The organism is Lysobacter sp. ISL-50, assembly GCF_018612875.1.
In the GTDB taxonomy this organism is placed as follows: domain Bacteria; phylum Pseudomonadota; class Gammaproteobacteria; order Xanthomonadales; family Xanthomonadaceae; genus Lysobacter.
In genome coordinates this window covers 115,344-173,014 of sequence record NZ_JAGGRI010000002.1, presented here as the reverse complement: position 1 = coordinate 173,014, position 57,671 = coordinate 115,344, and the positions used below count along the sequence as shown (strand labels likewise).

The window sequence follows — 57,671 nt, the reverse complement described above, 5'->3', positions numbered from 1 at the left end:
GGAGCTGGACGTCATCGGCGACTCGGTGAGCGGCGCGCGAGCGGGGCGCGGCCTGGATGGAATGGGCGTCATTATCGGGCCGTGCCGGGCGGATGGGGGATTTTGCTCTCGGTGTGGGCGGGGCGGGCCCGGAATTTGGCGGAATGTGGCGGTTTTGGGGGTGGCTGGGTGGAGGGACGGGCTTGGGTGGGTGATGGGGTGGGTCGGGGGTGCGCGGCTTCGGGAGTCGGGGCTGAAGCTCCCTCCCACAAAAGACTTCGTGGCTTCGCGCTCTCCCTCTCCCGCTTGCCACCATTGCTTGCCTCACCCCACCCCGGTCAAAACAAAACCTATCGTTTGAACATGCGACCCCTGTGCGATTGCCACTGTTTGCTTGACGCACACTCCGGGGCCATGACGATTCGCAATCCGCCGCGGTGGTTCCATGCGTAGCAAGTTGTTCGTGCCCGGCACGCGGCCGGAGCTGTTCGACAAGGCGCTGGCCGGTCCGGCCGACGCCTTGTCGTTCGATCTGGAAGACGCGGTCGCCGAAGAACGCAAGGCGGCGGCGCGCATCGCGGTCGCCGCCTTCGTCGGCTCCGAGGCGGCGCTCGCGTCGCGCAAGCTGATGATCGTGCGCGTCAACGCGCCGGACTCGCCGCACTTCGCCGCCGACATCGCCGCGGTCGCGCGCGACGGCGTGGCCTTGATCAATCTGCCCAAGATCGAATCGGCCGCGTCGTTGCGCGCGGCGGTCGCCGCGATCGAACGCGCGCAGACGCTCAACCAGGTCGCGCAACCGATCGGCGTGCTGGTCAATATCGAAACCCCGCGCGCGCTCGCGCATGCCGGCGAGATCGCCTGCGCGCATCCGCGCGTGGCCGGTCTGCAGTTGGGGCTGGCCGATCTGTTCGAAGCCGCGGGCATCGAGCGCTACGACCTGGCCAACGTGCACGCGGCCATGTTCGCCGTGCGCATGGCCGCCGCGCAGGCCGATGTGTTCGCCATCGACAGCGCTTACGCCGACCTGCACGACGAAGCCGGTTACCTGGCCGAGGCGCGGATGGCGCGGCGGCTGGGCTTCATCGGCAAGAGCTGCCTGCATCCAGCCCAGGTCTTGCTGGCGAACAAGATCTTCGCCGCGACCGCGGCCGAGCTGGACGCGGCGCGGCGCATCGTCGCCGCGGCGGCGGCGGCGCCGGACGCGGGCCGCGGCGTGTTCGTGGTGGATGGACGCATGATCGATCTGCCGTTTCTCAAGCGCGCACAGGCGCTGCTGGCGGCGGCGGAGCGCGCCTGAGCCGCCGCGATGCGGGCGGCGACAGCGCAGTCGGGGTAAAACTGCGAACCGGGGCGATCCGGTCCGCATCGATGATGGGGCGGTATTCGATGTCGCAATTCTTGTGGGCGCTGGCGCGTGCGGGCCGGACGATCCGGGCGCGCGGTCTGGTCGCGTTGCTGTGCGCCGGCCTGATGCTGACGGCGACGACGGCGCAGGCCGAGGCTTTGACGCCGTTGCAGGCCGGCACGCTGCCGTCGCTGCAAAACGCTTCGCCGCTGATCGGGCTGGCGACGGTCGATGGCCGCACTCTGGCGATCGGCCGCGATCACGCCTGGCGCCTGGACAACGGTCGTAACGCCTGGCTGCCGCTGCAATGGACCGCGGCGCCGTGGGCCGGCGCGGTGGTCGGCGACGGCACCCGCGCGTATCTGCTGCCGTCCGATGCCGATGCTTCTGTCGCGATCGCGCGCATCGACGCCGACGACAGCGGCGCGCGACTGCACCCCTTGCCGCCGCTGCCCGCGCCGCTGTCGCGACTGCGCGCGAGCTTGTCCGAAGACACCCTGTACGTCGCCGGCATCGGCGCCGATGGCAGCGCGCATGTGTTCCAGCGTCCCAGCGCCGACGCCGGCATCGCCTGGACCTCGCTTCCGGCCTGGCCCGGCGGCGCCGCGCCGCGTTCGCTGATCGCACAGACCCGCGCCTTGTTCCTGATCGTCGCCGATGCGCACGGCGGCGCCGACCGCATGCTGCGCTGGTCGGCGGATAAAGCCTGGAGCGACGCCGGCCGCGTGCCCGGCCAGGTCGTACCCGGCAGCGGCCGCGCGACCGGTCAGGCGCACGTGCTGTATCCGATCGCCGATCCCGCCCTCGCCCACGCCGCGGCGAAGCTGATGATCTACCAGACCATCACCGGTTCCTGGGCGACGCTGCCCGGCGCCGAATTGCCCGCCGGCGCCAGCGCCACCGCGCACTGGCCCGACGGACTGGTCTGGGCCCAGGCCTCGGCCGATGGCGCCCATACCGCCTTCGCCACCGCCCAGGTGCAGTCGAGCAAACTGCGATTGCACTGGCTGGATTGGGTGGTGATCGCGGTCTATCTGGTCGGCATGATCGGCATCGGCCTGTTCTTCTACCTGCGCGAGAAGCGCGGCTCGACCAGCAGCTTCTTCGTCGGCGGCCGCAGCATCCCCTTCTGGGCCGCCGGCGTGAGCCTGTACGCGGCCAACACCAGCTCGATCAGTTTCATCGCGATCCCGGCCAAGGCCTTCGAAACCAACTGGCAGTACCTGGCCAACAACGTCGTCGCGGTGTTCGGGCTGATGTTCGTCGCGGTGTGGATCGTGCCGCTGTTGCGCCGGCTGGATCTGATGTCGGTGTTCTCGTACCTGGAAACGCGCTTCCATCCGGCGATCCGCATGCTCGCCAGCGCCTTGTGCATCGTGGTGCAGATCGGCAGCCGCATGAGCGTGATCCTGTTCCTGCCCGCGCTGGGCATCGCCACCATCACCGGCATCAGCGTGTTCTGGAGCGTGATCCTGATGGGCGGCTTTACCATCGTCTACACCGCGATGGGCGGCATGAAGGCGGTGATCTGGACCGACTTCGTGCAGGTGATCGTCAAGATGGGCGGCGCACTGTTCGCGATCGGCTTCATGATCTGGCACCTGCGCGGCGGCTTTGGCGAGTATTGGTCCACGGCGATGTCGCTGGGCAAGATGCACACCTTCGACTTCAGCTTCGACATGACCAAGGCCACCGTGTGGGGCTTCATCTTCCTGGTGGTGTTTGAAGTGGTGCTGACCTTCCCGAAGGACCAGGTGCTGATGCAGCGCACGTTGTCCACCAAGTCCGACAAGGAGGCCGGGCGTTCGATCTGGGCGTTCGCCGCCATCACCATTCCCGGCGGCATCATCTTCTACACCATCGGCACCTCGCTGTTCGTCTACTACAAGAACAACCCGGAGCGGATGAATCCGCTGTTGCCGATCGACGCGACTTTCCCGATGTTCATCGCCGCCGAACTGCCGGTGGGCGTGACCGGGCTGATCATCGCCGGCATCTTCGCCGCGGCGATGGCGACCTTGTCCGGCATCATGAATTCGGTGGCGACGCTGATCTCGGTGGACTTCTACGAGAAGCTGGCCAAGGACCGCAGCGCGAAGAAGAGCGTGTTCTTCGCCGAGATCATGACCGTGGTGGTGGGCCTGATCGGCATCGCCACCGCGCTGCTGCTGTCGAAGTTCAACGTGCATTCGCTGTTCGATCTGTCGATCGAACTGGCCGGCCTGCTCGGCGGCGGTTTCGCCGGCGCCTACACCCTGGGCATGTTCACCCGCCGCGCCAACTGGCAGGGCGTGGCGATCGGCATCGCCGCGAGCATCGCCCTGACCTTGATGATCTGGACCTTGCAGATGGTCCATCCGTATTACTACCTGGCGATCTCGATCCTGCTGTGCATCGTGATCGGCTACGCCGCCAGCCTGTTCTTCCCGGCGCCGGAGCAATCGCTGAAGGGCCTGACCATCTATCGCGACCGGGCCGGCGATTGAAGCCGCGTCGCCATCGCCTTGCGCGTAGAGGCGAGGGCTGGCACCGCGGCCGGCCGACGCGATCAGCGTTGCGGACCGCTCATGCCGCCCATCATGCCCGGATCGCGCGATCCGCCCGGCTCCGCGCGCCGCCGCGTTCCGAGCGCCGCCGCGTTCCGAGCGCCAAGGCGCGCGGACCATATTCACACACAGGCTCCGCTTGACTCCGGGGAAACGCCGTCCGGCGCTCGGCACATGGCGCGGGTGCGCATGCTCGGGTAGCCTGCCGACAACAACCAGCGGGGCGCCGTGGAAACCCAGTTCCTACATACCTTCGTGACCGTGGTCGATCAAGGCTCGATGGCCGCGGCCGCGCGCGTGCTCAACATCACGCCGGCCGCGGTGGCGCAGCAGATCCGCACGCTCGAACGCGAGATCGGCGCACCGCTGATCGCGCGCGTCGGCCGCACCGTCAGCGTCACCGAGGAAGGCGCGCGCATCCTGCCGCGCACGCGCGAACTGCTGCGCAACGTCGCCGACCTGCGCAGCGTCGCCAACGAAAGCGAGGTCGCCGGCGAATTGCGCCTGGGTGCCTGCCCGACCGCGCTGGCCGGCATGCTGCCCGACGTGCTCGCGCGCATGGTCGAATCCTTCCCCGGCATCAACGTGTTCATCCAGCCGGGCTATTCGGCCGATCTGTACCACTCGGTGGAGAAGGGCGATCTCGACGCCGCGGTGGTGCTGCAGGCGCCGTTCCCCTTGCCCAAGACCTGCGAGTGGCAGTTGCTGCGCGAAGAGCCGCTGATCGTGCTGGCGCCGCTGAGCATGGCCGATCGCAATCCGCACGAGTTGCTGTCCACGCAGCCGCTGATCCGCTACGACCGTCACCATTGGGGCGGCCGCCAGGCCGACGAGTACCTGCGCCAGGCCAATATCGTTCCGCGCGAGCGCTTCGAACTCAACGCGCTCAACGCCATCGCGGTGATGGTCGATCGCGGCCTGGGCGTGTCGCTGGTGCCCGACTGGGCGCCGCCGTGGCCGGAAGGATTGAAGCTCGCGCGCATTCCGCTGCCCGACGCGTCGGCCAAGCGTTGCATCGGCATCGTCTGGTCGCGATCGAGCGTGCGCGTGCGCCTGGTCACCGCGTTCCTGCGCGAAAGCCGCAAAGTGGTCGCGGCGCAGACGCATTGAGCCGCGCGCCGCCGCGCCGGCGGCGCCATCGAAACATCGCTCGCACACCGCGCGGCCAGCGCGCGCGTCGCCCGATGCTGCGCCGCGACAAAACTTTCTCTATCGATCCGTTCGGCTTAAGCCAACAAAACCTAGTCTGTGAACATACCCCGCATCGGTTCCAACCGTGACGGGGAGCGCATAGGCTCGCGTCGAACCTGCTCAAGACACTCGGTGCGAGAGGGAAGTCGCGATCCGCGACAGCGCCAGCGTCCACGCACGTCACCCGAGCACGCGCCGCAACGGTATGCCCGCGCGATCACCGGCACTCAACGAGACAGACATGGTCAAGCCACTTACCGCCGCGATCAGCAGCATCCTGATGCTTTCCACCTTTGCCGGCGCCGCGCAGGCGCAGGACGCCGCCGTCCCCGCGCAGGACGGGCAGAAGCACGACACGCAGGCCGTCAATCTCGACAACGTCGTGGTCACCGGCACGCGCAGCCCCAAGGCGGTCGACAAGATTCCCGGCGCCATCACCCTGGTGTCCAAGGCCGAACTGGCGCGTTCGCTGGTGCTGACCGAGGACGCGACCGCGGTGCTGGCGCGCTCGGTGCCCGGTTACGCCGAATCCTCGCAGGCGATGAGCAACACCGGCGAAAACCTGCGCGGCCGCGTCGCGCTGCGTTTGTTCGACGGCGTGCCGCAGGGCTCGCCGCTGCGCGAAGGCACCCGCAACGGCACCTTCACCGACATGGGCATCGTCGGCCGGATCGAAGTGATCAACGGCCCCTCGGCCTCGGAAGGCATCGGCGCGGCCGGCGGTATCATCAACTACCTGTCCGCCGCGCCGACCAAGGAAGGCAACGAGTTCACCGTCATCTCGCGCTACACCACCCAGTTCAAGGACGACAGTGCCGGCTGGAAGCTCGGCGCGACCTTCGCGCGCAAGGCCGGCAATTTCGACATGATCGCCTCGGCCTCGTTCCTGGACCGCGGCATCACCTACGACGGCAACGGCCGCCGCATCGGCATGAACACCAGCGGCTCGCTGGCCGACACCGAGTCGCGCAACCTGTTCATCAAGGCCGGCTACAACTTCGGCGAAGACGGCGTGCAGCGCATCGAAGGCTCGGTCAGCCACTTCAACATCGAAGGCAAGGCCAACTACATCCAGGTGCTGGGCTGCCGCCCGGACGAGCGCGCGCTGTGCGGCGAAACCCGCACCAACACCTCCGAGCGCGGCACCGTGTTCGGCTCCAAGGCCGCGATCAACGACTTCAAGCAGTACCAGCTCAGCTACATCCATTCGGATTTCTTCGGCGGCACGCTGACCGTCAACGGCTACAAGGCCGATCAGGAAATGCGTTACCTGCCGGAGAACACCATCGACCGGCAGGACCCGCTGATCGCGCCGGTCAACTCGCTTTACGATCAGTCCGAGATCGTCACCAACAAGAAGGGCCTGCGCACTTCATGGACGCGGCCGTCGCTGTTCTCGGTCAGCGGCCTGGAACTGCGGGTCGGCCTGGATCTGGTCAAGGACACCGCGCAGCAACGCCTGGCGTTGACCGACCGCCTGTGGGTGCCGCCGATGGAATACAGCAGCCGCGCGCCGTGGATGCAGCTGTCCTGGGACATCGGCCCGGTGACCTTGTCCGGCGGCATCCGCCGCGAAGACGGCGAACTGCAGGTGGACAGCTACACCACCACCTGGTATCGCGACCGCCGCAACGTCGGCGGCGGCTCGCTCGACTACCAGGAGAACCTGACCAACTTCGGCGCGGTCTGGCGCATCGACGATCAGTGGTCGGTGTTCGGCTCCTACGGCGAGGGCTTCACCCTGGCCAACGTCGGCATTCCGCTGCGCAACATCCAGTGTTCCGGCGACGGCGGCAGCATCCAGACCAACGGTTGCCCGAACGATCCGCCGATCAGCGTCGAGGATCTGCTGGACCTCAACGCCATCGTGGTGAAGAACACCGAGTTCGGCTTCAACTGGCGCGGCGAGCGCGGTTCGCTGAGCGCTTCGCATTACGATTCCAAGTCCGACTACGGCCAGTCGCTGGCGATCGATCCGGCCACGAACGACTTCGTGCTGCTGCGCGCGCCGGTGCGGATCAAGGGCTATGAAGTGTCGGCCGACTGGCGCTTCAACGAAGACTGGCGGATCAGCGCGGTGTACTCGCACACCCGCGGCATGACCTCGTTCTGGGCCGCCGACGCGGCCGGACGCTACGGCGCCGGCGGCATGAACAAGCCGATGGGCGTGCTCGACATCAACCCGGACAAGTTCGCCTGGACCCTGACCTGGAACTTCATCCCGCGCGGCGACATCAGCCTGGGCGCGACCACGCTGTTCTCGCGCAACCTGTCCGGCAGCGACGTGCGCGGCTTCGACAGCCGCGCCTTCAGCTTCAACGAAAGCACCCACGGCTACACTTTGTTCGACCTGGGCATGAACTACCAGACCGAGCGCTACGGCAAGTTCTCGCTCGGCATCGAGAACCTGTTCGACAAGCAATACATCCTGAGCTGGTCGCAGCCGCCGGGCGGATTCCAGAACTACTGGGCCGGACGCGGACGCACCGTCTCGATCAGCCACACCTTCAAGTTCTGAACCGCCGCCCGCGTTCGCGAACCTTCCTTTCGACCGCCGCCGGCCCGGACGCCCGCGGCGGTGTTTTTCCGCTTCCCCAGGACCGCCCTCCTTGCCCGTTTCCCCCGCCCTTCGCCGCTGCCTGTTGATCCTCGGTGCGGGCTGGACGGGCGCGGCATGGGCGAACGGCGGCGCGTGCGCTGCACACGCCGGCTCGATGTCTGATGTCATCCCGGCTCCGCACGCCAGCTCGAAGTCTTTTGTGGGAGGGGCTTCAGCCCCGACCGTCGAAGCGACGCACTCGCAGCCCATACCGCCGCGATCCGAACCCGTCCCCACCCCCGACTTCAGCGCGCTGCACACCTTCATGCGCGAGACCACCGATGCACGCGGCTACCTCGGCGCGGTCACCCTGATCCTGCGCGACGGCCGCATCGTCGATTTCCGATCCTACGGCCAGCGCGACCTGGCGCGACACGAGCCGATGCGCAAGGACGCGATCTTCCGCATCTATTCGATGAGCAAGACCGTCGCCTCGGCAGCGGTGATGCTGCTGGTCGAGCAAGGCCGCGTGCGACTGGACGATCCGGTCTCGCGCTACCTGCCCGAACTGGCGCAGCGGCAAGTGATGACCGCCGGCGACGACGACGCGCCGACCTTGCGACCGGCCGCGAGCGAGATCACCGTGCGCCACTTGCTGACCCACACCGCCGGCTTCGCGGCCGGGCTCAAGGGCGACGACGCGGCGATGGCGGCGATGCAGCGCGACGATCCGCACGGCGCCTCGGATCTGCGCGGTTTCGTCGAGCGGCTGAGCCGCGCGCCGCTGGCCGCCGATCCGGGCACCCGCTTCGGTTACGACGGCGCGGCGATCGAAGTGTTGGCGCGCATGGTCGAAGTCGTATCCGCGCAGCCGTTCGACGCCTTCCTGCGTGAACGCATCTTCCAGCCGCTGGGCATGCGCGACACCGGCTTCAGCGTGCCCGCCGCGCAGCGCGGACGCGTGGTCGATATCACCACGATCGGCGATGACGGCCGTCTGCGCATCGCGGACGGGCCGAGCGCGCGCGAACCGGGGGCGGCCTTGAATGCGTATCCAAGCGGCGCCGGCGGTTTGTATTCCACCGCTTGCGACTATGCGCGGTTCGCGCAGATGTTGTTTGACGGGGGTGTGATAGCGGGTCGGCTTGGCGACGGCGCTTGCGATGATGGTTTGTCGGCGGATGGTCGCGCATTGAAAGACGGCCGGCGCGGGGAATGGACTCGACGCTCGGAGGACGCTCAATCATCGGGAGACTCTCAGCCGCCGACACACTCCCAGCCGTCATTCCCGCGAACGCGGAAATCCAGTGACTTTCGTGCAGTAACGTCAAAGCCACTGGATTCCCGCGTTCGCGGGAATGACGGAGTGAAAGAACGGCGCAACCCGATGCCCCCGAACAAACAGCCCCATTTGCTGCAAACCGAAACCGTCGCCCTGATGCTGAGCAACCAACTGACCATGCTCGACCCACCCGTACACCAGTACAGCCGCAACGAAGGCTTCGGCTTCGGCGGATCGGTGGTCATCGACATCGGCCGCGACGGCCAACCCGGTTCGCTCGGCCGCTTCGGTTGGCCCGGCGCGGCCTCGACCACCTACGCGATCGACCCGGCCCAACACCGTGTGGCCATCGCCCTGCTGCAACACCTTCCGCGCAGCGAAATCAAAGCGGACCTGCCGCGTATCAGCCGCGACTTCTACCGGCTCGTGGATGAGGCGATGAATCCGCGCGGCACCTCGAACGCGAAGGCCACGCCATGACCGGACCGACTCGCCGCTTCGTCCTGGTAGCCGGTTCGGCCAACCTGGACTTCGTAGTCCGCGCCAGCCACGTCCCGGCGCCGGGCGAAACCGTGCTCGGCCGCGAACTGCACACCTTCCCCGGCGGCAAGGGCGCCAATCAGGCGATCGCCTGCGCGCGCGCCGGCGGCGCCGCCACCCGCATGCTGCTCGCGCTCGGCGAGGACGCCTACGCCGAACCGGTCGAGCGCTCGCTGCGCGACGCCGGCGTCGAACTGCTGATCCGCCGCAGCCGCGAACACGCCACCGGCACCGCCTTCATCTGCGTGTCCGATGAGGGCGAGAACGCGATCACCGTCGCGCCCGGCGCCAACGCCACTTTACGCGGCGAGGATCTGCCCGCGTTGAACGAGATCAGCCACCTGCTGCTGCAACTGGAATCGCCGCTGGACGCGGTCGAGGCCTGGGCGCGCCGCGCCCGCGCGGCCGGCGTGCGCGTGGTGCTCAACGCGGCCCCGGCGCGGGCCTTGCCGGCCTCGCTGCTGGACTGCGTGGACCTGCTGATCGTCAACGAAGGCGAACTCGCCGCGCTTACCGGCATCGCCAACGATCTCGACGCAGCGCTGGCGCGCGTGGGCGTGGCGAACGTGGTGGTGACCCTCGGCGCGCGCGGCTGCCGCGCGCGCATCGACGGCGAATATCTGCGGCAGCCCGCATTCACCGTGCAGGCGCTGGACACCACCGCCGCCGGCGACACGTTCTGCGGCACACTGGCCGCGGCGCTGGCCGCCGGCGCCGCGTTCGCCGACGCGCTGCGCAGCGCCTGCGCGGCCTCGGCCCTGGCCTGCACCCGGCTCGGCGCGCAGGCCAGCGTGCCGGCGCACAATGAAGTCCAGGCGCTGTTGCGCGGTGCCGAGGCGCAAGCGGTTGTGGAACGGGCTTCAGGACCGGCGCTTTCCAGCCACAACACCATGATCTGAAACAAGAGCATCGGGGCTGAAGCCCCTCCTACAACAGCCTGCTTCCGAAAGTTTCGCGAATCCGAGTCGCCCATGCCCCACTACGATCCCGCCGCCGACGCCGCCCCCGAAGACGAACGCCCGCGCGTGCGCCACGAATACAAGTTCTCGCACGTCACCACCCAGCGCTATCTGCCGCTGCCGGGCAAGGCGCCGGGCTGGCCGTTCGCCGAGATCGGGCACTGGAAGATGGAGGTGGACGCGACCCTCGACGACTGGATCGCCGAGCTCAAGGACTGGCGCCGCGAGCACTTGATCCGCATCGGCTACGACGACGCTCACTACCGCCGTCCCGAACTGCAGTGGGCGCAGCGTAATTTCGTCCACTCCCAGATGATGGCCGAGGATCGCTATTTCTACGATCCGGTCGAAGGCCGCTACACCGTGGATCGCTATCTCGACGATCTGCAGCGCCGCTACGGCGGCATCGACAGCGTGCTGATCTGGCATGTGTATCCGAACATCGGCGTGGACGATCGCAATCAGTTCGATCTGGCCGCCGACCTGCCCGGCGGCCTCGACGGTCTTCGCGGCGCGATCGCGGATTTCCATCGCCGCGGCGTGCGCGTGTTCCTGCCGACCATGCCCTGGGACCAGGGCACGCGCGACAGCGGCCGCCCGGATTGGCAGTGCGTGGCCGAACTGGTCGCGGCGGTCGGCGCCGACGGCGTCAACGGCGACACCTACAACGGCGTGCCGCGCGCGTTCTTCGATGCCTGCGACCAGCTCGGCCATCCGGTGGTGCTGCAACCCGAGTCCACGATCAGCGCCGAGGAAGCGCTGATCTGGAACGTGCAGAGCTGGGGCAAGAAGGCGCCGAACGAGGTCATTCCGCCGGTGGCCAAGTTCAAGTGGCTCGAATCGCGGCACATGATCAATTACGAGAACCGCTGGGGCCGCGACCGCAACCACGATCTGCAATACATCTTCTTCAACGGCGTGGGCTACAACGCCTGGGAAAACATCTGGGGCCTGTGGAACCAGCTCACCGACCGCGACGCCGAAAGCCTGCGCCGCATCGCCATGATCGAACGCGAGTTCGCGCCGAACATGGTCAGCCCCGATTGGCGGCCGTATGCGCGCACCCTGCAGGCCGGCGTGTTCGCCAGCCGCTTCCCGCACCGCGGCGCGACGGTGTGGACCGTGGTCAATCGCCATGAGTACGAGATCGCCGGCGAGCAGATCGCGGTCGATCATCTCGACGGCGCGCGTTACTACGATCTGTGGAACGGCGAGGCGCTGACACCGCGCATCGACGGCGCCCGCGCGGTGCTGGAGTTCGCCGTGGAAGGCCGCGGCTTCGGCGCGCTGCTGGCGCTGGCGGCCGGCGCCGAACATCCGGACCTGGACGCGTTCCTGGCGCGCATGCGCGAACGCGCGGCGACGCCATTGCACCGCTACTCGGCGCAGTGGCGCTCGCTGCAGCAACGCCTGCTGCCGATCGAGCCGGTCGCCGCGGTCGCGTCCGCGCCGCCGGGCATGATCGACATCCCGGCCGGCGAATTCGACTTCAAGGTCGGCGGCGTGCAGATCGAAGGCCAGACCTGGGACGGCGTGGACGTGCAATACCCGTGGGAAGACAACGCGCGCCGCAACCATCGCAAGCGCATGCGACTGCCGCGCTATTTCATCGACCGCACGCCGGTCACCAACGCCGAGTATCTGCGCTTCGTCCAGGCCAGCGGCTATCGGCCGCGCGATGCGCATAATTATCTGCGCGACTGGACCGACGGCGCGCCGCGTCCAGGCTGGGAGCGCCGTCCTGTGACCTGGGTGTCGATCGAAGACGCGCGCGCTTACGCCCAGTGGGCCGGCAAACGCCTGCCGCGCGAGTGGGAATGGCAGTACGCCGCGCAGGGCGGCGACGGCCGCCTCTATCCATGGGGCAACGATTGGCGCGACGACGCCGTGCCCGCGCCGAATCGCGGCCGCCGCCTGCGCGCGCCCGACGAAGTCGATGCGCATCCGGCCGGCGCCAGCGGGTTCGGCGTGCTCGATCTGATCGGCAACGTCTGGCAATGGACCGACGAATACCACGACGAACACACCCGCGCGGCGATCCTGCGCGGCGGCAGTTCCTACCAGCCGCAGACCTCGCACTGGTATTTCCCGCAGGCCTATCGCCTGGATCAGCACGGCAAGCTGCTGCTGATGGCGCCCGGCAAGGACCGCTCGGGCTGCATCGGCTTTCGCTGCGCCGCCGATGCGAGTTGAACGATGACACGCGACGATTTCCATCCCGCGATCGATCCGGCCGGCATCCATCTGCGCGGCCTGCTCGGCGACGCGCTGGACGCCAATCGCGCCGGCCGCCTGTCGCATTTCATCGTCGATGAAACCAGCCCGGCGATCGCGATCTTCGCGCCGGCGCGGCGCGCGCAGAATCTGGAAGGCGACTGGTACGGCGAACACGCCGGCAAGTGGCTGGTCGCCGCGGCCAAGGCCGCCGCGCGCAGCGGCGACGCGGACTTGCGCGCGCGCGTGCACCGCGTCGCGGATTTCCTGGTCTCCACGCAAGAGGCCGACGGTTATCTGGGCACCTACGCGCCCGACCGCCGCTTCATGCGCAAGCAGGCGCCGGCGCCGCTGAGTTGGGACGGCGCGCCGAGCGTGCGCACCTGGGACATCTGGACCCACGCCTATCTGATTCTGGGCCTGCTGGAAGTGCACCGGCATTTTCCGCAGCCGCGTTATCTCGGTGCCGCGCGCAAGATCGGCGATCTGTGCCTGCGCACCTTGAGCGCGGGCGGTATCGACATCACCGAACTGGGCAACCATCACGGCATGTCGGCGACGGTGCTGCTGGACCCGGCGGTGGAGTTGTATGTGGCCTGCGGCGATCGCAGCTATCTGGATCTGGCCCTGACCGTGCTCGGCCAGGCCGATGCGCATCCGCCGCTGGCCTTGCTCACGCGCGCGCTGGCCGGCGTGGACGCGGCCTGGATCGCGACCGGCAAGGCCTATCAGCTGGCGTGGAATCTGGTCGGCCTGGCCAAGCTGTACCGGGTCAGCGGCCACGCCGACTATCTGACCGCGGTCGAATCGGTGTGGCGCAGCATCCGCGATCATCACCTCACGCTGTGCGGCGGGCCCTGGGGCGGCGTCGCCCACCGTTCGCGCGAAGCCTTCAATCCGGCCGGCGTGTTCAGTCCGCAAGGCTATGTCGAAACCTGCTCGACGCTGGCGTGGATTCAACTCAATCGCGAGCTGCTGGCGATCACTGGGCAGGCGATCTACGCGGAAGAGATCGAACGCTCGGCCTACAACGATCTGCTCGGCGCGCAGGCGCCCAACGGCGAGGACTGGTGTTACTACGTCTTTCCGAACGGACGCCGCGTGCACACCACCTACTGGCGCTGCTGCAAATCCAGCGGCGCGATGGCGCTGGAGGAATTGCCGGGCGTGGCCTATGTGCGCGCCGATTCCGACACCCTCGCGGTCAATATCTATGGCGAAGGCTCGGCGCGGATCGTCCTGGCGGCGGCGGGCCGCGTCGCCATCGATCAACGCACGCAGTATCCGTTCACCGGCGACATCCGTTTGCACGTCGAGCCGCAGCGCGAAGCCGAGTTCGCGCTGAAGCTGCGGATTCCGTCATGGGCGCAGGGCGCTCGCGTCACGGTCAACGGCGCGGCCGTCGATGATGACGCCGTCATCGCCGGCGATTACTGCACCCTGCGGCGGCTGTGGCGCCCGGGCGACGAAATCGCCCTGCAATTGCCGATGACGCCGCGCACCCATGTCGCGGTCAACCGCAATGTGCAGGAATCGCGCGCGCCCGACGGCAGCGCGGTCGCGCAGGAGGTGCTGCATCACGAATACCTCGCCGTGACCTGCGGCCCGCTGGTCTACGCCAGCGACTTGATCGACGGCTTCAAGACGGAGGAAACCCTGCGCCTGCCGCAGGCACCGCCCGCGCAGTGGCTGCGCTGGTCGCCGCCCGACGCCGGGCATGCGCTGCCGCGCATCGAGCTGAGCCCGGGTTACCGCGCGCCGCTGGTGTTTCAGCCGTATTACTGCGCCGGCGGCCGCGTCGATGGCGCCTGGCGCCTGACCTGGATGTCGCTGTCGCCGCTGACGGCGGACGCGACGGCCGACGAGACATGATTTCGCACCCGTTGCACACGCGCCAAGCAAGAATTTGTGGCGGCAGAACATATGCCCCCTGCCTGTTTATCCGCGCCCGGCCGGCGCAGAGTTGAATCGCCGCAGGCACCCGCTTCCGGAATGACGCACCGCATGGATTCCAACGCTCCCGACTTCGCCGGCGCACATCGCGGCGACGCCACGCAAGGCCCGCTCGCCGGCATCCGCGTGCTCGATCTGAGCGCGTACATCGCCGGCCCGTTCGGTTGCACCCTGCTCGCCGACCAGGGCGCGGACGTGATCAAGATCGAACCGCCCGACGGCGACAACCTGCGCCAGTATCCGTCCACCCTGGCCAGCGAGAGCCGCGCCTTCATCGGCGTCAATCGCAGCAAGCGCGGCATCGTGCTGGATCTCAAGCAGGCCGCCGACCACGCCGTGCTGCTGCGCCTGGTGCGCGAGGCCGACGTGCTAGTGCACAACTTCCGTCCCAACGTGCCGCAGCGGCTGGGCATCGATTTCGAACGCCTGCAGCTGATCAATCCGCGCCTGATCTATTGCGCGGTCACCGGCTACGGCGAAACCGGGCCGATGAAGGACAAGGCCGGTTACGACCAGGTACTGCAGACCATGACCGGCATGTGCGCGCTGCAAGGCCCGCGCGGCGGTCCGCCGGAAATCATCTACGGCTCGGTGGTCGATTACTACGCCGCGGCCCTGCTCGCCGCCGGCGTGTCGTCGGCCTTGTTCGAACGCGAACGCAGCGGCCTGGGCCAGTTCGTCGGCGTGTCGCTGCTGCGCGCCGCCTTGACCATGCAATCGGCGCGGATGATCTGGGCCGAGGGCGAGAGCCTGGACATCGGCCGCGACATGCGCTCCGGCGGCGTCACCGGCATCCATCCGACCCGCGACGGCCACATCTACATTTCCGCCAACACCGCGCGGTTCTGGAAGAGCCTGTGCGAGAAGACCGGCCTGAGCGAACTGGCCGACGATCCGCGCTACGACAGCGTGCGCAAGCGCGCTCAGGCCGCGGCCGAGATCGTGCCGCGCCTGCACGAAGCGCTGGCGGCGCGCACGGCGATGCAGTGGGAGGCCTTGTTCGGCGATGAGGTGCCGTGCGCGGCGGCGCGGCGGATCGAGGACATGTTCGAACATCCGCAGGTCGTGGCCGAAGGCATCGTCGGCGTGATCGATCACCCGCAGGTGGGGCCGTATCGCGGAGTCGCGCAGTCGATCAAGTTCGGTCGCACGCCCGGGCCCGCGCCGTTCGCGGCGCCGGTGCTGGGGCAGGATACGCAGACGGTGAAGGATGAGTTGGCGGAAAGCGGCGGCGTGAGTCGCCGGCGGCGTAGCCGTGGCGGGGATTGATCGGGGCTTGCAGGGAAAGAGGTGCTTTTATGGGAGGAGCGCTCTTGTGGGAGGGGCTTTAGCGCCGATGCTTTCCGCTCAAATCGCCGCGATGCTGCGGAGGAGAGCAGCAACCTGTGAATGCTCAGTGATCTGAGCCAAAAGCATCGGGGCTAAAGCCCCTCCCACAAGAGCAGCCCCTCCCACAAGAGCAGCCCCTCCCACAAGAGCAATCCCTCCCACAAGAGCGCCCCCTCCTACAAAAGCGCTCCTTACCGCGCCGCGTTCGCCCCCGGCGCGAACTTCTCCCACAGTTCCTCGAACTGCCCGGAAAAACACCGCACCAGATTCGCATCGTCGGTGACCACGAGGTTTTCCTCGTTGCTGGTGGTCGCGCTGCGGGTCCAGTTGAAACTGCCGTTGGCCAGTACCCGCCCGTCGAACAAGGCGAACTTGTGGTGCATGTGGAACGGGCTGTCGTCGATCCGCACCGCCACGCCGAGTTCGCGCAGGCGCAGCACATCGCTGCCTTCGTCGAACTTCTTGTCGTTGTCGCTGATCACCCGCACCTCGATCCCGCGCTTGTGGCAGGCGAGGATCTCTTCGCTCAGCCGATCGTCGGAAATCGTGTAGACGCAGATCGCGACGCTGCGCCTGGCCGTTCGGCACAGCTCGCGCAACTTGCGCAGGCAGGCGTCGCCGGGAGCGAAGTAGGCGCTGGACACCACCGCCGGCGCGGCCGCGACCACGTCCAGGGTCTTGACCACCTGCTCCAGCCAACGCAGCGCATCCATCGTATGCAGCGGCTCGACCAGCATCAGCTCACGGGCCATGTCGAAGGCGCGGTTGCGCAGATAGCGCACGCGATCGCCGCCGATACTGCCGCCCAGCTCGCGCAGCTCGAATTTTTCTTCGTTGTCCAACGCGTAGTCGGCAAGGCTGTCGCGCAGTTTCTGATCGAGTTGTCCGAAATCCATCGCCCGCCCCGTCAGCGTTGCACGCGGCCGTTGAGCCGGTCGGCGAAATCGTTGAGCGCGCGCTGCAGTTCGCGCTGCTGCTCGGTCATCGCCGCGCGCGTCGGCGCATCGGCGATTTCGCGCTCGCCCAGATGCTTGAACAACTCCACCAGTGCCTCGTTGATCCGGGTCTGGCGCTCGGAGTTGTCGTGCAGGCGATCGACCAGGGGATCGAACGCCTGCTGCAAGGCCGGCCCCAACTGACTCAACAAAGCGCCGAAGTCCGGCGCCGGCGTCGCCACCGGCGCGGCTGCTTGCGGCTTGGCCTGCGTCTTCGCCACGCGTTCGAGCAGCGCCACGATCTCCGCCCACGGCGCCGGATTCTCCACCGGCGGCGGCGCGGCCGGCGCGCGGCTGGCGGCGCTGTCGAGCGCGCGCACGCTCTCGACCAGATCGTTGAGTTGCGCCACCACGCGTCCGCCGACATCGGCCTCGCCCGCGCCCATCGCCTTGTTGCGCAGGAAATCGCGCTTGATCTGGACCCAGCGCGCGTCCTGCCCGGCATCCAGCACGCCGCGCAGTTCGCCGAGCTTGAGCAGATTCTCTTCCGCGCCGGAAGTCAGCAACTGCGCCTCGCCCAGGTAGTGATCGCCGATCAGCTGTTGCAGCTCGGCCTCGTTCATCACCGGCGAAATCTTCTCGGCCAGCTTGTTCATGTTGCGATAGCTGCCCTGCAGCTTGAACGGCGGCTCGGTGCGATAGCTCTGCGCCTGTGCGGCGCTGGCGATGTACTGCTGGTTGACCTTGTAGACCACGTCGCGGACCTTGATCAGCCGCTCCAGGGTGGCGACGATCTCGTTGATTTCCGCGCCGCTGTAGGCGTGGCGCAGTTCGTTGGCCGAGAACGCGCGGCCTTCGGCCTTGTCCACGAAGCGGTACAGATCGGCCATCTCGCGCGTGGCCAGCGGCGCCAGCACCGGATTCGAGGTCAGGCTGTTCTCGATGTAGCTCAGCAGGAACGAGGCCTCCATGCCGCCGAGCACGTCGCCGAGGTTGTAGATGTCGGCGCGGTTGGCGAGCATGTCCGGAATCTTGAACACCTCGCCCGACTCGGTGTACGGGTTGCCGGCCATGACCACGCAGAACTTCTTGCCGCGCATGTCGTAAGTGCGCGTGCGGCCCTTCCACACGCCCTCGATGCGGCGGGTGCCGTCGCACAAGGAGATGAACTTCTGCAGGAATTCGGGATGGGTGTGCTGGATGTCGTCGACGTACAGCATCACGTTGTTGCCCATTTCCAGGGCCAGATTGAGTTTCTCCAGCTCCTGGCGCGAGGTCGCGTCCGGCGCCTGGGCCGGATCGAGCGAACGCACCTCATGGCCGAGCGCGGGGCCGTTGATCTTCATGAAGATCAGGCCCAGCCGGTGCGCCACGTACTCCATCAGCGTGGTTTTGCCGTAGCCCGGCGGCGAGATCATCATCAGCAGGCCCATCAGATCGCTGCGCTTGCTCTCGCCGACCGTGCCCATCTGCTTGGCGAGGTTGTCGCCGATCACCGACAGGTAGACGTCGTTGATCAGCTTGTTGCGCACGAACGAGCTCAGCGGACGCGGCTTGAATTCGTCCAGGCGCAGCGCATGGCGCTCGCGCCCGACGATCTGCTGGCGCAGGGCCTGATAGCGCTGGAAGCCGGGCACGAAGTGCTCGCGATGGTGACGCAGGCGCGCCGACCAGTCGTCGATCGCCAGCGTCATCCGTCCCTCCTTGACCCGCGGGTGCTCGCCGAGCAGCCCCTGCACGCTCGCGCTGAGTTCGGTTTCGGTGACCTTCTTCGCGAACTCGCCGTCGAGCAGCAACAAGGTCGCGGCCTCGGCGGCGTAAGCGGCGATCGGCGCCAGCTCCGGGCTGCGCGCCATCGCTTCGATCCAGTTCATCGCCAGCGCCCAGCGCGCCGCCGGGCGCTCGCGCAGTGCGTCCAGGGTCTGGGCGAAGCCGTCCCACATGCGCGCGGCGGTCAGCTTCTCGCGCAGCGCGTTCAACAACTGCTGCGCGTATTTGCTGAACACGAACTGCGGACGCTCGGCCGACAGCTCCAGCACCAGGTACTCGGCCGCGCGCGGCGTCAGCGCCGGATCGATCGGCAGGCTGTGCGCCTGCGCATAGGCGTTCATCGCCGCGGCGACTTCGCCGCGCAGCGCTTCCAGTCCGGCGGCGCTGCCGAACAGGCGCTCGATGTCGGCCGCGGTGCGCGCGCGTTCGGGCCACTGCACCGCCTCGCCCTGTTCGCCGGCCTGCGACCAGAACAGCGCCGCCCAGGCCCGCGCGGCCGGTTCGAAGGCGAGACTGCCGGCGCTGTCGCGCAGCGGCAGCAAGGCCTGCAGGATCAACGTGGCATCGTGATCGTGGATGCCCTTCTCGTAGCCTTCGCGGTAACGCGGCGCGGCGAAATCGCGCACGCTGCGCGCCAACGCCTCGGGCTGCGCCAGCTGTTGCCGCAGCAGGTCCATGCTCAGGCCGTCGCGATTGGCCAGCGCGGCTTCGATCACCAGCCCGGCCAGATACTCGCCGCGCGAGAGCTGCGGCGATTCGGAATCCATCGACACGCCCCAGTAGGCGCGCGCGGCGTCCAGGTCGGGGTTGTCCAGCGGCTCGAAGAAATCCGTGCCGGTCAGATGCAGGTTGAGCGTTTCCCCGCGCGGCAGCAGGGTCAGGTCGAGTTCCTGCGTGTTGACGCTGAAGCGATGGCGCGGGCCGAGCTTGATCACATCGCCGCCGGCCTCGAACAGCTCGCTGCGGTCGCGCAGCGCGCGCACCGCCTGATCGCGCGCGCCCTTCAGGCGCGCTTCGACGTCGTCGGCCTTGACGCTGTCCTTGAGCGCGCGCAGGCGCTCGGCCAGCTCGCGCAGCTTGAGGATCAGCGCGTCGCCGGCGAAGAAGGCGTTCAGCTCGTCCGCGCTGGCGAAGCGCGCGGTGCGCCGGCCCAGCCCTTCGAGAATGCGCGTGGCCGCGTCCATGACCGCCTGCGCCTTGCGCTGGCGATCGTCGAGCAGGGTCTGCTTGTGCGCTTCGAAGGTTTCCAGCAGCTCTTCGCGCTTGGACAGGATGTCGCCGAGGAAGGCTTCGTGCTCGCCGAACTGGCTCTCCAGTTCCTCCAACTGCACCATCAGCCGCGAGAGTTGTTCGTCGGCCTTCTCCGGGTCCTGCGCCAGCGACAGCGCGCTGGCGATGCTCTGCCCGAACAAGGTGAACTGCGCGCCGAACTGGGCCACCGATTCGGCCGAACCCAGGCTCTTGCGACGCTGATCGGCGCGCGCCTTGGCCTGATTGAGCCTGGCGTAGATCTGCGAGATCGATTCGACGATGCGGGTGCGCTGGGTCGCGTCCTCGACCTTCAGCGTCGCCATCAACGCCGAGAGCATGTCCAGGTCGCCGGACATGGCCTGCATCTGCGCCAGCGGTTCGGCCAGTTGCGACACCGTGTTCGCCTGCTGCGCCTGCGCGTCCAGCGCCTGCAATCGCTCGGCCAGCGGCGCCAGCGCCTTGTCGCCGGCGAGGAAGGCGCCGGTGGCCGCGCCGATGCGCTCGTGCTCGACGACCAGCGCCTTCTCCATCGCGTCGATCGCGCCGACATCGATGTAGCGGTATTCGCGAATCGTCAGCAGATGCCCGCGCTGCGCGGTCAGGCCGTTGAGCGCGTCGACGAATTCCTGGACTTTTTCCCAGTTCTCCGGCTGCAGGCTGTCGAGCAGGGTTTTCTGCTTGCTCTGGGCCTCGCGCATGGCGCGGTCGGACTGGCTGCGGATGCCTTCGACTTTCTCGTATTCGTCCAGCACCGACTCGGCGGTGGCGGCGATCTCGCGCAGCAGCGGCGCGACATCGCCGCAATTCGGGTCCGACAACCAATGGTGAGCATCGAACAGGCGCCGCGTGTTCTGCGCGAGCAGGCCGTAGCGCTGCGCCGACACCTCGGTGGCGTCGATCTCGCGGCTCAGGCTGATCAGCTCGGACACCCCGCGCACCAGTTCGGCGTTGCCGATCTTGCCCATGAAGGTGTTGCCGGCCGGCTGGCGCGCGGCGTATTCGTCGCTGGCGTAGGGCGTCTGCCAGACCTGCATGGGGTGCACGCGGGTCGGCTCGTCGCTTTCGCTGGCGAAGATCACCATGCGCCCGTCTTCCAGGCGCGCGTAGCCGTGACCGAAGATCGGCGTCTGCAGGCGCCGCTCGATCATGTTGTAGGTGAACATCGCGGTGCGGCCCTGCTCGGGCTCGTAGAACAGGTAGAGCACGTCCTCGCCGTTGGGCGAACGGATGCTGCGCTTGTAGCGCATGCCGTCCATCGACTGGTCGAAGCTCTTGTGTTCGCCGTTTTGCAGGTAATAGCCGCCCGGAAAGATGATGCCGTGGTCTTCCGGCAACTGGATGCAGGCCAGGCCGATCGCGTCCAGGCGCAGCACCTTGCCGGTCAGGGTGTTGAACACCAGATAGCGCCATTGCTCTTCGCGGTAAGGCAGGATCTTGAGCAGGATCAGGCTGCCGACCTTGGCGAAATCGACCTGCGCGTCGTCCAGCGATTGGGTCTTGTCCGCCACCGGCTCGCGGTAGATGCCCTGGCCGTCCTCGGTGTTGTTCTCGATCTTGACGGTGAGATCGCCGTTGACCGTCTCCACGAACACGCTGTCGAGAATGTTCAGATGCGGATGGCGGCCGTTGACCACCATCTCGCGGGTGGCGCGGGTCCATTCGAAATCGAACGGCGCCGGCAGCGCGATGTCGCGCTCACCGCGGTTGTCGATGTAGCGCACCTCGCCGTCGGGTGAGACCGACCAGCGGAACACGCGCAGGTCGGTGATGCGTTCGCCGATCTGGAACGCCGCCAGCAGCTTGCTGTCGCGCACGATCAACTGGATCAGCCGGGTGTGCTTGTAGTACGCGTACAGCTCGCGGAAATCCTGCACGAAGCTGTCGATGCCGAGGAAGCTGCCCTTGAGATCGACCGGCGTGACATCAAAGCCCTCCGGCCCCTGCACCAGCTTGTACAGGGAGAATACGTCCGCGACCGTGGTTTCCTTCTTCAGGCCCAGGAACACGTTGTAACCGAACACCAGGTGCTCGCCGACCTGCACGATGTCGCGCGCGACGCAGTTGTTCTCGGTGCGGATGCGAAACCGCCCGATGACTTCCATCTGGCTGCCGCCGAACTCGCTCAAGCGCTGCTTGTTCAAGCCGTCGGCGATGCCGCGCAAGCGCAGGCCCTGCTCGGCCAGGCGCTTGCTCAGCACTTCATAGGCGCCGCCCTGGGCCACGGCCTGGTCGACCGCGGCATGGGCCGCCTTCGCGCTGTCGTTGGAAATCTCGCCCGCGGCCGCGGTCGGGTTGGTCTGCGCCATCAGTGGTTCGTCCTACCGGTCCTGCCCGCGGCGCGACATGCGCGCCACGGACGTCAATCCGATGCGCCGCCGCGCGGCGGCGCATTCCCTGGTCAGGCGCGCGCTCAGGAGTCGAGCGTGGTCTCGCCCGCGGCCTTGCTGTCGCTCTTGCCGTCGGCCTTGGCCAGCAGCCGCTGCAGCACGTCCTGCACGATCGGGCTCTTGCCGGCGACGCCTTCGATCGCCTTGCCCACCGACAGGGCCTTGGCGAAGGAGTCGAAGAACGCGCCTTCGCCGCCGACGATGTCGATGTTGGCCTTGCTGAGCGCCGCGGCCAGCACGTCGGACTGTTCCTTGGCGATGTCCTTGTTGGCGGCGATGCCGGCGATGGCCTGCTCGAAGTTCTTTTCCAGTTGCATGCGGAATTCTTCGTGGGCGCGGGCCTGATCGCTGAGCGAATCGAGCGCGCCGAACTTCTGCGACAGGCCCTCGGCCTCGGACTTGAACTTCTGCAGCAGCACCTCGGCCTCGGACAAGCCCAGGTCGCGGTTGGCCTTGGCCTTGGCCGCGCCGAGCTGTTCTTCGCCGCGCGCCTGCGCGAACAGGTTCTCTTCCAGCACCTTGGCGTCGGACAGGCCCAGCTTCTGCTTGGCGTCGGCCTGCGCTTCCATCACCCGCGCCTGCGCCATGCCCTTTTCCTGATCGCCCTTGGCTTCCGCGCCCATGGTCTCGGCGACCACGCGCGCCTTGGCCATGCCTTCCTTCTCGATCGCCGCGGCGGTGATTTCGCGCACCCGCGCATCGGCCAGGCCCGGCGCCGCGCGCTCGGCCTCGATGCCTTCGGCCATCTTCTTCTTGGCTTCGGACTGCTTGCCGGCCGATTCCAGCTCGGCCTGGGCCAGGGTGGTGATTTCCACCGCCTTGTGCCGGGACGCGGTCTCGTCGGCCTCGGCCTGCTTGACCTGACGCACCAGCTCTTCCTCGGCCTTGGCCTGGGCGTGCAGCACCATCACCTGCTTGGCGCGGTCGGCCTCCGACACCTGGCGCACTTCCTTGATCCGCTCTTCTTCCTGGGCCACGGTCTTCTCGACCGCGATGCGGTCGCGGATCACGTTGGCGATTTCCTTGCGCTGTTCTTCCAGCGCTTTTTCCTTCTCGATCCGGTTGAGCTCGACCTCGCGTTCGCGCGCGACGATTTCCAGATCCTTGGCGCGGGTGACCTTCTCGACCTCGATCACCACCGCGCGCTGGCGGTTCTGCTGCGCGACTTCGACCTCGCGCTGGCGGTTCTGCTCGCGGATGTCGAGCTGCTCCTGCACCGAAATGCGCGCGTTCTCCGACTTCAGCCGCTCTTCTTCCTGCACCTTGGCGGTCTCGGCCTGCTCGCGCGCCTGGATGGTCTGGATCTCGCGCTTCTGCCGCGCCTCGGCGTCGGCCTGCTGGCGCTCGAGCGCGAGCATGGCTTCGCGGGTCTCGACGTTCTTCTTGGTGATCGCCAGCTGCTCGTTGCGTTCGAGCTCGTTGGTGATGACGTTCTGCGCCGCGGTCAGCTCGGTGATCTTGCGGATGCCTTCGGCGTCGAGGATGTTGGTCGGGTCCAGCGACGACTTCGGCGTCTGCTCCAGGTAGTCGATGGCGACGTCTTCGAGCACATAGCCGTTGAGATCGTTGCCGATCACCTCGATGATGCGGTCGCGGAATTCCTGCCGGTTCTCGAACAGCTTGACGAACTCGATCTGCTTGCCGACGGTCTTGAGCGCCTCGGAGAACTTCGCGTTGAACAGCTCGTTGACCGCGGTGCGGTCCGAAGCGCGGTCCACGCCGATCGCCTTGGCGACCTTGAGCACATCCTGCTGGGTCTCGTTGACGCGCAGGTAGAACGCGACGGTGATGTCGGCGCGCATGTTGTCCTTGCAGATCAGTCCGTCCTTGGCGCGGCGATCCACTTCCAGGGTGATCAAGGAGATCTGCATGAACTCCTTCTTGTAGATCACCGGATACACCAGCGCGCCGGTGAAGTGCACCTTCGGCGTGGCGGACATGTCGTTGACGATCAGGGCCGTGCCCTGCGGGACCTTGATGTAGAAGGCCTTGAACATCAGCAACATCACGAACACGATCAGCACGGCGACGCCGATCAGCGTCAGCACCATGATTGCAGTACCCATTTGCATCTCCCTATGACTCGACTACTTGTGTTACGGACGCGGCGGCCGTAACGGTAAGGACGCAATGTCGCCGTGAGGCGTCAGGCGCCGCGGAATTCGTCTTCGCTGACCACGCGGTAAGCGTTCTGGTCTTCGATGTATTCGATGAGCACGACGCGGTCGCCGCGCTTGAAGCGTTGCGGATCGTCTTCGCGGATCTGCAGGATCAGCCCCGCGCCGCCGTCTTCGACGCTGGCGGTGCCGGTGACGCGGTTGACCGGCGAGCGGATCACCGCGGTCTGGCCCAGGATCGGCCGCGGCGGGCCGGGCTGCATCTTGCGCAGCAGCTTGCGCACCGGGCGCAGCACGAAGGCCGCCACCGGAATGGCCAGGGCGAAGGCGACGACAATGACCACCGCGCCGCCGGCGATGCGCAGCAGCGCGGTCGGCAGCAGGTTCAGCAGGTACACGTCGGCCAGGTAGGTCAGGCCCCAGGACACGCCGACCAGCGTGCTGAGCACGACGGTGATCGGAATGCCGCCCAGGCCCAGGCGCATCAGCGGATCGAACACGCCTTCGTGATGTTGATGGGCGCCGTCGGCGAGGGTGTGATCGCCCAGGCCGTGGCCATGGCCGTGCAGATCGCCGCCGATCCAGCCGTCGATCATCTCGCCGCCGACCAGCCCGAGCGCGGACAGCAGCCAATAGCAGATGACCACGCCGAACAACACCGTGTAGAACGCCGTCGGCAGCGTGAAAATCGTACTGAAGAATTCCAACATTCGCTTCCCTCCCCCGCTCGCCGTCGTCCTGACGGCCCCTGCATCGAACCGGTCAGTCCGGCATTTTTTGTCGCAACCTCAACAGCACCGCCTCGGCGCCGGCGTCGTCGGGCATGATCCCGGCGTCGCGCAATTTACGTTCCAGCGCATCGCCGCGATCGCCGCGCGCCAGCTCGGCCGCCGCTTCCATGCGCGCGCCGCGCTCGGCCTGTTTCTGTTTGATCCGCGCCAATGAGTCGATCGCGGTCTGCAGCTTGTTGTGCGGGCCGGCGTAGCGCTGGGCGACCGCGGCTTGCGCGCGCTGCACGCTCTGCGTGGCTTTCACCGTGTCCAGCTGTTGTTTGAGGCGGCGGATGTTGCCTTCGGCCATCGCCACGGACTTGCGCAGCTCGGCGGCGCTGGCGGCCAGTTCCTGGACATGGCGTTGATCGTCGCTTCGGTTGGATTCGAGCTGCACGATCTTGTCCGCGACTTCACGCGCCAGGGCCTCGTCGCCGCTTTCCATCGCCTTGATCGCATAGCCTTCGTATTCGCCGACCTTGTCGCCCAGCTCGCTCAGCGCGCGCTCGGCCAGGGTGTGGCGCGCGAGCAGATGCGCGAGCGACTCGCGCGACTGGCGCAGGTCCAGATCGCAATCGCGGATTTCCTGGTCCAGGATGCGCAGCGCGCGGCTGTCCACCCAGCCGTCGCCGAGATCCTGCGCGCCGCCGCGCAGCGAGGTCAGCAGCTTGCTCCAGATATTGCCGCCGCCTTCGGACCTGGACATCAGGCGGCCTCCAGCAGCTGCATCTCATAGGCCTCGGTGGCCTTGATGACGTTGTCGGCCAGGGTCTCGATCTCGTACAGCACGTTGGACAGCGACGAGGATGCGCTGAGCGAGCCGAACATCATGTACGCGTCCTCGCCGTCGGCCAGGGTTTCGATGCCGATGGTGGACAAGGGAAAGATCACCTTGTGGGTGCGCAGCACTTCTTCGTTGAACGCGGCCGGGTCGCGCACGTGCGAGACCGGCCACAGCAGCGCCTCGACCACGATCTGCTCGCCGACCACGGCCAGGAACAAGGGCAGATCGCCGTACTCGGCCATCACCAGATGCAGACTGGCCTGCGCGCCGTCGATCAGTTCGATCACCGAATCGCCGTAAACGAATTCCTCCGCCTGCGACAAAGCGTCGTACAGACCGGCGGACGTCCAGACCTTGCCGTCGTTCATGCTGCTCTCCACGCGTCCACGCCCCGGCGCCGCACCACGCGGCTGCCGCATCCGCTTCTCCACCGCTCCCAGTTCGTCCGCGAACTCGGGCAGCACCCACAACTCCTTCTTGATCAGCCCCTTCTCGCGAAGTCGTTCGCGATGACGGCGCTGGTAGTAAGCGGAGGATCGGCGTTCCATGTCGTTCACGTTAATTCATCACATGTGACATTGGCAACACATGACATGTAAGAACCGACGAACGGTGTGGCGAACCGCCCGACACGCCGTCGATTCTTTAATATTCAATGACTTGAACAGACATATCCGGCGGACCAACGACGCCCGGGCGGGCGCGGCACCGGGATCGGAACCGACCCGGCAACCGCAAAGCTCGGGGTTTGCGGCGCGAACGGCTCACGGCCCGCGTGCCAGCCGGCCGCTGCGGACGGCGGCGCGGCGGGCCGGGCGATGGCGGCGGTCTGGCGACCGCCGCCCGGGTTCAGGCCTCAATACCGTGCAGGGCGCGCGCTTCGTCGATGCGGCGCTTCACTTGCGCATCGAGCTGACCGAGTTCGGCCTGCTTGAAAATATTGCCGAGCACGCGCTTTTCGTCTTCATCGACGATCTTGTCGCGCAATGCGAGGTCGAGCAGCTTCTGCAGTTCGGCGACGTCGAGCGTGCCGTCGTTGGTGAACACGGGGATCGAGGCCAGGGCGATCTCGAGGTGGCTTTTGGGCTGGGCCATGTCGGCAACTCCGTTGCGGGTGATGAATCGGTCCTTGGCGCGGCGGCCGTTGCGGCGCTCGCGCGGATAAGCCTCGACTATAGCAAGCGTGAGGCCGGTCCCGTATTGCAAAAGCATAGGGGCTCTTGTGGGAGGGGCTTCAGCCCCGATGCTTTTCGATCAGATGAGTCGAATCCGCTTGGGAGATTGTCGCGATCGGAAAGAAAAGCATCGGGGCTGAAGCCCCTCCCACAAGAGCAGTCCACAAAAGCACCCCACAAGAGCTGCCCCAGAAAGCAAAAGGCCCGATGCTTTCGCACCGGGCCTTCGTTACTTCGATTGTCGCGGCATCGAAGCCGCGCCGATCATGCAGCCTTTACCAGACCACTTCGGCCATCGAGCAGTTCAAGCCCGAACCGATGCCGAGCAGCGCGACGCGGTTGCCTTTCTTCAGGCGGCCCATCTCGCGCAGCTTGCTCAACACGATCGGCACCGAGGCCGGGCCGATGTTGCCGTGCTCGCCGAAGATGGTCATGACCTTCTTCGGGTCGATGCCGAAGGCCTTGAGGAAGGCCTGGGTGTGCGCGCGGCTGACCTGATGGATCACGAATTCGTCCAGCTCTTCCACCGCCCAGCCGAGCGCGGCGCGCGCGGCGGCGAAGGTCTTGTGGCCGAGCTTGAGGCCTTCGATCATCAACATGCGGCCGTCGGCGATCATGCGGTCGTGGTGCAGATCGCCCACGCACAGATGATTCCACTCGGTCGCCGAACGGGTCACGCCGCCGCGGTAGCGCGGAGCGCCCGGAGCGAGCTCGGAGCGCGCCAGCACCATCGCCGCGGCGCCGGAGCCGAGGGTAAGCGTGGCCATCTCATCGCGCAGTTGCGATTCGGTGACGCCTTCGCCGCTGAGGCGTTCGAGGGTCTTCTCGTAGGCCTTGTTCGCGGTTTCGCCATCGACGATCAGGGCGTAGTCGATCTCGCCGCGCTCGATCATGCGGCTGGCGATGTCCATGCCGTTGATGAAGGCCAGGCAGGCGTTGGCGACGTCGAAGTTCTGGCAGTTCTCGCCCAGGCGCAGATTGCCGGCGACGATGCTGGCCGTGGACGGTTCCAGGTAGTCGCGGCTGACCGAGGTGTTGACCAGCAGGCCGATACGGTCGGTATCGATGCCCGCATCGGCGAGCGCCTTGACGCCGGCCAGGGTGGCGGCGTCGGAGGGCTTCATTTCGCCGTCCCACAAACGACGCTCGCGCACGCCGGCGACGTTCTGCAGAACATCGACCTTGATGCCGAGGCGATCGAGCGTCGGCTTGAGCCGGGCGTTGATCTCCTCCGAGGTCAGCTTTCGCGGGGCATCGACGTGAGCGAGGCCAGCGATGGCTACGTGTTGGAACAGCATGGGCGACAAACCCTTCGCGGACAGAAAGTGCGACAGATTAGCGCCTTCCCTGACCATGCGCATTAGCTAATGTCCGGTCGAAACCGGGGCCGCGGCTACGGCCTTGCGCACAAATGCTTTCAAAAACAATCGATTACTTCGATTAAATCACCCAGAAAAATCCGTACGGCCGCGTCTGGAAACCCGCTTAACCGCCGATCGGGTAGGTCTGGGCGCTGCCGGAAGCAGGATTTTGCGCAGCAGGGCTCGCCGGAGCGGCACCGGAACCGCATCGATAAGCCGCAAAACGCTGCTGTCCCTGCGAGGGTTCGGCCAGCGGCTGGATGGTGTCGGCCTGCAGGCCGGGGGCTTCGTTGCGGGCCAGGGTTTCCAGTTCCTCGCGCACGCGCAGCGCGTTGCGCTCGTAGAAGGCGACGTTGTGCTTGACCGCCACCGCGACTTCGCCGCGCTTCTCGCACGAAGGCGCCGAGCCGGGGGAGACCACGCGCACCGCCTGCGCGCCGGGCGCCATGTTCACCCAGGTGCATGCCGAAACGCTCAGGGCCAGGACAGTCGCGGCCAGGGACGGAAGTGCGGGTGCGCGCATGAGGACCTCGGATAAGGATTCGGTTCGACCGGGCGCATTGTCGCCGGAATCGGCTGAGCGCGGTAGGAATGCGGGCGGGGCTTTTGTGGGAGGGGCTTCAGCCCCGATGCTCTTCGCTCGGATCGCGGTGATCCGAATGGAGTTTCGATTCAACTGATCGAAAAGCATCGGGGCTGAAGCCCTTCCCACAAAAGCCTTTCCTACAAAATCTCCTCTAACAAAAGCCCCGCAAACGCGACGGGCCGCATCCAAAGATGCGGCCCGCGCTTTTTTCGTCATCGACAAACCGAAGACCTCACACCATCGGCGCACTCACCGCACCGGCTTGCCGTCGTTGTCGATTACCTGCACCTCGCCGATGCCCAGCGCGCGCACCGGCTGCTCGATCTTGGACAGGTCGCCGACCACCACCCAGGTCAAGGCCTTCGGCTCCAGCGCCTTGGCCGCGGCCTGGGTCAGCGCCGGCGTCATCGCGTCGTTGCGCGCCTTGTACTTGAGGATGAAATCGCTCGGACGGCCGTAACGCAGGTCCGAACCGACCTGCGCCATCAGCGCGTCGGTGGTCTCGTACGCGCCCGGCAGGCTCAGGGTGTTGGCGGCGCGGATCTTGACCACTTCGGTTTCGGTGACCGGCTTGCTGCCGCTGGTGAAGGCTTCGATCTCGCGTTTGAGCTCGCCCAGCGATTCGACGGTCTTGTCCGACTGCACCGCCGCTTGCGCGATCCACGGCCGCTGGCCCAGCGCGTTGCCCGAGCCGCTGTAGGACCCGTAGGCCCAGTGCTTGTCCTCGCGCAGGTTCATGTTCAGACGCGAACTGAATTCGCCGCCGAGCACGCCGTTGGCGAAATCGAAATCGATGGTGCCGGCGTCGCCGGTCGGCGCGATCAGTTCGCCGACGTAGATGTTGGACTGGATCGCGCCGGGCTGATCGACCAGGAACACGCGCGGCTTGGCCGGACGCGCGACCTGAGCCAGATTCGGCAGCGCCGGCGCGTCGCTGGCGCCCTTCCAGTCGCCGAAGCGGCGTTCCAGCTGCGGCACGATCTGCGCCAGCGTCGTATCGCCGACCACGATCACCCGCGCGCGCCGCGGCTGCAGCCAGTCGCCATGGAAAGCGAGCAGATCCTCGCGCTTGAGCGCGGCGATCGAGCTTTCGGTGCCGGTGCCGGTGAACGGAATCGCGTAGGCATGGCCCGCGCCGTACAGCAGCGGCGGCAGCACGCGCAGCGCCGCGGTCTGCGGACGCGCTTTTTCCTGCTTGATGCCGGCCAGCCACTGCGCGCGCACGCGTTCGATCTCGGCCGCGTCGAAACGCGGGCGGCGGATCACGTCGGACAGCAGGTCCAACGACGGATCGAGTTTGTCCGTCAGCGCCGACAAGGCGACGCTGGCGCTGTCGAGGCTGGCGTTGCTGCTCAGCTCCGCGCCCAGGGCTTCCTTGCGCGCCGACAACTGCAGCGCGCCGTAATCGCCGGCGCCTTCGTCGAGCATGGCCATGGCGAAACTGGCGGTGCCGGCCTTGCGGCCCTGGTCGGCGCTGAAGCCGCCGGGGAATTCCACCTGCAACTGCACGATCGGGGTTTCGTGGCGCTCGACCAGCACCACCTGCATGCCGTTGCTGAGCTGCGCGGTCTGCTGCGCGGGGAACTTCAGCGCGGGGAAGCTCTGTGTCTGCGGCACGCCCAGGCCGCGGTCGAGATCGGACTGCACCGTCTTGAAGCGCGGATCGGCCGCCGGAATCGGCGCCGGCTGCTTGGCCGGCGCCGCGCTCACCGTTTCCGGCAGCGAGGAAGCCGGCTTGTCGCCAGGCTGCACCACGATGGTGTGCGAGCCCACGCCCAGCCATTTGCGCCCGGCCGCCTGCACGCTGGCGACGCTGGCCTTGTCGAGGTCCTTGAGTTCGTCGCGATAGCAATCGGCCTTGCCCAGGAACACCGCGCAACGCGCCAGCACGTCGGACTTGCCGCCGAATCCGCCGATGCGCTCGACCCCGCGCACGAACTCGGCGCGGGTGGAGGTCTTGGCCTGTTCCAGCTCCTGCGCGCTCGGGCCCTGCGCGATCAGGCGCTTGATTTCCTCGTCGATGGCCGCGCGCACTTTCGCCGGCTCCACGCCTTGCTTGACGTTGGCTACGACCACCAGGGTGCCGCTGATTTCGGCGTCGTTGATCGACACGCTGGCGCTGTCGGCGATCCGGTCGGCGTGGACCAGGCGCGCGTCCAGGCGCGAGGCCGCGCTGCCGCCGAGCACCTGCGCGAACAATTGCAGGTCCACGCCGTCGGCCGCGCCGTACTGGGCGACCGGCCAGCCGCGGTACACGCGCGCCTGCGGCACGCGGTCGGGAATGGTTTCTTCCGTGTCGCGATCGCGCTTGGGAATGCGCGTGGCCATGTCGGGCAGGGTCGCGCTGGCGGGAATGTCGCCGAAGAAACGCAGCACCTTTTCCTTCGCCGTCTTCAGATCGATGTCGCCGGCCAGCACCAGCACCGCGTTGTTGGGGCCGTACCAGCTGCGGAACCAGGTCTTGACGTCGCCCAGCGAGGCCGCGTCGAGGTCGGCCATCGAGCCGATGGTCTGCCAGCTGTAGGGATGATCGGCCGGATACAGCGCCTCATAGAGCCTGGCGCTGATGCGGCGGCCGTAGGGCTGGTTCTCGCCCTGGCGCTTCTCGTTCTGGACCACGCCGCGCTGTTCGTCGAGAGTCTTCTGATCGATCGCGCCGAGCAGGTGGCCCATGCGGTCGGATTCCATCCACAGCGCCATGTCCAGCGCGGTGGTCGGCACGTTCTGGAAATAATTGGTGCGATCGACGTTGGTGGTGCCGTTCTGGTCGGTGGTGCCGACCAGTTCGAACGGAGTGAAGAACTCGCCCTTGTAGTTCTCCGAGCCCTGGAACATCAGATGTTCGAACAGATGCGCGAAGCCGGTGCGGCCGGGCTGCTCGTTCTTGCTGCCGACGTGGTACCACACGTTGACCGCGACGATCGGCGCCTTGGTGTCGGTGTGCACGATCACGCGCAAACCGTTGGGCAGGGTGAATTCGTCGAAGGCGATGCTGACGCTGGCGTTGTCCTTGGCCGCGGCCGCCGCCGGTGCGATCGCCCCGCCGACCAGCGCGACTCCCAGGGCCAGGGCGAGCGCGGCCACGCGCGGACGGGCGCGGCGCGGCGCGAGGGCGGACGACGGGGACTTCGACATGACAACTCCGACTGATAGGGCGTCCGCGGACGGACCAAAGCGGTCATCTTAGGCGCCGCCGCCGCGACGGGCATGGGCCGGCGGTCACAGGGGGAAGCCGGGCGCTTTTGCGTTCCTGGCGCTCAGGCGCGGCCCCGGCGCCGGCATTGGGCCGGAGCGCGGCGCGGGCCCGGCGCCGCGGCCAAGCCGCATAATGCGCGCATGTTCAACGTCATCCTCTACCAGCCCGAGATTCCGCCCAACACCGGCAACGTGATCCGCCTGTGCGCGAACACCGGCGCCCGCCTGCACCTGATCGCGCCGTTGGGTTTCACCCTGGAAGACAAGCAGCTCAAGCGCGCCGGCCTGGACTATCACGAGTACGCCAGCCTGCGCGTGCACGACAGCCTGGACGCGGCGCTGGCCGCGATCGGCGAAGCGCAGGGCGCCGCGCCGCGCCTGTTCGCCCTGAGCACGCGCAGCCGCACCCGCTTCGACACCCCGCATTACGCCGCCGGCGACGCCTTCTTGTTCGGCCCGGAAACCCGCGGCCTGCCGCAGGAGGTGCTGGACTCGATCCCGCCCGAACAACGCCTGCGCCTGCCGATGCGTCCGGACAATCGCAGCCTGAATCTGTCCAACACCGTCGCGGTGGTGGTGTTCGAGGCGTGGCGGCAGTTCGGGTTTGTGGGTGGGGAATAAGTTTGGCTGTGGGGTCGCAAGGGCGGATCGCCCAGCGTCAGACCCGGCTCATTGCCGCAATACACAGAAGACCTGAGTAGCCCTGCCTTAAGCGGCCCTGCCAGCGATGGGGCCAACGCCGGATTTTGGCCGCATGCGTACGCGCGGCGGAATACGTTTCCACCCGTTCGAACCACGCTAACCAGGCGATCAAGCCAAGGTCGCCGGCAGCGCATGCGCGTTGAAGTGCGTCCCCTTGAGCGCCCTCATCACGTCCGCGAGTAGGCCACCGACGCCGACTACATACGGGCCGGCGCGTTGATCGGCGAGCAAACAGGCCATGTATGGCGCGCTGATCACCTTGATCTCTCTCGCCTATCTTCGCGGACCCTGACTAGGGTCGTCCGGCCCACGCTGTGGGGCCTCCTGCGCCAGTTGCTGATTGAACGACTGCGTCTCGCGCAAGGTGTCCTGCATCGATGGGGCCGGGCCGGTGGCAGAGACCCCGGTATGGAATCCAGGCGTGTGTGCGCCTACCCACAGCTTCCCGTTGGCGACACCGACCGGCCCGATGCTCTCCGCGTCCGCTATACCGTTGCGTTTGGCCGCAAGCATTGCCGCCGCCACGGTTTCGTCCGGCACATCGGCCGATACGTTTCCGCGGATCTTCGCGAACATCTTCTGATCCGCAGGGGACAGGCGTGAAAGGTCCGCAGTCTCTGCAGCCCGTTCGGGCGCGGTCTTATCCGCGGCTTCCTCGCTCGGTGCGTACTGCGGTCCACGCGTATTGGAATGCGTTTCGTCAGGTGCTGTTGAAGGCTCGACTCGATCAGCCGCAGCTTCATTCGCACGGGCGTCGGGCGACGGCGTACTCAGCGCTTCAGTGGCTGGCGCGACTCTGCGCTCGTCGCGCGCTGCGAGCGCCGGCTCGGCTTGCGCCGACCTCTGTTCGAGAGTAGAAGGCTCAACATCGGCTTTTGCGGTCTTCTGCGACTCGATCTTCGCTTGCTGCGCAACAGCGAGCGCCTGGACAGTATCCGGGTCAACAAGCCCTGTGTCGGGTAACCCATGATCGCGTTGCAACTGGCGAACGGCATGCTCGGTCGCGGCGTCGAAGTGTCCGCGCTCCGGAATCGGCGCTTCCTCGGGACCGCGATAGCCGATGCGTTGCAAGCGGAACTGCAGCAGCTCGACCTCTTGTCCTGTGTCGCCGCGGCGGAGTGTGCCGTCGTTTGGCGCGTGGACAGTATCCGCCGCCGCGGGTGAGGCGATTTGCGGCGCGGGCGGCACAGGCGCCTCCACACGCACGTCCGGCGCGGTCGCGGGCGGCGGCGCGGCGGCGTCCAGGCTCGGCGGTTTGGTGGCCAAGACCTCGGGCTTTTCCGGCTCGACAGGGGCCTGTGAAGCGACCTTGGGAATCGGCGGCTGCGGTTCGGGCTCGGCCACCTCGGCCACCGCTACCGGCGATTGGGGCAGCGAAGGTGCGGACTCAACAGCCTTCGGAATTGAAGGCGGCTCTGGGTCCGTCACTACACGGATGGCCTCGGCTTCGAGGACCGGAGGCGTACCGTCCGCATATATCGGCGCCGCCGCTGCGGCAACCGCGACCTGCTGCACTTCGTCGTTCGATACGCCTTGCCGGTTCGCCTCGCGGATGATTTGTTCCTGGGCGTCGCGCTGCTGTGGCGACAATGCCGCTATCCGAAGTTCAGGCATATCCGGTACCGGCGACTTCAAGCCCCGCTGGTCAACCAGTGCAAGTTCGATTTCCTGCGCGCTGGTCACTGCGGCGACATGGACGCCCTGCGCATCTCGGGCAAGGTGAACGATCGGACTGTGGGCATCGTATCTTCCCGTGTCGTTCCGCTCCACATAGAGGGAAGTCAGGTTCGGATCGATGCCTTGCGCGTCGCGGGTGCGTTGGATGGCTTCCAAGGCCGCGTCGAACCGGTCCGGATTCGGTGCAACACCGACAGCCTCATACGCCGACCGCAGATTGATTCGGTCTAAATCATCGCGAGTGGGCGGCTTCCAAGCAGGCGCTGCTGCCAATTGCTCGGCGTGCTGGGCCAACGCCGGCTGCAATTGTCCGCGCGTGCCGTCGAGTTCTCGGACAGTGTTGCCTTGTGCCAGATCGCCACTATCAGTTCTCCATTGGCCGTCGGAACCGCGTCGATAGATCTCTTGGTTAGACGCGGCAAGTCGATCGCCATTAGCCAGGGCAGTATTGACCGCATTCGGTACTTCACCGAAGGATTCCCACCCATAGGCTTTGTATGCAAGCTCATACCGCGCGGCGATGGGGGCCGGGCCACCGGCAATGTTGGCCTTGATCACCTGCTCGGCATCACGTTCCAGTTCCGCAGCGCGCGCTGGCGACGCCGTGTCCGTGCGGGTCAGCGGATGGCCACGATCCGTCCTGGCAATGATCGTTTCGCGCTGCCAGTCGCCGGTCTCGGCGTTGCGCTTCCAATCCGCATCGCCGAGGCTCTTCGAATCTTTATCGTTGGCCGGGAGGTTGTAGGGATCGCGCGGTGGCTCGACATTGCCGAGGGCGAGCTCCGTCGCAGCGTTGCTCGCATAGTAATTGAGCTCGCGCGCCTTATCCGGCAGAGCGGAGAACGACTGTTTGGTCGGCACATTGAAGCCGTCATCGATCAGATCGCCCTTCTCTTCGCGGACCCACTGGCGACCGTTGAATTCCCATTCGACGTGCTGTTTGTCCTCTTGCTCGTAGATCTGTTTGTTGTCCCACCATTTGGCGATGTTCTCGCCAACATGGCTGCCCGCGATCGCCCCCACCGCGACGAAGCCGATTACCGCGGGCCCGGTTTCCCAACCCACGGCCAAGCCGGTGGCGGCGCCGCCAATCCAGCCACCGGTGCCGCGCGCCGCGTAATGTGTGAGCGCGGATTGCGCCGCAAGCGGATTGTCCTGAGATAGCAGAGCACCTACGCGAGAACCCGTCTGTACGGCGTCATAGGCGCTGGCGGCGACGCCAAGACCAATAGCGGCGCCCATGCGCCTAATCGGGGCCGTCCGCGCAGCTTCCATCGCACGCTCACTCTGCGCGACCTGCGCTTGCCAGTCGCCAAGATGTCGTTGTCCTGCCTGCACATATTCGGTCGGCGGGTTCATGGTGTCGGCCAGAGGACGGGTGGCCGCGGTAAACGTCGGCACCTTTCCTTCGATCTGCGTTCCGGCGAAATAAGCTCGGCTATCCAGCTGGATCGGGCCACCATCTATCCGCAGCGGCATGCCGGCGTCATCCACCGCCACCCGCAGCCGGCCAACGTTCTCGCGTGCCCGTGCAACGACCATTTCGAACGCGGCTTGGTCTCCATGAGTGGATTGACGCGCTACCAGCACTTCGCGCGGAATGCCCTCCACGGTGGTGACGTTCTGATTGGCGAGTACATGCGGCATCTCGATGGCGCCGAAAACCCGGTTAGGTTGCGCGTCGCTTACGATCGCGCGTACTTCACCGACTGTTTTATCCGCAAACCGTGCAGATGCGTCCGCCCAGGGGCCTTCAGTGGGGTGATATAACCAGTCGCTGGCGGGGCCCCGGTACGTCCCGTCAACGAGGGTGCGAAAATCTGGTAAGTCATAGGATTTCGCCAGCGCGGCATAGAAATCACGAGATTTCAGGAATTTCGCCGCTTGGCTTGTGTCAATAGTACGAACATCTTCGCCAGCTTCAACCATCGCCTTGATTACGTCGCTGGACCAAACGCCTTTGGCGGTTGCGCCACTGTAGAGTACTGTCAAGCGCCCCGAACTGTCGGCATCTACCTGCGCCACCAGGGCACGCAACTGCTCCGGGGTTGAAAACGAGTTCGGGTTGTTCTGTAGCAGCTCGGCCGCCTCGTCAGCAGTGAGCGGCGTTGTCACAGCACGCACTCCTCTCCAATCTCCAAGGTGATGCTGTACGTGGCGTAGTTAGCGGAGTAGACGCCAGCCCCTTGATATACCGTCAGAGCGGCTTTCAGGTCTTCAATAATCTGAGTTTCTAATTCTTTCAAGTGCTTGGGCAATCCGTTGCTGCCATTGAGCCAAACCAATTTCCAGAACGACCAGCCGGGCTCGCCCGGTCCACCAGTGGCATCAAGTAGGTCAAGGCGAAGAGTCAGCAATTCGCCATGCCAATAAAACGTCCAGGTAGTCTGATTGCGGAGTTCCGGCTCGGCCCCAGCGCCCATCGCGACATTGCGCAGATAGATATCTCGGTCGCGATCTACTGTCCAATCGCGCGCATTGGTTCCACCAACCACAAATTTCGCGTTGATCGCTTTGAGGCGGTATTTCTCGATATCTTCGGCAGGAATGAATTCGTTTACAAAAGGCATTCAAGCGCTCCTTATCGGTTGCGTTCTCCATGAGCGCTGAGTATCGCTCATAGGCACACCACAGTCGTGTTGGCTTTCTATGTCTCCGTCGATCATTGAATTGATTACATCGGCCGGCCAAAACCCTTCAGCAGTTTTGCCGCTGCAGAGCACCGTGAGTCGGCCAGAGCTGTGGGCATCCACCTGTGCTGCGAGTGCGCGCAGCTTCTCCGGTGCCAGGTATTCATTCGGGTTGCTATGTAATAGCTCGGCCGCCACCTCAGCAGTGAGCGGCCTCGTCATAGCATGCATTCCTCCCCAATCTCCAGGGTGATGCTGTAGTCGGAGTAGGCGGCGGAGTAGGCGCCAGCCCCCTGATATGCTGCCAGGGCGGTTTTCAGATCCTCAATGATCTGGTTTTTGTATTGACGTAAGTGTTCAGGCAATCCATTGCTGCCATTGAGCCAAATCAATTTCCAATGCGACCAGCCTGGCTCACCAGGACTGCCAGTCGCGTCAAGCAGGTCGAGGCGAAGCATCAAAAGATCGCCGTGCCAGTGCAGCGTCCATATAGTCTGATTACGTATTTCAGACTCGGCACCGCCACCTCGCGCAACATTTCGTAGAAAGATGTCCTCCTGCCGATTGGCCGTCCATTGACGTGCGCTGGTCCCGCCAACGACGAATTTCTCGTCGATGGCCTTGACCCCGTACTTCTCGACATCTAGGGCGGGAATAAATTCGTTTACAAAAGGCATTTCAAGAGTTCCTTGTCGGTTGTGTTCTCCATGAGCGGTGAGTATCGCTCGGAGGCGCCACAATCGTGTTGCTTTTCTATCTTTGAATGCGAGCGGCCAGAGGGGGCTCCAGTCGTTTGAACGGCCCAGCCCAGTTCGATAAGTGGATGGTCAGCCGCACCCGCCACTGCTTTGTGTCCTGAACATCATCTTCGGACGCGGCGATCAACGCATCGATGGACTGCGACTGCACTTCGGGGCTGGCATCGCTCCAGACATGCGAATTACCCGCAGCCCGGCCCTCGGCCTGATCGATGGGATGGCGGTAATAACTCCATGACTCGATATGGCTGTCACGGTACTTCGGCCCAACCGATTGGATCATCGTTTGATGGACAGTGGCCATGCATCACTCCTTTCCGCTCGGTTCGATTATGGGAATTCCGATCACATGGCGCAAAGCTCCGATACTTTGGGTGCATGGGGCATGCGTTAAATCCGTATTGATAGTCGAGGTCTCACTACGTGATGCGCGCCTGACCACTCGAAATGCACTGAAAAGAACCCCCTCCCTTACGGGCTTTCGGGAGAGGGCAACCCAAGGTGATGGGCAAAGCGTTCGCAGTGCGCTGCTGCGTCGGCTCTGATCCCATCACTCAGCGAGGCATAAACCGATACAGGTAATACGGCGGCTTGCCCTCGTCGGCGCCGCCGGTAAAGCTCGGCGTGGTGTCGAGCTGATTGGCCGAGACGTAGATCCAGCCGCGCGGGCCGAAGCTGATGTTGTCCGGCCATTGCAGGCGCGAGTCGCGGATCAGCGAATGCTCGACGCCATCGCGGTCGACGCGGACGATCGCGTGCGCCTGCACGTCGGTGAAGTAATGCGCGCCGGCCGCATCGGTCAGGGCGCCGTCGCTGATCGGTTTCTTGCCGGCGGGCTTGATCGCCGCGCCGATAGCGGCGTCGTCGGCGCCCTCGCGCAGCAATCGCGTCGGCAGTTGGTACCAGGTGGTGCCGTTCATCGCGCCGAAATACAGGGTGTCGCGATCAGCCGACAAGGTGATCGGATCGATCGCCACGCGCGCCGGCTTGCCGTTGAACTGGATCACGCGGCCGTCGATCACCATGTCGATGTCCTGCGCCTGCAGCGAGGCATGGCCGCCGAACCGGCGCGCCTTTCCGGTCTTCAGGTTCAGCGCGATGAGGCCCGGGTCGGCGATGTCGGCCAGATAGGCCCAGCCGCGTTTTTCGTCGATGACGAAGTCCTGCACGAAGCTGCCCTTGGGCGCGACGTCGGCGGGCAGCTCGATCTTTTCGATCACCGCGTTCTTGCGCAGATCGAAGGCCCACAAGCGGGTCTTGCCGAGGTTGAGGCCCATGTCGATCACCCACAGCCGGTCGCGCCGGTCCACGCTCAGGCCGAGCATGGCGTCGAAGGTCGCGTCCGTCGGCGCGGCGCCGTTCTTCTGCAAGGACAGATTCGGATACGGCACGATGCGGCCGTCCTTGACCTCGCCGAGTTGCACCTTCGGATTGCCCAGCGCGTGGAAGGTGGCGAACACGCGTCCCTTGGCCGAGACGGCGACGTTGCCCGGACGCGTGTCGGACGCGGCAACCACTTCCAGCTTCGGCTGCGTGCCGGCGACAACGGAAGAATCTGCGGCGTGCGCGGAGAAGGCCGCGCACGCCCATGACAGCGCGGCGGCGAGCGACAACAGAGTCGGAGTTTTCATTGCGATGTGCATCCTGTGAGAGAGAGAAGTGCGAATCGAACGGGCCGGCGACGCCGGCCCGGATGAACTAGGCCGGCGCGTCGAGTTCGATCACCAGGCCGCCGGGCAGAGAAACGAAGAACTGCACGCAGCCGGTCTCGGGCACGACCTCGATCTCGAACGCCAGGTCGGCGGCGTGCAGCCGGTCGAGCACGCACACGGCGGGCGCATCGGTGCGAAAGGCGATGTGGCCCAATCGCAGTGGCCCATCCCGCGTGCCGGGCGGCTGTACCAGATGCAGCCATGCGTCGTCGCCGCGATACAGCCACTGGCCTGGCACCCGGAACGGCGGCCGATAGCGCCGTCGCAGTCCCATCACCTCGCCGAACAAACGCATCAGCGTCGAGTCCGGTGGGCCTTGCAGATTGAGGTGATCGAAATGCCACATCGGCGCCACAGCGCGATCGACGGCATGAGCGGTAACGGTTGCCATGAGACGGTTCCAGCGAGGCGATGGATACAGATTGGGCGCTTGCGCGACCTGGAAAAACCCGGCATAAGCCGGTTCTGTTTCGCCCGGATTTTGAAAATGAAGGCCTTCGCCGACCTCACTGTGTTCGTGCGCGCGGCCGATGCCGGCAGTCTGTCGGCCGCGGCGAGGGCGCTGGACATCAGTCCGGCCGCGGCCAGCGCCACGGTCAAGCGGCTGGAGGCGGAACTGCACGCACAGTTGTTCGTGCGCTCCACGCGCAGCCTGCGCCTGACGGTGGAAGGCGAGCGGTTCCTGGCCCATGCGCGCGAGGCGCTGCGCGCCATCGACGACGCCGAACAGGCGCTGCACGGCGACAAGGCCGACCTGCGCGGTCAACTGCAATTGTCGATGCCGTCCGACCTGGGCCGCAGCCTGATCCTGCCGTGGCTGGACCGCTTCATCGCCGAACATCCGCACGTGCAATTGCGCGCGAACCTGTCGGACTATTTCGCCGACGTCTACCGGCAGCCGGTGGATGTCGCGCTGCGCTACGGGCCGCCGCCGGATTCGAGCCTGATCGCGTTGCCGCTGCGACCGCACAACCGCCGCGTGCTGTGCGCCTCGCCGCAGTACCTCGCGCGCCACGGCGCGCCGGAGCATCCGGACCGATTGGTCGAGCACAATTGCCTGCGGCAGATGATCCGCGGCGAAATCCACGATCGCTGGCGCCTGCGCCGCGGCGAGGACGACCGCACTATCCGCGTGCAGGGCGACCGCGTCGCCGACGACGGCCACGCGGTCAAGCAATGGGCGCTGGCCGGGCATGGCATCGCGTACAAGTCCTGGATCGACGTTTCGCAGGAAGTGCGCGGCGGCCGGTTGCAGGTGCTGTGCGGCGACTGGCGCGGCGAAGAGGCGCCCTTGAATCTGGTCTGTCCCGACCGCCGCTTGCTGAGTCCGCTCGTGCAGCGCCTGCGTGAGTTCCTCAAGCGGTGCTGCGATGAGTTGCCGGCGATTCCGGAGTAGGCGCGGCGACGCGATGGTTTCGAGATCGAGGGCTTGCGTTTTTTTTCGTCATTCCCGCGAACGCGGGAATGACGTTCTGGGGGAGTCTCGTCAAAGGCTCCGGATGATCGACTCAGCCGAAGTAAGGCGGGGCCGGCTTTCTGGAATGACGTGCTGGTTTACGACAGACATTGCGCAAGCCGTTGGCAAAAAAAACCCTCTCCCTTGCCGGAGTCCAGGAGAGGGCAACTAAAGCAACGGGGAAGAGATCAGGAGTGCGCGGCAGCGGCCTCGATGCGCCCGCGCGTACGAGTGGCCCAATGCAGACCCGCGGCGCTGAGCAGGCCGACGAGGCAGAACACCGACCACGGCAACCAAGGCCATTCCCGCGCCGCGGACAGATCGATCAGCCAGCCGCCGGCGACATTGCCGATGCCGCCACCGACGGCGAGGCTCAACGAACTCACGCCGAGAAAGGTACCGAGCGCGCGCGGATCGGCGAGACCGGCGATCAAGGTTTGTTGCGTCGGCCGCGTCATCAACGCGCCGATCGAGAAGCCCGCGACGCAAACCAGGAAGCCGGCGAACTCCGAGACGAAGCCGATCGCGCCCGCGGCCAGCGACATCACCGTCACACCCAGCACCAGCACCTGCGCGCTGCTCAGGCGTTTTTCCAGCCAGCGCACCAGGCCGTACTGCAAGGCCACCGTGAGGCCGGCGCTGAGCGCGAACATCGCGCCGACGCTATCGACGCTGCCGGTCAGGCGCTGCGCCAACAGCGGGAAGCTGATGTTGATCTGCACGGCGACGAACCAGTACAGCATCATCAACGCGACCAGGCGCACGAACGGCCGATTGCCGCGGACCAGATCCAGACCGTGACGCAGCGGCGGCGGTTGCGGCGGCATCTCGACCCGCGGCAACAGGCGCAGCGTGATCAGGAAGTTCAGCGCGAAGCACGCCGCCGCGGTCAAACACACGATGCGGAAATCGAAATGCAGCAGGGCCACGCCGAGCAGCGGGCCCAGGGTCGTGGCCACGCCGCTGACCCAGTTGCTGATCGCGTAATAACGCGGTCGGCTGCCTTCGTCGGTGAGCGCGGCGATCGAGGCCTGATACGGCGCTTCGAACATCGCCCCGCCCAGCGCCGACAACACCATCGCCGCCAGCAGCAAGGGCAGATCGGCGGCGAAGGCGAGGCTGGCGAAACCGGCCGCGCGCAGCAACACGCCCAGGCAGATCATCCGCCGCGCCCCGAAGCGATCCGAAAGCACGCCGCCGAGCAAGGCGAGGCCTTGCTGGGTCAACTGCCGCACCGCCAGCGCGAGGCCGACCGCGGCCGCGGCCAGACCGACATCGTTGACGTAGTGCACCGCGACCAGCGGCATCAGCATGGCGAAGCCGGTCACCATGAAGAAGGTGTAGACCAGCAGACCGTTGAGCCCGCGCCGGCGCTCGGCTTCGCTCAGTTGCGTGTCTGCGCGCGCCTGCCCGATCGACATCGGATCGGCTCAGGCCGCCGCGCGCGCGTCGGCGCCGGCATCGCGATACAGATGGATCGGCGTGGGATCGGCGCTGAACTGCGAGAACGGAAACGGTTCGGCCGACACCGCGGCCACGCCGTGGCCCAGGAACTGCGGCACGATCGCGCTGCCGGTCTGCGCGTAGACGATCAACCCGATGCCGCGCAGGCGCACCGCGGCGAGGATCTCGTCGAACGAGCCGTTGCTCAGGGTCATGCCAGTGGCGATGACCAGATCGGCCTGGGCCAACACCGGCGCCATGTCGCGCGCGACTTCGGTGCCGTCGGCGGTGCGCTGCAGGTTGAAGTCGCAGGGCAGGCAGATGCCGCCGCGCGCGCGGATCGCGTCCACCAGCGGATTGACCACGCCGATCAGGCCCACGCGCATGCCCGGAGCGATGTCCAGCAAGCCGGCGATGGCCTGATCGCGCGCCTTCGCGCGCTGCAGCGGGGTGCCATGCGGGAGCATGAACACCTGCGCCTGCGCGGCGTCTCGATGCGGGCGGGTCAGCGACAGGTAGGCGTCGAGCGCGGCGATGCGCACCGGCGTGCGTTCGTCGCGCAGCAGCTGGGCGACGCTGCTGCCGGAGAGTTCTTCCGCGATCACCGAGTCGAGTTGGTCGCGCTCGACGCAGCAGCCGCCGAAGCCCGATTCCACCCGCAGCACCAGGTAGTAGTTGCGGTACTTGGTGTCGGTGCCGGGGAACTGGGTGCTTTGCCGGACCCAGAAGGCGCCGACGGCGTGCAGGCTCTCGGGATCGGGGCCGTAGTCGCCGCGAAGGACGGCGGCGGTGAGGTCGGCGACGCTGGTGGGGGGGGTGGAGGGCATGGCGTGGGTCTCGGTGGTTTGGTGCTGGGGGAGCAAGAGCGAATCCCCCCTGCCCCCCCTTTTTCAAAGGGGGGAAAAGCATTGCGGAGGGGGGTGGAGGGTCAGGCGGCGCTGGAGATGGCGGGGGCTTCGGCGTAGGTCAGGGTTACTCGCGCCAGTGCGCGTTCGGCATATGCGCGCGCCTGTTGGCCTTCGCCATCGCTGGCGATGACGTGGCCGATGTAGCAGGCGTTGTCGATCGGCGCGGCGACGTCGGTGCCGGCGACCGCGGCCATGATCCAGCGTTCGATGTTCGGATCGCTCTCCAGGGTCTGCGCGCCTTCCATCGCCACGACATGGCCGGCGCGCGGCGGTACCAGGAATTTGATCGCCGCGCTGGCCACGCCGGTGTCGCGGCGGCGCAGGTCCGGTTCACGACCCAGGGCGAGTTCGATCTGCGCGTCGAGCAGGTCGATACCGGTCACCCGCTGGATCAGTTCGGCGATGTAGTTGCCGCCCGGGCGCGGATTGATTTCGACGATGCGCGGCCCGTCGGCGGTCAGCTTGACCTCGGTGTGGCTGATGCCGTGATCGTGGCCGACCGCGTCCAGGGCGCCGCGCACCAAGGCTTCGATCTGCGCGGCGACGCCATCGTCTAGTCTGGCCGGGAACATATGCCCGTCTTCGATGAAGTACGGAAACCCGGTCACGCTCTTGTCGGTGATGCCGATGATCGTGGTCCGGCCGCGATAGGTGCAGGCCTCGACGCTGACCTCTTCGCCGCGCATGTACTCCTCCAGCAACAGCAGCGGCACCCGTTCCTGCTCGCGGAAGTTGCGCGGGAATTGTTCCAGCGCGTCGAAGGCGGCGCACAGTTCTTCTTCGTCGTGCACCAGCCGCACGAAAGCGCTGGACGCCAGATCGGTGGGCTTGGCGATCAGCGGATAGCCGATCCGCGCCGCCTGCGCGCGGGTGTCGTCCCAGCCGGAAGTCACGGCGAATTTCGGGTTGGGCAGGCCGGCGCGTTCGATCGCCTCGCGCACCTGATCCTTGCGCCGTTCCATCACCACGTTGGCCGAGAACGCCTGCGGAAGATCCAGGGCCTGCGCGACTTCGGCGACGGTGCCGATGTAGTAGTCGCAGATCGTCACCACGCCATCGAACTTCAGCAGCGCGTGCTGCGCGCGCAGGAAGTCGATCAACGCCGGAACCTCGTTGGTGTCGAAGCTCAGCACGTGATCGGCATGCTCGATCACCGGGTGGATCTCGCGCGAACGCGGGTCCTGGTAATGGCCGCGATTGCGGGTGACGAAGGTGTAGCGGTGCCCGAGCCGGGCGATCGCGGGCGGGAAGATGCGGCCGGTGCCGCCGACCCAGCTTTCGATCATCAACAGATGCGCCATGGGAAAATCCTCAGGAGTGCGAAGTTCAGTGCGCCGCGACCGCCGCGCCGTGCGGCGCGCGCGTGGCGGCGGTATCGGGAGCGGGATCGAAGCCGGCGCGATTCCAGGCCATCGCCGACCACGGCAAGGTCAGTTCGTCGAGCGACGCGATCGGCGTGGGATGCAGCGCGCGCGGGTCCAGCGCTTGCTCGTAATGGGCGAACACGCCCTCGACGTAGCGATGGCCGGTGTCGGCGGCGAGGAAGATCACCTTGCGCTCGGGATGCAGGCGCGCTTCGCGTTGCGCGACCAGATAGCAGCAGCCGGTGGACAGGCCGGCGAACACCGCGTGCTCGCGCAGCAGCGCCACCGAACCGGACAGGCCGTAGTCGAAGCTGACCCAGTGCACCTGGTCGTACAGAGCGTGGCGCACGTTGCGGAACGGAATCGAGCTGCCGATGCCGGCGATGATGATGCCGGGGTCTTCGATGTGTTCGCAGCCGAAGGTCATGCTGCCGAAGGGCTGCACGCCGATCAGCTGCAGCGACGCATCGTCTTCGCGCAGGGCGCAGGCCAGCCCGCCGGTGGAGCAACCCGAGCCGACGCCGCCGACCACGCTCAACGGGCCCGCGCCGACCGCGTCGCGGATCAAGTCGGCCACCGGCTGGTAACCGTGATAGTGGATATCGTCGTGGTACTGCTGCATCCAGTGCACGTCCGGATCGGCCGCGAGCAGTTCGCGGATGCGCGCCACGCGCAGGCTCTGGTCCATCTTCAAGGTGGCCTGCGGCTCGACCTGCTCGATGGTCGCGCCGAGAATCCGCAGCTGCACCATCAAGGTCTTGTCCACCGTCTTGGAACCGACGATGTGGCAGCGCAATCCGAACTTGTGGCAGGCCAGCGCCAGCGCGTAGGCGTAGATGCCGCTGGAGCTGTCCATCAGCGTCGCGCCCGCGCGGATGCGGCCGCTTGCGAGCAGGCGCTCGACCGCGACCAGGGTCGAGTACACCTTCATGGTTTCGAAGCGGGCGACGAACAGGTTCTCGCCCAGGCGCACCAGATCGGGCGCCTTGATCGCATCGGCGATATGCGTATGCAGACTCGTCGCGCGCGCCATCACAACCCCGTCTCGGCGAAGCGGCACTGGCGACCCAGCCCGCGGAAGAAGGACGACAGCTCGCTCATGCGCGCCGCGTCCGGACGCGACACGAACAGATAGCCGAGCAGGCTGCCGGTGTGGGCGACGACGATGCCGTCGGCGCCGAGTTCGCGCCGGTGCTGCGCCAGTGTTTCGAAATGCGGCTTCGGCGTCACCCACTGCGCCAGTTGCGCGCTGTGCGTGGCGCATTCGCAGATCGCCGCCGCGTCGCCGCCGTCGAAGGCCTCGATGGCCTGCTGCAGACCGTGCCGGTACGACGGCAGGTGGCGCTGGTAGTGGCGCAGCAGCGGATCGGCGAGCTTCTCGGTCTCCACCGTGCCGCCTTCGTCGATGTAGCAGGCGTGCAGGCGCGGCGAGCTGTCGAAGCTGCGCACGATCTGCTGGCGGCCGCTGAGGTACAACGCGTAGCGGTCCAGGAACACGCTATCGGAGCGCTCGATGCCGCGCAGCAGATCGGCCACCGCCGGCACCGGCGTGTCGAGGCCGAAGATGCGGTCCAGGCAGCGGATGGTCGCGACCAGATCGGCGGTGGAACTGGCCATGCCCTTGCCCAGCGGCAATTCGGAATCGTGGCTCCAGCGCCCCGGCGGCAGGCTCTTGCCGTGATGCTGCAGATACAAGCCGATCGCGCGCCGGCATTTGTCCTTGCCGGCCAGATCGGCGCCGTCCTCGCCGTCCTCACCGGGCAGATAGTGCATCCAGCTGTACTTGCGCACCGGCAGCGAGATCAGGCCGATATGCAGTTCGCCGTCCTGTTCGTACGGGCCTTGCCACAACTCGCCCAAGGTCCCGTGACACACGCCGCTGTACACCGTGCGCGCGCGCGCCGATCGCGCGGCCGGGAACAACGCGTCCTGCGCCGCGGGCGCCGCACTGTGATTCGAAATCCCCATTCGATCCTGCCGCAGCATGGCCGCGTCTCCCCGTTGCGCTTCGGACTCAGCCGTCGAAATCCACCGCGAGCTGCGCCACGTAGCGCCGCCCATCGGTCAGGCCGAAACTGTTGTTGCCGTAGATGTTCCAGGTAAACGTGTCGCCGGCGTTGGCCACCAGCAGGCGCAAGGTCGCCGGCGCGGCGCCGAGCTTGAAGCGATAGCGCGCGCCGACATCCACCAGCGTGTAGGCCGGAACGCGGTTGAAGCCGTCGCGCGAGGCGACGCGTTCGCCGTAATGGCTCATCGACACATCGAACGACCAGCCCGGCAGCAGCGGCGGCCGGTATTCGACATCGCTGCGCAATACGCGCTCGGTCTGGCCGATCGGGCGATCGCCGACGCGGCCCAGCTGCACCGCTTCGCCGCTGACCCGCGGATGCATCAGCACCGCGCCGGCGACCAGGCTCCAGTGCTCGGCCGGCTTGCCGCTCAGGCTCAGTTCGACGCCGCGATGGCGCACTTCGCCGATCGCGCCATAGACGTTGCGCTCGTCGGTGGTGAAGTACGGCTTGCGCACGTCGAAAGCGCCGGCGACCAGTTTCAGGTCCTGGCTCAGCGACCAGCGCACGCCGGCATCGGTCTGGCGGGTGCGGATCGCCGGCAGCGCCTGATTGCGGTTGGCGGCATCGTCCGGCGCGATCCCGGTTTCCTCCAGCCCGCGGGTGTGGCCGGCGTACAGCGCCAGCGTCTTGCTCAGATACACCGAGGCGGTGGCGTTGGGCAGCCACGGATCGTCGCGACTGCTCGTGCGCGCCAGGCCCGGTTGGTCCACGTGCTTGCGATAGCGGCTGCGCTGGATGCCCAGGCTCAGCTCGCCGACATCGCGCCAGCGCCCTTCATACGCCAGGCCGCCGGTCCATTGCTCGACGTGATCGCGGGTGCGCGGGCCGAAGTCGAACGACGACGGCGGCGGCACCGGCCGCGGTTCGCCCAGAGGCCGCCAGCCGTAATCGATCGCCGCCGCCGAACCGCCGTACTCGCTGTCCAGCCCGCGTCCGCGCACGGCCACTTGCAGCACATGCAGGCGCGGGCCTTCGCGGAAGCTGCGGCTCAGCCGCAGCTCGCCGCTGGTGGAGGCGTAGCGCTGGCGCGGATCGGCGATGACTTTCTCCCGCGTCATGCCGTCCGCGCGGGTGTCGGTGAACAACTCGGCGAAACCGCTGGGCTGGTTGTTGATCGAACGGAACACGCCGCCGGCCAGCGCCCAGTCGCCGCCCAGCCGGGCCTTGCCGAGCACGCCGTAGTTGCGGCTGTCGTATTCGTTGTCCGACCACGCCTGGCCGAAATGACGGCGACGCTGGATTCGGGGCGGCCGGTACGGCCCGGCGGTGATGATGGTCGGCGCGACTTCTTCGTCGCGGCCGCGCGAGATGCTCCAGAACGGCAGGATCTCGATGTTCTCCGTCGGCCGCCAGCGCGGCACGAATCCGGCGCGGACATAGCGCGCGTCGGCGCCGTCGTAATACTCCTCGCGCGCCACGGCGATGTTGGCGGCGATGCCGAAGCGGCCGTCCACGATCGGCAGCTTGGCGTCGAACTCCAAGGCCGGCGCGCCGTAGGCGTTGATCGCGCCGAGCAGGCTCAGCACGCGCTCGTCGCCGGCTTTCTTCAGGCGGTAATCGACGATGCCGGTCGGCGCCGGGAACGGATAATTCAGCGCCGACAGGCCGACGCGGATGGTCGAGCCTTCGACCAGGGCCGGCGGCACCGTGCCCTGGCGATCGAAGTAGATGCCGTCCATGCGCACATTGCCGGCGTCCACCGGCGAGAAGCCGCGTACTTGCTTGCTGCTGTACAGGCCGATGGTTTCATTGCCCAAGGTCGCGCCGAACGCGTCCTCGGCCGCGGTCACGGCGTTGTCGCCGGCGCGCTGCGCATCGGCGGCGGCGGCGAAGGCGGCCAGGCCGCAGCCCAGGGTCCATGCGAGGCTCGCGCGTTTCATCGCTCAAAGCTCCGTCGGCCAGCGGCGCAGGCGGTGCAGCGCGAACGCGCACAAGCCGGCGGCCAACAGCAACAGCCATGCCGTCATCGGCGCGACACCGGCCGCGCGCGCCAGCGGCGGCAGCTCGGCGCCGGTGTACACGGGGATGTCCGCGTATTCGTCGAAGTTCATCCGCCCGTAGCTGTTCGCGACCGGCCGCGGTGTCGGCGCGGCGATCTGGCGCTGGATGCGTGGATAGAACCATTCGCGCAAACGCAGCTGATAGACCCGGGTCTGATGCTCGAATCGGCGCTGGCGCGGCGCGTCGGTGCCGGCCAGCAGCGACAGCGCCTGCTCCATGCCCAGCGGCGGCGACAGATAGCCGGCCCACTCCGATACCGTTTCGCGCAGATCGCGCGCGCGCTCCTGGCGACGCTGCAAGGGTTGCAGTCGCCGCTCGGTTTCCGGCGCGAGGAAACTCATGCGGGTGGCGTAGTCGATGCTGGCGACCTTGCCGATGGCCGGCGCCAGATCGGCGCGGGCGCGGAACATCGCGCCGACGATCGCATCGCGCTCGGCGGCGATGGCGTCGTTGGTGCGGCGCTGCGCGTCGACGTAGGCCACCGACGTGGGCGCATCGCCGACCCGCTGCGACAGCGCGCTGCCGAGCAAGGGCAGGCCGATCGCGAGCAAGGCCCACAACGCGCTCATCAGACTGATCGCGCCGGCGGCGCCGGGCCACGCGGACACCACGACGAAGCCCAGCGCGGCCCAGAACGACAGGTAGGCCACCACCAGAGCCGCCGACGCGAACAGTTCGGGTATCGCCGCGGACAGATTCGCGCCGGCGATCGACAACGACAGGCACAGCAGCGCCAGCGTCGCCGGCATCAGCCAGGCGGTGATCGCCGCCACGCGCGCGCCCAGCCACGCGCGCGGGCCGACCCGCTGCGCGGCGATCAGGCGCAACATGCCGTGATCGCGTTCGAAGGTGGACAGCAGGCCGATCAACACGATCACCGCGATCGGCAGCAGATACACCAGCACGAAACCCAGGTCGAACCGGCCCAGGCCGAGCCCGCGCGGATTCTCGAAATCGTAGGCCGGCTCGACGCCGAACGGCGTTTCCAGTTTCACCGGCAGACGACTCGGCATCAGGTCGCTGCCGCCCACCGCCAGCGGCGACAGCGGCAGGTTCGGCTTGTAGCTGTGCGCGCGCAGAAAATAGCGACTGAAGCCGGCGATGTCGGTCGGGTCCTGCCAGTACGGCACCGAAGCCGGCGCCGGCTCGGCGTAGCGCTGCGCGCGTTCGCGGATCTGCCGCATCCACTGCGCCTCGCTGGCGCGGCTGCGTTCGATCGCCGCGTCCTGGGCGCGATGCAGCGCCGCGCCGCTGTGCGCGCCCCACAGCATCGCCGCGGCCAGCAGGCCGATCACCGTCCACAACAGCCGGCTGCGGCCGACGTGACGCAGCTCCCAGGCCAGCAGGGTGGCGAAGCCGACGCGCGCGGGCGCGGCGATTTGCGGTGTTTCCAATGCGATCGCGCTCATGGACGCAGCCTCCGTGCCGCCAACGCCAGCAAGGCCAGGGCCGCCAGCGACCAGGCCAGCAGCGCGGCCGCGGCCGGCGCGGCGTGGCGCCAGTTCGCGCTCAGCGACGGCGCGGGGTGGTGGAATTCGGGAATCTGCGCCCACAGCGACGCATCGTTGGTGTGCTTGGCGCCGCCCTCGCCGGTCGGGTGCGCCATCACGTCCTGATTCATGCGATTGACCAGCGCGCGCCGGTAGCGCTCGGCGCCGTCGATGAAGCGGCGGTGATGGACGAAGTCGCTGCCGGCCAGCATCGGCGACAGGCTCTGCATGGCCGCGGTCGGCGACAACCAGCCGAGCATGGCGTAGGCGCGATCCTGCGCGACGACGCGGTCGTAGAAACCACCGAGCACGCGGTCGAACACTTCGTGCGAATGGCGTTCGCTCAGATCCAGCTCGGCGCCACGCAGGTCCACGCGCAGATCCGCCGGGTCCTTGGCGCCGTATTTGGCCAGCAGCACGGCCTGATGTTTCTTCGCGTCCTCGGCGGTCCAGTACGACGGCGCCTCGTCCAGCAACTGCTGCTTGACCGTCTGCGTGGACGGCAGCGGCTGCGCGCTTTCCACCGCGCTGTTGGCCCAGCGCGGCAGCGCCAGGCCGAAGGCGATCCACAGGCCGAACAAAACCGCCAGCGCGCCGCGCACGCTGCCGGCGAGCATCGATACGGCCAGGCCGAGCGCGGTCAGCACGCCCAGGTACACCGCCATCGCCGCCGCCCACAGCACCAGGCGCAAGGCCGCGGTCGCGTCCAGCGCGCCGAGCGCGGCGGTGGCGATCGCAGCACACGCGGTCACCGGCACCACCAACACCCAGACCAAGGCCATCCAGATCGCGGCCGCCTTGCTGGCGACGATCGCGCGCGGTCGCAGCGCCGCGCCCAAAGCCAATCGCAAGGTGCCGCGTTCGCGGTCCATCGCCACCGCGGTGAACGCCAGCAGGAACGCCACCAGCGGCGCGAAGCCGATCAACACACTGGCCGGGCTGCTCAAGCCGGCGCGCTGCAGCGCCGAAGCCTCGCCCTGCGGCCGGTACAGCATGTCGTTCTGCACGTGCGCTTCCAGCCACACGGTCTGGCCGACGAAGGGCTCCACGCCCAGGTCCAGCGCCGCCAGCGGCGAAGTCGGCTTGAAGGCGAAAATGCTGTAGTGCGCGGCCGAATGCGGATCTTTCTCGCCCTGCCCCAGCCAGCGCGCGCGTTCGGCGCGGGCGATGTCGGCCTTGGCCGCGTTGGCATCGACGATCGTCGCCAGATCCACCGCGAAGGCGATCAACACCAGCGCGCCCAGGCACAGCAGCGCCCACCACGCGCGGCGGTCGCGGCGCAGCAAGGTCCATTCGAAACCGGTCAGCGATGCGCTCATGCCGCGGCCGTGTCTTGGCTGGCGAGCAATTCCAGATACAGCGCCTCGATCTGCGCCGCGGACAGTTCCGCGGTGCGGCGCTGCGCGAGCAATCGCCCCGCGCGCAGAATGCCGAGGCGATGGGCCACGTCCTTGACCCGGTACAGATCGTGCGTCGCCATCAACACCGCGATGCCGCGCTGGGCGGCGGCGCGCACGCCTTGCGAGAGATCGTTGGCCGCGCTGGCATCCAGCCCCGAGGTCGGTTCGTCGAGCAGCAGCAGTTGCGCGTTCTTGGCCAGCGCGATCGCCAGCCCGACTTTCTGCCGCATGCCCTTGGAGAAGCCGGCGGCGCGGCGCGCATGCGCTTCGGGCTGCAAGCCGGCCTCGGCGAGCAGATCGCGCGCCTGCGCCGCGTCGATCCGGCGCCCGCCGAGCAAGGCGAAGTAGGTGAGGTTCTCGATCGCGCTCAGGCTGGGATGCAGCATCACCGTTTCCGGCAGATAGGCGATCTTGGCGCGCGCGGCCAGGGGATCGCGGCCCACGTCGATCCCGGCGACTTCGATGCGGCCGGCCTCGGGCTGCAGGAATCCCAGGATCAGGTTCAAGGTCGTGGTCTTGCCGGCGCCGTTCGGGCCGAGCAACGCGTAGACCTCGCCGGGCGCGATCGCGATCGACAGTTCGTCCAGCGCATGGCGGTCGCCGAAATCCTTGCGCACGGCGTCCAGGCGCAGCGCGTCGGTGCGGGTCTGCAACAAGCTCATAGGTTCACCTTGAAAGTCAGCTCGACGCTGCGCGGCGCGCCGATCACCAGTTGATCGGCCGCGCCGCCGGACCAGTCGGCGTAGAACGCATCGCCCAGGTTGCGTCCGTACAACGCGATCTCGCCGAACGGCAGCCGGTAGGCGATCGACGCGTCCCACACCGTGTGGCTGTCCACGCGGATGCTGTTGGCGTTGTTGGTGTAGTACGCGCCGACGTAGCGCGCGCCGGCGCCGACGGTGACCGGCACCGGGTCGAAGCGATAACTGGCGTAGAGGTTGGCGATGCGCTCGGGCACGTTCGGCGGTACGTTGCCGGCGCGGTCGACGCCGCCGGCTTCGCGCAGACGGTCGAAGCGCGCGTCCAGCGCGGCCACGCTCGCGTCCAGGCGCAGCGCGCGGGTCAGCGCGGCCGAGGCGGACAACTCGATGCCGCGCGAGGACTGCGTGCCGCCCTGGATCGACAGATTGGCGTTGCGCGGATCGCGGGTGACGATGTCGTCCTGCTCGATCCAGTAGGCGCTGGCGCTCAGATCGATGCGGTCGTTCCACACACTGCTCTTGATGCCGGCATCGGCCGCGTGGCCGCGGGTCAGTTCGAAGCGCGAGTTCGCCAGCGACAGCAGCGGCAGGCTGCCGACCGGCGCGACGGCGACGCTGTACTGCGCGTACAACTGGGTTTTCTGCGCCAGGTCGAACACCGTGCCCAGGCGCCACGACAGCGGCTCATAGCTGCGTTCGAACCGGGTCCGGCTGCCGGTGTTGTAGTCGCGGATGCTGCGCTCAAGCTCGATGCGGTCGTAGCGCAGGCCCGCCAGCAGCAGCCAGCGCGGGGTCAGGTTGAGCGCGTCTTCGGCGAACACCGACACCACTCGCGTGTTCGAATCGAAATCCACGCGGTTGCCGGCGCCGGGAAAGTTCAGCGCGGTATCGGCGAAGGACACGCTGCCGCGGCGCGGCGCGAACGGATCGACCGGCGTGGTCGTGCCGAAGCGGCGCATCACCATGAAATCGCCGTCGCTGATTTCCACGCCAACCGAAGCCCGGTTACGCCGAGCCCCGATGGAACTGTCCGAAAATAACGTAGCCCGCTCGACCCAGAACTGATGATCGTGCTCGATCCGCGTAGTGCCGCGATCGAGCAGCCCGCTGCGCGCGTTGTAGGTATACGTTTCCGAATTCAACCAACGTCGATGCGCGTCGTAGTAACTGAACTCGTTGCCGAAACGCAGCCCGTCGCTGATCTGCCAGTTGACCCGTGTGCGCAGCCAGTCGCTGTGCGAATCCTGCACGCCGTTGTCGACGTTGTAGTTGCGCCGGGCGATGGCGCGGTCGAGCACCAGGCCGTTGCCGGTGCGCACCAGATCGCTGGGATCGCGCGCGATCGATGCCGGGATGAGCGGCGTGCCCCAATACGCGGTGTCGTAGTCGTCCTGGTAATGATCCAGGGCGATATCGACGTCCAGGGTATCGCTGGGACGCCAGCGCGCGGCCAGCGTGGCCGAGGTCGAATCGCTGCCGGTGCCGTCCACGTAACCGTCGCTGCTGCGCCGGCTGACCACCGCGCGCACGGCGAAGTCGTCGCTGAGCGGCACGTTGGCGTCGATCGCGTAGCGCTGGCTGCCGAAGCTGCCCCAGCCGGCCAGGGCTTCGAAGGCGCGGCCGTCGAAGTTCGGCCGCTTGGGCACCAGATTGATCGCGCCGGCCAGCGCGCCTTCGCCGTACAGCACCGAGGCCGGGCCCTTGAGCACTTCGATGCGCTCGAAGCTCCAGCTGTCGAAGTCGCGCGTGATCAAGGGCGCGGCGGTCTGGCGCACGCCGTCGTAGAGCAGCGCGATGGCGCCGCCGGTGAAGCCGCGCATCGAGGTCATGCCCGGCGAGGACGGCAGTTGCCCGGCGAGGACGCCGGGCGCGGCGTTGAGCGCCTCGACGCTGCCGCGCAGGCCGCGCGCCTGGATCTGGTCCTGGCTCAGCACCTCGATCGCCGCCGGGGTCTCGCGCGGGCTCAGGCCCAGGCGCGAGGCGGTGGCGTTGGGCCGGTCCAGCGGCGCTTCCTGGGTTGCCACGCCTTCGACGATGACCTTGTCGAGCAGCTTGGGCAGGGGCGCGCCGCCGGCGCTTTCGGCGGAAGTTTGTTGGGCGTGGGCGGCCGGTGCCGCGCACAGCGCGATCAGCAGGGCCATGCCGAGGCGGCTCAGAGCGAGGCCGTGCCGGCTGCCGGAGGGAGCCGCGCAGGGCGAGCCGCGATCGGGCCGATTCCGCCCGGACGACTCGCGCCCGTGAAGCAACGCGCCGTCGCACGACCGCGCGTCCTGACTGGCTTCCGTTCCGGCCGCGCGTGCGCGGCGCCCCTGACTGCGTGTGTCCACTGTGATCCTTGCCCCGGCCGAAATGAGAAATGTAACGATATATCATTTCATTGAATTGGCAATGTAAGGCCCAGTGCTCAGGCGCGTCAATACGCGCAGACAAGATTTCGTCTGGGGCAGCCAGCGGCACGCCTCGCGCGTCCCTGCTGCGATCTCAAGGCTCAACCAATGCGCACGGCCCGCCTACCGGCCTTGCACCGGTAGCGGGCATTGCTGGAAGACGGCGACGCGGCTCAGCCCAGACGGATGAAGTCGTTGGCGCCACAGCGGCGGGTGCGGCGCGCGACCTCGAAGCCGTTGGCCGAACCCTTGTGGTCGGTATTGCCTTCGATGCTCAGGAAACTCTCCGTATCGCCCTCGAAGGCGAAGCCGGTGTGGACCCAGTCGCTGGCGGTCTTGCGCACCAGGAAGATGCCGCAGGCGCCGAGCGCGGCGAAGCCCGGATCGCCGCTGGCCACCGCCTTGCCGGACACGAAGCGTCCGGCGTCCTTGGCCTGGCGGGCGAGTTCGTCGCAGCCGAAGCTGCCCGCGATCGGCGCGCTGCGTCCGGCCTTCTCCGCCGCCTGCTGCAGCACGAAGCTGACGAAGCCGGCGCACCACAGCATGGACTCGCCTTCGCTGCCCTTCATGTACATCCGCACCCACGGCCCGCGATTGGCGCCGCCCAGTTCGACCGGATGCGCGGCCAGATGCTGCTCGGCGAACCAGCGCACCAATTGCGGATACGGTTTGCCCGGCGCGACGCCGGGCAAGGCGACGATGCGCGCCATCGGCTCGGTCAGCGCCGCCCACACCGCCGGCGTCAGGCTGCCGGCGTAGGCGAGCTGCTTGCGCGTGGCGAAAGCCTGGATCGCGCGATCGGTGGCCGGGCCGAACTTGCTGTCGATCGGCGTGCCGTTGCCGTGATAGCCGAGCCATTCCTGGATCCGTTTGACCGCCGCGCCGCCGGCGCCCTGAGTCACCGCGCCGGGGAAATCCAGTTCGCGGCGGATGTAGGCCTGATCCTGCAAAGCCATGTGCGTGCTCCTTGATAAACCTTGCATCCATGGGCGCGCGGACGCGGCGGCGCGACGCAGGCATGCGCGCGCCGCGACGCACTCCGGTCGCGGTATTCGCGGCGCGCTCGCACTCCATCGAGTCGGGCCGCGACTCCATAGCCAACGCCGCGACGGCGCGCGGGCGGTCAGTCCGTGTCGATGCGAAATTGAATCAAACCCAGCCGCGCGAAGCCCATGGCCGCGATGCGCGCGCTTCGACGTTGCGCCGGCGCGCGCGCTCAGGTGGCGTCGTGGAAAATCACGCCGAGCGTATGCCGCTGGCCCGCATGCAGGCGGCTGACGCCGTGGCGCAGATTGACGCGGTAATGCCCGCGCACGCCGCTCACCGGGCGTTGATGCACGGCGAACACCACCGCGTCGCCTTGATGCAGCGGCACCACGTCCACGCGCGATTGCATGCGCGGACGCTGCTCGGTCAGCACGAACTCGCCGCCGTCGAAATCGCGGCCGGGCTGCGACAGCAGGATCGCGACCTGCAGCGGGAACACATGCTCGCCGTACAAATCCTGGTGCAGGCAGTTGTAGTCGCCCTCGCCGTAGCGCAACAGCAGCGGCGTCGGCCGGGCCTGGCCGGCGTCATGGCAACGCGCGAGGAACTCGTCCAGCCGTCGCGGATACTCCACCGGCACGCCCATCTGCCGATTCCAGCGCGAAGCGATCGGCGCCAGGCGCGGATACAAGGTTTCGCGCAAGGTCTGCACCGTATCTGGCAGCGGATAACGGAAGTAACGGTATTCGCCGCGGCCGAAGCCGTGCCGCGCCATCACCACGCGGCTGCGGTAGCGCGCGTCGTCGTGGTAAGCCCGCGCGATCGCCGCGCACGAATCTTCGTTCAGCAATGCGGGCAACAGCGCGCGGCCGGACGCATCGAGTTGCGCGGCGACCTCGGTCCAATCGAAATTTTCGATACGCTCGACGACCGAATCGCACGGTGTTTGCGCGGGCGTGAGCGTACTGATCGGTTTCGTTGCGTTTGCGTTCATACACAGCCCTGCGCGAAAAGTCGGGCCATCATCGGCGCAAGCGGTAGTGACAACTATCCGCTTCTTGCGCTGCATCGGCCTTCGCAATGCGATCTTGCCGATCGTGTTCGCTTGAATATTCAGCCGCGAGCAAGACTGCCGCGCACTTCGATTTCGAATGCGGAAAAAACCCGTGACTTCCGGCCTAGAACGAACTCCAGCTACCGTAAACAGAACGTTTAGTTCCTGTAAAAAACTCGGAGAAATTCAGGTTCGATTGAAGCGCGATCACGATACTGCGCTCACCGAATCCACATGGACGCCTTATCCCCGAGGCGCGTGGAACCGGAATAAAACCAATAAGAGGTTGATAATTTTATGAAGCGTGCATTGCTTGCCCTCACCCTCGCCGCCGCGCTGCCGTTCACTGCTTCGGCCGCGGAAGGCATCTCGTACAACTACGCCGAAGCCGGTTACGCCAAGACCGATGCGAAGTACAGCCAGGCCGATTCCGACGGCTGGGCGATCGGCGGTTCCTACGCGTTCCTGCCGAACTTCCATGTCTTCGGCAACTACAGCAAGCAGGAAACCGATTCGTGGAACTACCCCTTCAACGGCGGTCTGGTTCGCGTTCCGGGCTTCGACGTCGACACCTGGCGCGTGGGCGTGGGCTACAACCATGAACTGAGCAAGCGCGTGGACCTGGTCACCCGCATCGCCTATGAGCAGGCCAAGTCGGACTTCGGTTACGGCTACAGCGACAAGCTCAAGGGCGGCAGCGTCGAAGCCGGCGTGCGCG

At 66.9% G+C, this 57,671-nt stretch carries 40 protein-coding genes and 1 pseudogene (2 of these 41 cut by a window edge); 12 read left to right on the top strand and 29 right to left on the bottom strand.

Going from position 1 to position 57,671, the window contains the following annotated elements:
- Positions 1-15, bottom strand: partial view of an alpha/beta fold hydrolase gene (locus tag J7J50_RS01245; protein WP_215057571.1) — the start only. 888 nt of this gene lie to the left of the window's left edge; the window shows 15 of its 903 coding nt (coding positions 1-15); its start codon is at positions 13-15; its stop codon lies off the left edge, out of view.
- A 409-nt stretch (positions 16-424) separates the two neighbouring features.
- On the opposite strand from J7J50_RS01245, the gene J7J50_RS01240 reads away from it, so the two are divergent.
- The 9 genes from J7J50_RS01240 (at position 425) to J7J50_RS01200 (ending at position 15,820) form a co-directional block, all read left to right on the top strand.
- Positions 425-1,279 (top strand): CoA ester lyase, encoded by an 855-nt coding sequence (locus tag J7J50_RS01240; RefSeq protein ID WP_215057572.1) that lies wholly within the window; start codon positions 425-427, stop codon positions 1,277-1,279.
- Positions 1,280-1,368: 89 nt separating this feature from the next.
- A complete protein-coding gene (locus tag J7J50_RS01235) occupies positions 1,369-3,813 on the top strand; it encodes a sodium:solute symporter (protein WP_215057573.1) in 2,445 nt (814 codons plus the stop codon).
- A 288-nt stretch (positions 3,814-4,101) separates the two neighbouring features.
- Complete coding sequence (locus J7J50_RS01230; protein ID WP_215057574.1) at positions 4,102-4,983, top strand: LysR family transcriptional regulator; 882 nt, start codon at positions 4,102-4,104, stop codon at positions 4,981-4,983.
- Between the two features lie 322 nt (positions 4,984-5,305).
- Positions 5,306-7,582 carry a TonB-dependent receptor gene (locus J7J50_RS01225; RefSeq protein WP_215057575.1) on the top strand — a complete coding sequence of 759 codons (2,277 nt, stop codon included), beginning with the start codon at positions 5,306-5,308 and terminating at the stop codon, positions 7,580-7,582.
- Positions 7,583-7,673: 91 nt separating this feature from the next.
- Positions 7,674-9,365, top strand: coding sequence for a serine hydrolase domain-containing protein (locus tag J7J50_RS01220; RefSeq protein ID WP_215057576.1), 1,692 nt, complete (start codon positions 7,674-7,676; stop codon positions 9,363-9,365).
- Entirely contained in the window at positions 9,362-10,324 is a 963-nt protein-coding gene (locus J7J50_RS01215; RefSeq protein WP_215057577.1) for a ribokinase, read from the top strand. The genes J7J50_RS01220 and J7J50_RS01215 overlap by 4 nt, the downstream gene beginning before the upstream one ends.
- A gap of 72 nt (positions 10,325-10,396) precedes the next feature.
- Positions 10,397-12,577 carry a formylglycine-generating enzyme family protein gene (locus tag J7J50_RS01210; protein ID WP_215057578.1) on the top strand — a complete coding sequence of 727 codons (2,181 nt, stop codon included), beginning with the start codon at positions 10,397-10,399 and terminating at the stop codon, positions 12,575-12,577.
- Between the two features lie 3 nt (positions 12,578-12,580).
- Positions 12,581-14,470, top strand: coding sequence for a beta-L-arabinofuranosidase domain-containing protein (locus J7J50_RS01205; protein WP_251044378.1), 1,890 nt, complete (start codon positions 12,581-12,583; stop codon positions 14,468-14,470).
- Between the two features lie 132 nt (positions 14,471-14,602).
- The gene (locus J7J50_RS01200) at positions 14,603-15,820 is read left to right on the top strand and encodes a CoA transferase (RefSeq protein WP_215057579.1); all 1,218 of its coding nucleotides are present in this window, start codon (positions 14,603-14,605) and stop codon (positions 15,818-15,820) included.
- Between the two features lie 251 nt (positions 15,821-16,071).
- Here the strand turns inward: J7J50_RS01200 and J7J50_RS01195 are convergent, their stop codons facing one another.
- The 10 genes and pseudogenes from J7J50_RS01195 to J7J50_RS01150 form a co-directional block, all read right to left on the bottom strand.
- Entirely contained in the window at positions 16,072-16,776 is a 705-nt protein-coding gene (locus J7J50_RS01195) for a phospholipase D-like domain-containing protein (RefSeq protein WP_215057580.1), read from the bottom strand.
- 11 nt (positions 16,777-16,787) lie between these two features.
- Positions 16,788-22,142, bottom strand: coding sequence for a DNA repair ATPase (locus J7J50_RS01190; protein WP_215057581.1), 5,355 nt, complete (start codon positions 22,140-22,142; stop codon positions 16,788-16,790).
- Between the two features lie 104 nt (positions 22,143-22,246).
- A complete protein-coding gene (locus J7J50_RS01185) occupies positions 22,247-24,289 on the bottom strand; it encodes a flotillin family protein (RefSeq protein WP_215057582.1) in 2,043 nt (680 codons plus the stop codon).
- 80 nt (positions 24,290-24,369) lie between these two features.
- Entirely contained in the window at positions 24,370-25,050 is a 681-nt protein-coding gene (locus J7J50_RS01180; protein ID WP_215057583.1) for a hypothetical protein, read from the bottom strand.
- Between the two features lie 52 nt (positions 25,051-25,102).
- The gene (locus J7J50_RS01175; protein ID WP_215057584.1) at positions 25,103-25,816 is read right to left on the bottom strand and encodes a PspA/IM30 family protein; all 714 of its coding nucleotides are present in this window, start codon (positions 25,814-25,816) and stop codon (positions 25,103-25,105) included.
- On the bottom strand, positions 25,816-26,442 hold the full coding sequence (locus J7J50_RS01170; protein ID WP_215057585.1) for a DUF2170 family protein: 627 nt from the start codon (positions 26,440-26,442) through the stop codon (positions 25,816-25,818). Before J7J50_RS01170 ends, J7J50_RS01175 begins: the two co-directional genes overlap by 1 nt.
- A 301-nt stretch (positions 26,443-26,743) precedes the next feature.
- Positions 26,744-26,989: a hypothetical protein gene (locus tag J7J50_RS01165; RefSeq protein WP_215057586.1), complete on the bottom strand. Its 246-nt coding sequence runs from the start codon at positions 26,987-26,989 to the stop codon at positions 26,744-26,746.
- A 355-nt stretch (positions 26,990-27,344) separates the two neighbouring features.
- Positions 27,345-28,367, bottom strand: coding sequence for a 3-oxoacyl-ACP synthase III (locus tag J7J50_RS01160; RefSeq protein WP_057945198.1), 1,023 nt, complete (start codon positions 28,365-28,367; stop codon positions 27,345-27,347).
- Positions 28,368-28,635: 268 nt separating this feature from the next.
- Positions 28,636-28,953 (bottom strand): annotated as a pseudogene (locus tag J7J50_RS01155) (DUF4156 domain-containing protein); the annotation flags it as partial.
- Between the two features lie 312 nt (positions 28,954-29,265).
- Positions 29,266-32,151, bottom strand: a complete 2,886-nt coding sequence (locus J7J50_RS01150; protein WP_215057588.1) for a pitrilysin family protein — start codon at positions 32,149-32,151, stop codon at positions 29,266-29,268.
- A 201-nt stretch (positions 32,152-32,352) separates the two neighbouring features.
- Between J7J50_RS01150 and J7J50_RS01145 the strand changes: the two genes are divergently transcribed.
- Positions 32,353-32,832 (top strand): tRNA (cytidine(34)-2'-O)-methyltransferase, encoded by a 480-nt coding sequence (locus J7J50_RS01145; RefSeq protein ID WP_215057589.1) that lies wholly within the window; start codon positions 32,353-32,355, stop codon positions 32,830-32,832.
- 354 nt (positions 32,833-33,186) lie between these two features.
- On the opposite strand, the gene J7J50_RS25220 is transcribed toward J7J50_RS01145, so the two are convergent.
- From J7J50_RS25220 to J7J50_RS01115, 6 genes are all read right to left on the bottom strand, one after another.
- A complete protein-coding gene (locus tag J7J50_RS25220; RefSeq protein WP_215057590.1) occupies positions 33,187-36,705 on the bottom strand; it encodes a peptidoglycan-binding domain-containing protein in 3,519 nt (1,172 codons plus the stop codon).
- Positions 36,702-37,160 carry a hypothetical protein gene (locus tag J7J50_RS01135; protein ID WP_215057591.1) on the bottom strand — a complete coding sequence of 153 codons (459 nt, stop codon included), beginning with the start codon at positions 37,158-37,160 and terminating at the stop codon, positions 36,702-36,704. The genes J7J50_RS25220 and J7J50_RS01135 overlap by 4 nt, the downstream gene beginning before the upstream one ends.
- Positions 37,161-37,438: 278 nt before the next feature.
- Positions 37,439-37,897: a hypothetical protein gene (locus tag J7J50_RS01130; RefSeq protein ID WP_215057592.1), complete on the bottom strand. Its 459-nt coding sequence runs from the start codon at positions 37,895-37,897 to the stop codon at positions 37,439-37,441.
- 76 nt (positions 37,898-37,973) lie between these two features.
- Positions 37,974-38,282 carry a hypothetical protein gene (locus tag J7J50_RS01125; protein ID WP_215057593.1) on the bottom strand — a complete coding sequence of 103 codons (309 nt, stop codon included), beginning with the start codon at positions 38,280-38,282 and terminating at the stop codon, positions 37,974-37,976.
- Between the two features lie 250 nt (positions 38,283-38,532).
- A complete protein-coding gene (locus tag J7J50_RS01120) occupies positions 38,533-39,609 on the bottom strand; it encodes an L-dopachrome tautomerase-related protein (RefSeq protein ID WP_215057594.1) in 1,077 nt (358 codons plus the stop codon).
- A 67-nt stretch (positions 39,610-39,676) separates the two neighbouring features.
- A complete protein-coding gene (locus tag J7J50_RS01115) occupies positions 39,677-40,081 on the bottom strand; it encodes a hypothetical protein (RefSeq protein ID WP_215057595.1) in 405 nt (134 codons plus the stop codon).
- A 96-nt stretch (positions 40,082-40,177) separates the two neighbouring features.
- Here J7J50_RS01115 and J7J50_RS01110 point away from each other — a divergent pair, with 96 nt between their 5' ends.
- Positions 40,178-41,086 (top strand): LysR family transcriptional regulator, encoded by a 909-nt coding sequence (locus tag J7J50_RS01110; protein ID WP_251044379.1) that lies wholly within the window; start codon positions 40,178-40,180, stop codon positions 41,084-41,086.
- A gap of 248 nt (positions 41,087-41,334) precedes the next feature.
- Here J7J50_RS01110 and J7J50_RS01105 read toward each other — a convergent pair whose 3' ends face one another.
- The 12 genes from J7J50_RS01105 to J7J50_RS01050 form a co-directional block, all read right to left on the bottom strand.
- On the bottom strand, positions 41,335-42,567 hold the full coding sequence (locus tag J7J50_RS01105; RefSeq protein WP_215057597.1) for an MFS transporter: 1,233 nt from the start codon (positions 42,565-42,567) through the stop codon (positions 41,335-41,337).
- Positions 42,568-42,576: 9 nt separating this feature from the next.
- The gene (locus J7J50_RS01100) at positions 42,577-43,416 is read right to left on the bottom strand and encodes a DUF364 domain-containing protein (RefSeq protein WP_215057598.1); all 840 of its coding nucleotides are present in this window, start codon (positions 43,414-43,416) and stop codon (positions 42,577-42,579) included.
- Between the two features lie 101 nt (positions 43,417-43,517).
- A complete protein-coding gene (locus tag J7J50_RS01095; RefSeq protein ID WP_215057599.1) occupies positions 43,518-44,798 on the bottom strand; it encodes an ATP-grasp domain-containing protein in 1,281 nt (426 codons plus the stop codon).
- A 25-nt stretch (positions 44,799-44,823) separates the two neighbouring features.
- Positions 44,824-45,894 (bottom strand): pyridoxal-phosphate dependent enzyme, encoded by a 1,071-nt coding sequence (locus J7J50_RS01090; RefSeq protein ID WP_215057600.1) that lies wholly within the window; start codon positions 45,892-45,894, stop codon positions 44,824-44,826.
- Complete coding sequence (locus J7J50_RS01085) at positions 45,894-46,829, bottom strand: hypothetical protein (RefSeq protein ID WP_215057601.1); 936 nt, start codon at positions 46,827-46,829, stop codon at positions 45,894-45,896. The genes J7J50_RS01090 and J7J50_RS01085 overlap by 1 nt, the downstream gene beginning before the upstream one ends.
- Positions 46,830-46,875: 46 nt before the next feature.
- On the bottom strand, positions 46,876-48,813 hold the full coding sequence (locus J7J50_RS01080) for a TonB-dependent receptor (RefSeq protein WP_215057602.1): 1,938 nt from the start codon (positions 48,811-48,813) through the stop codon (positions 46,876-46,878).
- Between the two features lie 3 nt (positions 48,814-48,816).
- Entirely contained in the window at positions 48,817-50,343 is a 1,527-nt protein-coding gene (locus tag J7J50_RS01075; RefSeq protein WP_215057603.1) for a DUF3526 domain-containing protein, read from the bottom strand.
- The gene (locus J7J50_RS01070) at positions 50,340-51,743 is read right to left on the bottom strand and encodes a DUF3526 domain-containing protein (protein ID WP_215057604.1); all 1,404 of its coding nucleotides are present in this window, start codon (positions 51,741-51,743) and stop codon (positions 50,340-50,342) included. Before J7J50_RS01070 ends, J7J50_RS01075 begins: the two co-directional genes overlap by 4 nt.
- A complete protein-coding gene (locus J7J50_RS01065) occupies positions 51,740-52,486 on the bottom strand; it encodes an ABC transporter ATP-binding protein (protein ID WP_215057605.1) in 747 nt (248 codons plus the stop codon). The genes J7J50_RS01070 and J7J50_RS01065 overlap by 4 nt, the downstream gene beginning before the upstream one ends.
- Positions 52,483-54,666: a TonB-dependent siderophore receptor gene (locus J7J50_RS01060; RefSeq protein WP_215057606.1), complete on the bottom strand. Its 2,184-nt coding sequence runs from the start codon at positions 54,664-54,666 to the stop codon at positions 52,483-52,485. Before J7J50_RS01060 ends, J7J50_RS01065 begins: the two co-directional genes overlap by 4 nt.
- A gap of 419 nt (positions 54,667-55,085) precedes the next feature.
- Positions 55,086-55,868, bottom strand: coding sequence for a peptidoglycan-binding protein (locus J7J50_RS01055; RefSeq protein ID WP_215057607.1), 783 nt, complete (start codon positions 55,866-55,868; stop codon positions 55,086-55,088).
- A gap of 260 nt (positions 55,869-56,128) precedes the next feature.
- On the bottom strand, positions 56,129-56,893 hold the full coding sequence (locus J7J50_RS01050) for a 2OG-Fe(II) oxygenase (RefSeq protein WP_215057608.1): 765 nt from the start codon (positions 56,891-56,893) through the stop codon (positions 56,129-56,131).
- 357 nt (positions 56,894-57,250) lie between these two features.
- Between J7J50_RS01050 and J7J50_RS01045 the strand changes: the two genes are divergently transcribed.
- Positions 57,251-57,671, top strand: the 5' portion of a protein-coding gene (locus J7J50_RS01045; RefSeq protein ID WP_215057609.1) for a diffusible signal factor-reguated Ax21 faimly protein. It continues 194 nt past the right edge of the window; 421 of the gene's 615 nt are visible here — the first part of the coding sequence; it begins with the start codon at positions 57,251-57,253; the stop codon falls past the right edge of the window.

Bases quoted from the DNA above. Each gene is read 5' to 3' on its own strand.
- J7J50_RS01090 (WP_215057600.1), bottom strand. From the start codon at position 45,894: ATGGCGCGCGCGACGAGTCTGCATACGCATATCGCCGATGCGATCAAG.
- J7J50_RS01180 (WP_215057583.1), bottom strand. From the start codon at position 25,050: ATGTTGGAATTCTTCAGTACGATTTTCACGCTGCCGACGGCGTTCTAC.
- J7J50_RS01085 (WP_215057601.1), bottom strand. From the start codon at position 46,829: ATGGGGATTTCGAATCACAGTGCGGCGCCCGCGGCGCAGGACGCGTTG.
- J7J50_RS01125 (WP_215057593.1), bottom strand. From the start codon at position 38,282: ATGGCCACTGTCCATCAAACGATGATCCAATCGGTTGGGCCGAAGTAC.
- J7J50_RS01200 (WP_215057579.1), top strand. From the start codon at position 14,603: ATGGATTCCAACGCTCCCGACTTCGCCGGCGCACATCGCGGCGACGCC.
- J7J50_RS01095 (WP_215057599.1), bottom strand. From the start codon at position 44,798: ATGGCGCATCTGTTGATGATCGAAAGCTGGGTCGGCGGCACCGGCCGC.
- J7J50_RS01145 (WP_215057589.1), top strand. From the start codon at position 32,353: ATGTTCAACGTCATCCTCTACCAGCCCGAGATTCCGCCCAACACCGGC.
- J7J50_RS01150 (WP_215057588.1), bottom strand. From the start codon at position 32,151: ATGTCGAAGTCCCCGTCGTCCGCCCTCGCGCCGCGCCGCGCCCGTCCG.
- J7J50_RS01110 (WP_251044379.1), top strand. From the start codon at position 40,178: ATGAAGGCCTTCGCCGACCTCACTGTGTTCGTGCGCGCGGCCGATGCC.
- J7J50_RS01190 (WP_215057581.1), bottom strand. From the start codon at position 22,142: ATGGCGCAGACCAACCCGACCGCGGCCGCGGGCGAGATTTCCAACGAC.
- J7J50_RS01050 (WP_215057608.1), bottom strand. From the start codon at position 56,893: ATGAACGCAAACGCAACGAAACCGATCAGTACGCTCACGCCCGCGCAA.
- J7J50_RS01130 (WP_215057592.1), bottom strand. From the start codon at position 37,897: ATGCCTTTTGTAAACGAATTTATTCCCGCCCTAGATGTCGAGAAGTAC.
- J7J50_RS01135 (WP_215057591.1), bottom strand. From the start codon at position 37,160: ATGCCTTTTGTAAACGAATTCATTCCTGCCGAAGATATCGAGAAATAC.
- J7J50_RS01185 (WP_215057582.1), bottom strand. From the start codon at position 24,289: ATGGGTACTGCAATCATGGTGCTGACGCTGATCGGCGTCGCCGTGCTG.
- J7J50_RS01120 (WP_215057594.1), bottom strand. From the start codon at position 39,609: ATGAAAACTCCGACTCTGTTGTCGCTCGCCGCCGCGCTGTCATGGGCG.
- J7J50_RS01075 (WP_215057603.1), bottom strand. From the start codon at position 50,343: ATGAGCGCGATCGCATTGGAAACACCGCAAATCGCCGCGCCCGCGCGC.
- J7J50_RS01210 (WP_215057578.1), top strand. From the start codon at position 10,397: ATGCCCCACTACGATCCCGCCGCCGACGCCGCCCCCGAAGACGAACGC.
- J7J50_RS01160 (WP_057945198.1), bottom strand. From the start codon at position 28,367: ATGCTGTTCCAACACGTAGCCATCGCTGGCCTCGCTCACGTCGATGCC.
- J7J50_RS01205 (WP_251044378.1), top strand. From the start codon at position 12,581: ATGACACGCGACGATTTCCATCCCGCGATCGATCCGGCCGGCATCCAT.
- J7J50_RS01225 (WP_215057575.1), top strand. From the start codon at position 5,306: ATGGTCAAGCCACTTACCGCCGCGATCAGCAGCATCCTGATGCTTTCC.
- J7J50_RS01055 (WP_215057607.1), bottom strand. From the start codon at position 55,868: ATGGCTTTGCAGGATCAGGCCTACATCCGCCGCGAACTGGATTTCCCC.
- J7J50_RS01170 (WP_215057585.1), bottom strand. From the start codon at position 26,442: ATGGAACGCCGATCCTCCGCTTACTACCAGCGCCGTCATCGCGAACGA.
- J7J50_RS01105 (WP_215057597.1), bottom strand. From the start codon at position 42,567: ATGTCGATCGGGCAGGCGCGCGCAGACACGCAACTGAGCGAAGCCGAG.
- J7J50_RS01235 (WP_215057573.1), top strand. From the start codon at position 1,369: ATGTCGCAATTCTTGTGGGCGCTGGCGCGTGCGGGCCGGACGATCCGG.
- J7J50_RS01115 (WP_215057595.1), bottom strand. From the start codon at position 40,081: ATGGCAACCGTTACCGCTCATGCCGTCGATCGCGCTGTGGCGCCGATG.
- J7J50_RS01065 (WP_215057605.1), bottom strand. From the start codon at position 52,486: ATGAGCTTGTTGCAGACCCGCACCGACGCGCTGCGCCTGGACGCCGTG.
- J7J50_RS01100 (WP_215057598.1), bottom strand. From the start codon at position 43,416: ATGCCCTCCACCCCCCCCACCAGCGTCGCCGACCTCACCGCCGCCGTC.
- J7J50_RS01080 (WP_215057602.1), bottom strand. From the start codon at position 48,813: ATGAAACGCGCGAGCCTCGCATGGACCCTGGGCTGCGGCCTGGCCGCC.
- J7J50_RS01060 (WP_215057606.1), bottom strand. From the start codon at position 54,666: ATGGCCCTGCTGATCGCGCTGTGCGCGGCACCGGCCGCCCACGCCCAA.
- J7J50_RS01240 (WP_215057572.1), top strand. From the start codon at position 425: ATGCGTAGCAAGTTGTTCGTGCCCGGCACGCGGCCGGAGCTGTTCGAC.
- J7J50_RS01175 (WP_215057584.1), bottom strand. From the start codon at position 25,816: ATGTCCAGGTCCGAAGGCGGCGGCAATATCTGGAGCAAGCTGCTGACC.
- J7J50_RS01215 (WP_215057577.1), top strand. From the start codon at position 9,362: ATGACCGGACCGACTCGCCGCTTCGTCCTGGTAGCCGGTTCGGCCAAC.
- J7J50_RS01165 (WP_215057586.1), bottom strand. From the start codon at position 26,989: ATGGCCCAGCCCAAAAGCCACCTCGAGATCGCCCTGGCCTCGATCCCC.
- J7J50_RS01070 (WP_215057604.1), bottom strand. From the start codon at position 51,743: ATGAGCGCATCGCTGACCGGTTTCGAATGGACCTTGCTGCGCCGCGAC.
- J7J50_RS01195 (WP_215057580.1), bottom strand. From the start codon at position 16,776: ATGGATTTCGGACAACTCGATCAGAAACTGCGCGACAGCCTTGCCGAC.